The sequence below is a fragment of the Oceanobacillus sp. M60 genome (assembly GCF_053839645.1).
The window spans coordinates 230,686-288,356 of record NZ_JBSSNH010000006.1; the positions used below are offsets into that span (position 1 = coordinate 230,686).

A 57,671-nucleotide genomic window follows, 5' to 3' on the forward strand; every position below is an offset into this window, starting at 1 on the left:
ACGGGATTCTGTTAATTGCAGCCTTCTTTATGTTTTTCCCGCTGCTGGCCCCTTTAAAGGAATTCGACCGGATGCAGCCGCTATTAAAAATAGGTTATATTTTTGCAAATAGTGTATTAATCACACCGGCCTGTGTATTGATTATTTTTGCACCTGAACCTCTTTACGCTACCTATACACAAGGAGGAGCATGGATGCAGGCGATGAGTCTTTGTGTACCGACTGATGTTTTACAGGGACTTGCTCCCGGTTTAACTGGACCGGAAATGTTTACACCGCTCAGTACACTGATTGATCAGCAGCTCGGCGGTATTATTATGAAGGTTATTCAGGAAATTACTTATGGAGGGGTTCTAGCAACAATTATTTTTTCTTGGGTTAACAAAGAAAAAAACACGATTGATCCGTTGCCGGCAAAACCAGCAGAATCACATTAAAAAGAGATATTTAGAAGTGGAGCTGAAGTAAAAGGCTAGAAAGTATGTAGCGTATATAACGGGAGGGCAAAGCCTTAAACATCTATAATATATGGCTGCAATCTGTGTTCATATAATTATCGTTATACTAGACAAAAGCATGCTTTAAAAATGGTCACTGTATGGGCATGGTTTCAAACTTTCTGAGAACTTTAGAACGCATAATTAGAAATACTGGAGGATAAAGCAATGCATTTACTACCAACAATCAGTACATTTTTTATTGCTTTGAGTGCAATACTTGTAGCAATAGGCTGGGTTTTAATCGTTAAAAATAAAAGAAAAGAACATAAAGCTGTGATGATATCAGCAGCTGTCAGTGCCCTTCTTTTCTTCATTATTTATGTATCACGTACCGTATTAATAGGAAATACAAGCTTTGGAGGACCTGAAAGTATACAGACTTACTTTACGATTTTCCTGATTTTCCATATTATTTTAGCTACAGTTGGAGCTGTATTTGGAGTTGTAACGCTTGTATTAGCATTTAAGCGGAATATTAAGAAACACCGTAAAATCGGCCCGATAACAAGTATTATTTGGTTTTTCAGTGCGATTACGGGGATACTTGTTTATATTTTTCTATATGTAATGTACGATCCGGGTGAAACCACGAGTATGATCAAAGCTATTCTTGGTTTTTAATCTGCGGATGGGATAACATATAGGCAGCATTTAAAGGATACAGTGCTTTATAAAGGAGCATGTATCCTTTTTTTGAAGAACAAGAGAAAGTATATAAAAAAATGCTGAATATATCCGCTCCAACGGGTTTTATGGGGGGAGTAATCTTAGGCCCCAGAAACACACTCCGCTTTCCGTAGGCCCCGAACTCATCTCCTTTAAAGAAGACTTAGCGATTGGCAAGCTGATAGGCGCAGACAGAGCTAAAGTCGCACTTATGCCCCGAGGGTGAAAAGAAGACTTAGCGATTGGCAAGCCGACAGGTGCAGACAGGGCTAAAGTCGCACTTATGCCCTGCGGGTAGAAAAAAAGAAGGTCACTTTTTTCCTGCGGGATCTTCCCAGTGGGACTGGGACTGCGATTACTCGTCCCACCGAAAACCATTGCGATTACTCGCCCCATCAAAACCGTCACTAGAAATTGCGTTATTTCCTTGTAAAATAGCAAATAAAAAATAATTCCACTTAGATGGGAGCGGATGTTGTCGACTCCTGCGGGAAAAGAAACAGGTAGACCTGAGCAGGAAGCGGTTTTCTTACCGTGCGGCTGAACGTTGCCCGCGGAAAGCGACTTCCCGTAGCGGACATCTCTTCGGCGAGAACACCGATGTTTTAACAAGCGGTATTCTTGGTTTTTCTTATCTGATTAAATCATTCAGAATATAAAAAGAGCTGACATATTAACTGGAGATAATATGTCAGCTCTTTTGAATGGTGTCTTTTTATTTTTTGTAATATTGCAGTTCGTCGCTAAGTTTTGCGAGTAATGTGTTCGTTCTTTCTACAACGCTTTCAGGAAAGTTCTCTTCTTCGCCATACTCAACGCCGTGTGGATAATAATGTTTACCAAGTAAAGGAGTCATTAATTTAATAACGGCGTTGCGCTTATCCACATCACCTTCGATAGCATAACCTTGTACGCGGATATAGTATGTAATACCTTCTTCGTTGGATCCGATTTTGTAATCATAGGTAACGCGTTCATAATCCCATTGCCCGGCCCGGATAAAGGCAAGATTTGCTGTTACGTGATCCAATACCTGTACATCAATAATTGTGTCTTCTATCCCAGTGTTTTCAAATCTCATTTTACTTTCACCTCATCAATAATATTCTGCTTAATTTAAGGATAATACGAAACGGTAATAGATGCAATAGAAACCATGGACGATAGCAAAGAAAGGGTATAATATTATGATAATAGGGTATAAAATAGATAAGTAGATTATACATAGAAAGTTCAAAAAGTCCCCGAATGATAAAACAGCAATCGCTTTAGCTGACGCGTTGTATCAGATAGGAAAGAAGGATACAGGCACCCGCCTATCGGAAATCGCCGGCTGCTTTTTGAACATGCATTGATAATGTTTTATTTATCTGCTGGATGGGGGTTCCAATCATGAAAAGGCTTCGTAATGTAATGATAATCATGATTATTGCACTCCTTGTATTTATTGTTATATACCAGATGAATTCATCACCTGTAGAGGTTGTAAGAGAAGCAGCGTCCCATCTTGATGAGGATGAAGAAACGATAGAGCCTAAAGGAACAGCAGCAGAGCTTCCTCAGATGAATTTGGAAGGCGATTTATATCAATGGATAGGAAAGACGTCAAATGAACTTACAGAAGAGCTGGGAGAACCGGACAGAATTGATGTTAGTGCATATAATTATGAATGGTATGTATATAATGACTCAGAAAGCCAATATGGTCAGTTTGCTATTTTAGAAGATGAGATTGTATCTGTTTATGCCATTGGGGATAATTTAGAGATATCTCCAATTGACTCTGGAGCGGATTATATCGAAGTGGCAGATACATTTCCTTTTTTAAACGAAGTAACTTATACGGAAGGCGATTCTTCGTTTACTTTCCGGTTAAACACAGAAGACCTTCAGACGAGACCGCTGGTGAAAATAAGTGACTCTACTTTTATTCAATTTTATTTTGATACGTTTACAGAAAAGTTGTCGTCTATGAGGATTTCTACAGGAGATGCGCTTTTATTGCAAAGGCCATATGAAATTGAATATCAGGGAGATCTGCCTGAACAGCCTGAATTTAATGAAGAGGAATGGAGAGAAATTCAGGAAGGGATGGAGCAGCAGGTTTTTGATATTTCTAATATCATGCGTTATAAACATGACTTGCCGCAGTTAGAATGGGATGATCAAGTAAGTCTTGTTGCATATGACCACAGCAAAGATATGTACGAGAATGATTATTTTTCTCATGTTAGTTTAGATGGAGATGGTTTAAGAGAACGTCTGGAGGAAAAGCAGGTTGCCTATGTTGCCGCTGGAGAAAATATCGCAGCGCAATATCCGGACGCTCCTGCGGCAATGGAGGGCTGGTTAAACAGTGAAAGTCACCGGGAAGCATTACTTAGTGATGAATACAGTTTCCTTGGAGTTGGTGTATACCGTTTTTATTATACCCAAAACTTTTTAGGAAAACCTTTTTAACGTACTTATGTTTGTTTAACAGAGAAAGGAGCCGCACACCTGTGGCTTCTTTATTTTTTGTAGAGTAATAAAGTAAGGATAGCCGCTCCAGCGGACATCTCTTTGGCGAGAACACCGGTATTTAAAAAAACAAGCGGTATACCTAGTTTTCTTGTACAGAAAATAATAAGCGATAGCACATTTTCAACCGATTTACATAGGTTATTGTAGGGTTATAAATAACGCTTAGCAGGCTGAGCCTCACAAATAAAGGATTACTTTCAATGGGACTGGTAGTAGAAACGCGATTACTCGTTCCAACAAAACCATGCACAAACTGTAGCTTTCATAACTGTATGCCCCTAAAGTGTAAAAAGGACGGTGAAAAAAATGAGTCAATTACATCCTAGTGTTGCAGCATTTAAAGCCTTTGTGAACCGCCATCCTAAGTTGTTGGAGGAAATCAGAAAAAGCGGCAGGGGGTGGCAGGAGTTTTATGAAAAGTGGGCAATTTTAGATGAAGATGACCCGTTTTGGGATGAATATAAAACGGAAGAAAAAGCGGCAAAAACAGAATCAAAGAGTCAGGGCGAATCAACAAATCAAGAAAGCAAAAAAAGTAAGAAAACGGATCATTCCGATATTATCCGGCAGATTGTAGACTATACGCAAAACTTAGATTCGGAAAAAGTACATGGACAAATCGAACAATTAAGTAAAGCGATTGGTGTTGTTCAGGAAATGATTGGTGATATGAAAAAGCCTTCCGCTAATAAAGCGCCCCGGGCTCCTTTTTCACTAAGAAAAGATTAGAGGGGATAACATGGATAATGACGTCATTGCCTACCTTAGAAAAAATCCGGAACTTGCTGAATTTATCCGATATCATCCTATTTGGTATCGTTATTTGATGCGCGACCCCGGCCGTCTGACAGAGTTGAAAAAAGAAGCAAAAAAATTTTATGGAAAAACATTTCCTCAAAAAGTGAATACCTTCTCGAATCAATTACAAATGGTAAGAATGTTCGCAGAGATGGCTAAATCGATGAAAGATTGAAGTCAGCTCTGTTTTCTTTCGAATAATAAAATGGTATGATAAAAAGGATAACTATTAATTGAGGATGCAGTAAAATGAAAGAACATCTATTTTAATAGGAAATGGCATAAACCTTACTAAGAGATTGTTTCTCTTGTTTACATTTATTCATTTATTCGCGGAGGTGTGGAAATGATTGCTACAATGGAATATGTAGATATATTAGATGAGTCGGAGCATGTCGGAAAAATGATCCTGCAGTCCGATATCATGCAGCAATACCAATCGGCTAAGAAAGTATTGGATGAAGATAAAGAAGCACAGAAACTGATTAGAACATTTGCAGATGTTAAAGAGCACTATGAAGATGTGCAGCGGTTCGGCAGATATCATCCGGACTATTATGATATTATGAAGCAGGTCCGTTCCAAAAAAAGGGATATGGATTTGAACGACAAAGTAGCTGCTTTTAAAATTGCTGAAAGAAATTTGCAAAATTTATTGGATGAAGTCAGCCAGTTCGTGGCAGAGAGTGTCAGTGAGCAAATTAAAGCTCCTAAAGACGGCGCAGCGTTAACAGACAGCGGCTGTGGCTGCGGGAGCGGCGGAGCTTGCGGCTGTGCCTCGTAAAATGAAACTTCCTTCCGCAAGGGGTTCCAGACGGTTATTTGTGATAAGACGTAGAGCAGGGTCCAGAAAGCGGACTTCCTGCTTTATACATATAGAAATAAAAGGAGGGATGACAGCATGGTAGAAAGGCAAGGAATTGTTGTCTGGTTTCAACATATGAAGAATGTCAGGCAGCTAAAAAAACATGGTCATCTTATTCACGTATCTAAAAAGCATCGCTATGCGGTTATTTACGTTAATCGCGAGGATATTGATGCTATTGAGAAAAAATTTAATCAGTTTGCTTTTGTTTCTAAAGTGGAACGTTCTCAAAAGCCGTTTATTCCGACAAACTATGAAAACGCGAAGCCGGATAAAGCGAAGCAATACGATTATAAAATGGGAATTTAAACAAGACGTCTAAAAAGAAATATATCAAATAAAAAGAAAAAACCTGCAGTCAAAATTACTGCAGGTCCTTTTATTTTTATAAAAAATAAAAGGCTAAAGGGAGAGGAGAAACCGGATGAAGAGCTTATGGGGAAGAATAAGCCTTCTTCCGTTTCAACTAAATCATATTTAGCTGAATCATTATGATAGTATAGACAAAGTAAAAAATAATATACATAACGAATAAAAATAATTTGCTAAAGCGGCGAATCGTGGTAGACTATTGACGAGCTAAAAGAAGCTGAGGTGATTCAGAAGTGCGCGTTATAGCAGGAATACATAAAGGAAGAGTGTTAAAAAGTGCAGCTGGTGAGTCTACAAGACCGACTTCTGATAAAGTAAAGGAAGCTGTGTTTCAAGTAATGGGTCCTTACTTTTCAGGAGGACTAGCTTTAGATTTATTTGCGGGAAGCGGGTCTCTGGGAATCGAAGCATTAAGCAGAGACATGTCTAAGGTGATTTTCGTAGATAAACATCCCAAGGCAGTTCAAATCATTAAAGAAAATTTGAAATCGCTCCAATTAGAAGCGCAGGCAGAGGTCTATCGAAATGACGCAGAACGTGCTTTAAAAGCCATCGCTAAACGAGAATTACAATTTGATTTAGTGCTTTTAGATCCGCCGTATAAAAGTAAAGATTATATGAAATTACTTGATTATCTGCTCGATAGCAAAATGCTGAATAAGAATGCGATTGTCTATTGTGAGCATGATAAGACAAACATGCTGCCGGATACGTATAAATCCTTGAAAGCAATCAAACAAGCAGATTATGGCGGTTTAGTTCAAGTAACGATTTACCAATCAGATAAAAGAGAGGAAGCATAAATGATGAGGAAATTAGCGATATGCCCCGGGAGTTTCGATCCGGTAACGAATGGCCATCTGGATATTATCAGACGTGGTGCTAAAGTGTTTGAAGAGATAGTAGTTACCGTGTTTAATAATCAATCCAAATCTCCACTCTTTACAGTAGAAGAAAGAATGCAGTTATTAGAAGAATCATTGAAGGACCTGCCAAATGTAAGGGTCGATTCTTCGAGCGGATTACTCATGGATTATGCGGAAGAAGTAGGAGCTACTGCAGTTATTAGAGGATTGCGGGCAGTCAGTGATTTTGAATATGAGATGCAGATTACGTCGATGAACCGGAAGTTAAACGAAGACGTGGAAACCTTATTTATGATGACAAACACAAAATATTCTTTTTTAAGCTCAAGTATGGTAAAGGAAGCGGCTAAATACCAGGGAAATATTTCTGGTCTTGTTCCAGAAGTGGTGGAAACGGCACTGAAGCAGAAATATAATCAATAAAAAAATAATGAACGGATGCGGATTTCATTCGTTACATATTTTCAGAAGAAGAGAGAGTCAGCGGTCAAGCGGCTCTTTCTTCTTCTTTAGGGAGAATTATTTTTTTCTGACTTTATTAATAAGGATGAAAATAGCAGCCCCTAAACTGATGATTGTCAGGCTTGGCCCAATTGCCTGTAATAGATAGTATATTTGTATCCCGATGGGGGTCTCTTGTATTGTGCCGGCAGGAATCTCGTTAGAATGAAAAACAATTCGATCCAGGTATAACGGTTTGTATAGTAAAATAGTTAAAATCACAGCAAAAGTTCCGTGTAAAAGCCGGGCGAAGAAATAAGGGTAGAAACGGATATCTGTCTTGGCTAAGATGCTGGCTACCTGTGCTTGGATGGATAATCCATTAAAGCCAAGGATGAAGCTGATCAAAATTGCTTTTTGTAATAAAGAATCCGTGGTGACCTGTGAAATTAAGTTTGATCCGACGGTAATTTCAAATAAACCAGAAATAAACGGAAGTCCCAGCTCTTTTGGCAGATCAAAAACAGGAAAAATCGGTTCAATAAATGCAGATATAAAGGATGTGATGTCCATCAGGAAAAGCAATTTAATAAGAACGGAAAAGAGAATAATAAATCCTCCGACCATCACAAGAGTCTGAATCGAATTTAATACCGCATCCCCTAATATTTCTCCGAAAGGCCGGGGATTTCTTAACCGATTTCGATGCATCTCTTGAAATGCTTTTTTCAGTGAAAAGGGCTGTCTCTTTTGTTTGGTAATCTGCTTTTCCTGCTTTCTGCCATGAAAACGCATAACAACCCCGACAATCGTATTAGCTCCGTAATGACACACAGCCAATAGAAGCCCCAGTTTGATATTATAAAAAAAGCCTGCAGAAATGGCACCGAATATAAAGAGCGGGCTTGAATTATTGGTAAAAGACACTAATCTTTCAGCTTCTATCTGTGTGACTTGCTTTTCTTCACGGAGTCTTGCTGCTATTTTGGCACCGGTAGGATAACCGCTGGCCATTCCCATAATCCAGCCGAAGCTGCCGGCACCGGGGATATTAAAAAGCGGCCGCATGATCGGTTCAAATAAAATGCCTAGAAATTTCACAACGCCAAAAGCTAATAATAATTCAGCGGTTATGAAAAAAGGAAGCAAAGATGGAAATACGACCTCCCACCACATATTTAATCCACGGATGGCTGCTTCTAATGCTTGATCTGGAAAACGTATTAAACTAAAAAACAAAAAAATGGATATGCCGCCATAGCCTAGTGTTTTCAGCTTTTGCTTCAATCTGATGTCCCCCTATTAGTGCGTGTTTAAAAAATGGATGTATTATTTTAATTCGTTTTTTGAACATCCTTTATTCGTTAGAAGAAAGCATCCTCATGCTGTTTTTATCTTCCTGTTATGAAGTCTCATTCTGTACAATTATGGTAGGAAGTAGTAGAATAATGCTAGCTTGTCCGATGTATCGTTTTAATAAAAAAGTTGCTATATATGATATATACGCGAATACCATCTGAAAATATGCCATAGATATATTTTTAGTAAGGGTGTCAGGAAGGGGAATAAGCAGTGTTGCGATTATCAAAACGGAGGATTGTAGGATTATTAGCGGTTGTACTGATTGTTTATTTTTTGGGAGTGTATCAATTGCCGTATTATATACAAAAACCAGGCGGAGCCGATGCATTAGATCCCATTGTCGAAGTGGACGACGGCTATCCAAGTGAAGGGGATATGCATTTAGTGACCGTCAGCGGAATGCAGGCAACTCCCATTTTATATGCTGCAGCCTTTGTCCTTCCACATCAGGATATTCTTCCTTTAGATCAGGTTTTCCCGGAAGGAATGTCTCAGGAAGATTATATGGCAGCACAGCTTCAGGTAATGGAAAGCTCTCAGGAAGCTGCAACTGTGGTGGCCTATGAAACAGCAGAAAAAGATATAGATATCCATTTTAATGGCGTCTATGTGGTTGCTGCGGTGGATGGCTTGCCGGCAGATGGTAAATTAGAGAGTGGAGACCGTATCATCGGAATTGATGATGCAGAAGTGCAAGAATCTCAAGATTTAATTGATTATATTGATGGAAAAAAAGCCGGAGATACAGTGACAGTTTTGTTTGAAAGAAATGATGAAGAACACACTGCCGAGATGGAATTAGAACCGTTGGATGACGAAGGAACTCGTGTGGGCGTTGGAATAAATCTTGTCACAGATCGTGAAGTAACTGTAAATCCAGAAGTTCATTTTTCCAGTGGTAATATTGGCGGGCCGAGTGCAGGGCTCATGTTTTCATTGGAAATCTATGATCAGTTAACAGAGGGCGATCTAACCGGCGGCAAGCAAATCGGCGGAACTGGTGAAATTGACTATGAAGGAAATGTCCATCGAATTGGCGGGATAGATAAAAAAGTTGTCGCTTCCGATAGAGAAGACGTTGATATTTTCTTCGCTCCGAATGAAGGCGGCCGCGAAGACTCCAATTACCAAGTGGCAGCAGAAACAGCAGAAAGTATCGGGACAGATATGGAGGTTGTTCCGGTGGATACGTTTGAAGATGCTGTAGAATATTTAGAAAGTGTTAATGAATAAATGAATTAAATAAAAGAGGATTTCCGTATTATAATGAAGACGGAAGTCCTCTTTTTTGTAACGTCAGAAAGAATTGCTTCAACAAAATGAAGTTTCACTTTATAATAATCGGTGATTTAATCTCCTGTAAAAAGAAGTCTCTTTGCTTCTTGCCGGGTAAAATACTGTAATACGCCTTCGCAGCCCGTTCCTCGATTTCCAGGAAGGGGTGTTTGATTTGATTTATTTTTGTAATAAACGGGAGGTCCGCTTTCTTTTTCTGCTGATTAAGATAAGCCTGGCCGGTTTTATTCATGGCCAGTACCCGTATATAACCTGTCTGGGTACCAAGTATATTATCTTCTTTTCTTGTATTGGTTAAAATATGGACAAAAATACGTTGAAGCCTTGTCCATGTATAACGTTTTGTTTTTAAAGCAGTCATCCATCCTTGAAAAGAGGAAGCCTCCATAGCTGTGCGTACAATACGATGCTCCAGCCCCTCAACAATCCCTTCGATCTGCTGCAATTCTGCTAACGTCATTGTTTGTACTCGATATTTCAAAAAAGAGAAATATAACTCCCAATCATGCCAGTACCCTGAGGCATGTTTATAGCTCTGTAAAATATCTGATGTGGTCTCCGGCATAGCTTCAGCAGCTGCTTTGCTGGCAGTCGGGTTATTCAGCACTTCTTTACGGATACTTGTTGCACTTGCTATATTTCCAGTAATAGCAGTGTCGTGATAATTATTTTCGATTCGTTTTATAGTGATTGGTTTTATTGGATAATGGGCGTCTTTAATTGCCCGGACATAGCTTAATCCTAAAATATTATTTGGTCTGGACACATCCAGTATATCAGATATACCAAAAATATGCTGATATGCTTTTGTTGCTGCGTCTGGATAGGCATGTCCCTTATTTAAATATTTTTTAACAAAGGATTCGTATTGATTCTGATGCTCTTTCTGGAGCTGATAAGCATCGGAAAAAGAATCGATTATGCCTGCTTCACTTCCAAAGCATACAGCACTGACGCCGGAATGATAAAGCATATCGATTGCTCCTTTGGCGAAATAATCGCTGTGCTGTACAGCATAGACATACGGCAGCTCAACAACTAAATCAGCGCCACCGAGAATGGCCGCTTTAGCCCGATTATATTTATCCATAATGGCCGGCTCGCCACGTTGCAAAAAATTCCCGCTCATAACCGCAACAATACAGTCTGCATCAGTTTCTTCCCTGGCTTTTTTTAAATGATATTGATGTCCGTAATGGAAAGGATTATATTCAACTATTAAACCGCAAGCTTCCATACACTCACCTCTATTTTTTCAAGTAGCTTTATTTTAACATATTCCGGAATTTGTAGGACGAAAAGAGAAATAGAATGACAAAAAGACAAACTGCCGTTAGAATAGTTTTAACTGTTGTTTTTTATACACTGTAACAGGGAATACTACGTATGTATGGAAGATTTAGCAATTGGCAAGCCGACAAGGGCTGTCTGAGCTATAGTCGAACTTATACCTGTGGTGTAAAGAAAATATATTGACAAACGAAGCATTTTCTTTTATCATTTATCTTGTTGCCTAGAGGTGATTTTAATGAAATTGACTGTTAATCAGATTAGAAAAGGTTCCGTAAATGAGCCATATTTCTTTGATAGCCAAGCCGATGTGTCAGAACTGGAAACGATGAATAATGATATACGAAAAATACCTCCAGTACATGTGACCGGACAAGTAACTGTGCATGGTGAAGAATTCTATGTGAATTTTCATGTGACCGGAGAAATGACACTCCCGTGCGCACGTACATTGGTGGATGTTCCTTATCCATTTGAAATAGATGCAAATGAGGTTTTCTCTGCATCTGCTTATTATGGAAGAGAGGAAGAAGAACAAGAAATTCATCCTATTCAGGGAGAAGTTCTTGACTTAACACCATATATCAAGGAAAATATATTATTGGAAATTCCATTCCGCGTTTTTGCCGAAAACGCTGATTCGGATGAAGCAGCTCCTTCCAGCGGGAAGGACTGGGAATTTGTATCTGAGACAAAGGAAGAGAAGCCCATCGATCCAAGATTGAAAAAATTGGAGTCTCTCCTTAATAATAACCAGAAAGAAAAATAAGAATCTGATTCAAGTTTTACTTTCATTTTTGAAGGAGGTGTAAGTCATGGCAGTACCTAAAAGAAGAACTTCCAAAAAAGTAAAGAACCAACGTCGTACGCATAAAAAACTACATGTACCTGGTATGGTAGAATGCTCCAACTGTGGCGAATTAACGAAACCTCACCATGTTTGCAAAGCATGTGGAAATTATGATGGAAAAGAAGTTATCAGCAACTAATTTTAATTAACGAAAACAGATCACACTGCGTGGTCTGTTTTTTTCGTTTTCCTCCACGTATATATTTTTTTAAGAGCTTTCTGGATATTTTTAATATAAAACGATTCTAGCATACCTATTTTTTGCATACATTGATAGCAAACCCTAATAGGAGGTATGTTATGAACGATACAAGACAGGACGCGTGGACAGAAGAAGAGGACAGATTGTTAGCAGATACCGTACTTCAATGTATTCAGGAAGGGAGAACCCAATTAGAAGCTTTTAAGGAAGTTGCTGAAAAGTTATCCAGAACATCTGCAGCATGCGGATTCCGTTGGAATGCGAAAATAAGAAAGCAATGCCAGGACCAGGTGCAGGCTGCAAAGGACAAAAGAAAAGCAGGGTTAAAGCAGCGAATTGCCTATCCAGCTATCGAAACCTCATCGATTCAATCTATTGATGCTGCTATTCAGCTGCTAGAAAAAATGAGGAAAGATATTCCGCAGCAGGATGATTTTGTGAAGCGGGAAGAAGTAGATAAAATCTTAAAGGAAAACAAAGAGTTAAAAAAGCAGATGGAGAAATATGAAATGGTGTGGGGAAAAATAAATCAACTTATTCATACGGTCTCCAATCCATAAGAACCCCAGATAAAGGGGATGCCTTCATTTAATCTTATATGATGCAAAAAAGCACGAAGCTTATTGCTTCGTGTCTTTTTCTTCAACGCCCTCAGGCAGCCAGAGCAGTGGATTTTCTCCTAAATCGCGTTCCATCTCATAATGTGGTTTGATGAAATCCATCTTTTCCCAAAATCCATGTGAATTAATACGTGGACTTGTTTTAATAGGAAGGTTAAAGCTTTTTGCAAAATCTACAAGCGCTTTTCCATAGCCTTTTCCTTGATAATCGGGAAGCACTTCTAATTTCCAAAGTGTCAAATAATCCTGAGAAGGCTTAAAGTAAAAATCATACTTCCTGCTCACTTCATAAAGACTCATTCTGGCTACTAAATTATCCCCGATATAAATTCCATAAAAAGGAGACTTACTATTATTCTCGATAATCTTATTCTCTAAATCTTCCATCATGGTCAATTCCTGGTTTCCATATTCACGAAAACGCTTAAATTTTTCTAGTGTTTTAAAATTAATCAGTAAATTTTCTATCTTTATATTTCCCATGTTAACCCCTCCTGAATAATTATCCTGTTATCAAAGATGAATGTAGATTTCCTTCTCTGTCTAAATTATAATACATAGGAGACAAATTTAAAATTATTTCTGTTATATTTATATTAGAAAACTTTTGCATTCATTAAAAGGAAGACTTGAAAGCGGGTTTAGTTTTCTAAAAATCGCTTCTGTTCAGAAGTGCATTTATAGGCGGATAGACGCCGGGGTTATGCAGTGGATGCTGGTGCAGGTGCATTATGTCAAAATAAACTTGCATACATCAAAGCGGTCATCTTAACTTGATAGAAATAAATTGTTTAAAAGCAGGGAGGAAAAGGATGAGAGATTATATATATTATACAATAGCTCTTTTTATTGCATTCCCATTCATCATTACTTTTTTAGCTTATGGGATAACGAAGCTCCGGAAACAACATACATGGAAAGCTGTACATAATGCTGTCCAGTGGTCAGCGATCTTTTTTATCTTAGGTGTAGGTGTCTTGCTGCAGCTTTTGTTTGATCGAAGCTTTTTTGGCTGGATAATCCTGCTGTTTCTGATAAGTTTGACGGGAATATTGATTCATCAATATCAGAAACAAAGTGATATAGAGATTTCAAAAGCAATTAAAATTGTTTGGAGAAGTGCATTTTTATTATTCTCTTCTGCTTATCTTGTTTTAAGTCTTGTTTATATTATCAAAGAAGTATTATCTTAAAATGCGCAGTAAGAATATAGGTAACCAGTTAAGGGCACAGGGCCTGGAAGAAAAGCTGTCTCTACAAGCTTTTTTTGCTTTCCGGAGAATGCTGCGCCAGCCCCGCCACGATACGGGGAGTGAAAAGCTCTCGTTGAATAGAGATTCTCTTTCTCATTTGAGATAAAATAAACTTCTTCTGAAAAAAGTTTATTCGTTTCCCCGGAAGCAGATTAGTTTGATTCTTGCTGTTTTTTCTGTACAATACGGAATGTATTCAAATCGATATAAGGGGAAAATGATATGCAGATAAATTCGTTAACTTTGCCTGCTGCCAACAGGTTAGTAGCTGATTATAAAAAAGAAGCAGAAAATATAACACAGTTGTTTGATTACCATCCATATAATGATTTTCATAAACGATTACAAGATGTAGCTGAAAAAGATTTTGACCGGCATGGGCTGACGAATGTATTACATACATTAAACAAAGAATGGGGAGCGCCGGAAGAAACACTTAAACAAATTGAACGTTTAAACGATAAACAGAGCACGGTTGTTATCGGCGGACAGCAAGCGGGCCTTTTGACAGGACCTATTTATACAATCAATAAAATTATTTCTATTCTTGAACTGGCGAAACAGCAAGAAAAACTATTGGAAGCACCAGTTGTCCCGGTTTTTTGGATTGCTGGTGAAGATCATGATTTTGAGGAAATCAATCATATTTATTGTCCGAAAGACAATGGAGATTTTCATAAGCTAAAGCTGCGGACTAAAAATATAGATGCGGGGAAAAAGGCTGTTTCGGAATTAGAAATGGATAAGAAAGAACTCTCCAAATGGGTGGAAGCTGTATTTGAAGCTTTGCCTGAGACAGCACATACAAGAGACATCTACACAGTGATTCAGGAAATACAACAAAAAGCTTCTAATTACATTGATTTTTTTGCTCGTCTTATTTTTGCACTATTTCCAAATCAAGGGATTATATTAGTGGATTCTGGCAACGCAGCATTTCGTAAACTGGAATCAGAGTGTTTTGTGGAATTAATTCAGAATCAATCTCAAATCAGCGGTTCCGTAGTCAAGACGCTGGAAACGTTAGAAAAGCATCAGTATCCGCTTGCTATTGAAGCAGATACATCAGATGGGAATATATTTTACCATGATGATATACAAGGAAGAATTTTGTTGAACGTAGACGAGAGTGGAAACTGGGTCGGTAAGCAGCAGGAGATTTCCTTCACTGTGGAGGAACTCAAGGGTATTGCCAGAAATACACCGTGGAAACTAAGCAATAACGTGGTAACAAGACCAATTATGCAAGAGTATATGTTTCCTACGCTGGCTTTTATAGCCGGTCCCGGGGAGATAGCTTATTGGGCTGGATTAAAGGCGGGTTTTCATGTAATGAACCTGCAAATGCCGCCAGTTGTGCCAAGGCTTTCCCTGACTTTTTTAGACGCAGCTACGAAAAAATTAGTCACAAAATATCAGCTGACGGTGAAAGATGTTATCTTAAATGGCGTTCAAGCGACGGTGAAAGATTACATGGAGAGAAATGGTCAGCAGGAAATTGATCAAATAACAGAAGACGTGGCGGAGAAAATTAAAGAAGCGCACCAGCCAATCCGGGAGATGGCTTCTGAAATGGGTGACGATATTCAGTCGCTGAGCAAAAAGAATTTAGCTTACTTATTAGAGGATATTCAATTTATGAACAAGCGGTTCCATAAGGAATTTGAAAAGAAGCATGCTAAAGTTTTACGTGAATTTAATCAGCTGGAGCAAGTGCTTCATCCGAATGGAGGCTTGCAGGAGCGCGTTTGGAATCCGTTATTCTTATGGAACCACTATGGTACAGAGTTTATTTCACAGCTGACTGCCTTTTCATTTGATATGGAACAAGGACATTGGGTGGTTGAATAAAATCCCCCCACAACTCTCCACCACAACTATATAGTTGGAAGAAAAACTGTCTATCTATTGATATGGCAGTTTTTTTCATGTCTTAAAAAGAGATATAAAACACAATAGAAAAGAGAAATAAAATATTTTTGAAGAAATAGTGGAGCATAGTGGGGGGATGTGGTATTATGAATTTACGAAAGTAGGGGGCGTCTATATGTTCATGGGAGAATTCCTGCATAGCATTGATACAAAAGGACGAATCATTGTCCCTTCCAAGTTCAGAGAAGAATTAGGGACAAGTTTTGTATTAACGCGTGGACTCGATAAGTGTTTATTCGCATACCCTAAGCAAGAATGGGAAATTTTAGAAGGAAAGTTAAAGCAACTCCCACTGACTAAAAAGGATGCCCGGGCTTTTACACGTTTCTTTTTCTCTGGTGCTGTGGAATGCGAAGTGGATAAACAGGGAAGAATAAATATTCCTGCGAATCTTCGGACCTACGCTAACTTGGAGAAGGATTGCAATGTGATTGGTGTTTCCAATCGTGTGGAGCTTTGGGCGAGCGATCATTGGAATACGTATGTGGAAGAATCTGAAGAATCGTTTGCCGAGGTTGCTGAGAACCTAATGGATTTTGATATTTAATTTCAACACGTATTATAAGGATAAAAAAGTTGGTGGCTAAAATGTTTGAGCATTACAGTGTTTTAAAAGAAGAAACAATAAAAGGATTAAAAATAAAGCCGGATGGTACTTATGTAGACTGTACGGTTGGAGGCGGCGGTCATTCCTTAGAAATTGCCTCAAGATTGAATGAAAACGGCAGGCTTTTTGCTTTTGACCAAGATATTCAGGCATTAGAAGCTGCCCGGGAACGCTTACGTATACATCAAGAAAAAATTACATTTATACACTCTAATTTTCAAGGGCTGGTAAAAAGTCTGTCAGAGCTCGGGGTGGTACAAGCTGATGGAATTCTTTTTGATTTAGGGGTTTCTTCCCCGCAATTAGATCAGGCAGACAGAGGTTTCAGCTATCATCAGGATGCAAAATTAGATATGCGTATGAACCAATCTCAGGTTCTCACTGCATATAAAGTGGTAAATGAATGGACCTATGAACAATTGGTATCTATCTTTTTTCGATACGGTGAGGAGAAATTTTCCAAAGGGATTGCCCGTAAAATTGAAAAAGCAAGAGAGGAAAAACCGATTGAAACGACCGGAGAGCTGGTAGATATTATTAAAGACGCGATACCTGCACCCGCCAGAAGAAAAGGCGGTCATCCGGCAAAACGTATTTTCCAGGCGATAAGAATCGCTGTGAATAATGAGCTGGAAGTGTTTAACCAGGCACTTCATCAAGCTGCAGAATTGACAGGCGTAAATGGAAGAATTGCAGTCATCACATTCCACTCATTAGAGGATCGTCTTTGTAAGCAGGCTTTTAAAACATGGAGTACAGATAAACCTGTACCCAGGAACCTTCCTATTGTCCCGGAAACACACCAGGCTCCATTTAAATTAATAACCAGAAAACCAATAATAGCTCATACGGATGAGCTGGATGAAAATAGACGATCCCGTTCGGCCAAGCTGCGGATTGTCGAAAAAATAAATGAATGGAATAATGATTTCCGTTATGAAGAAGGGTGGAAAAAGTAATGAGTGAAAATCAGGCTAGAAAGTGGCAAGTAAATCCCCAATATAATCCCCAAGAAGAAACGAAAACGATAGTCAAAAAGGTAAAGAAAACACCTTGGATCAGTAAAGGCGAAAAAGTGATTTATTCGGTTACCAGTGCTGCGATTTTAGTATTTGGAATCGGAATGGTTTCCTATGCTTCTGGGACAGATAGCTTAAATCGGGAAGTACAGCAATTAGAAAACTCCATAAATCAGCAAAAAATCGTAAATGAAAACTTAAATTTTGAGAGAGAGGAACTGTCGCGTCCAGAAAGAATCACAGAGATTGCAGAGAAAAACGGTTTGAAAATCCAAAATTCGGAAGTGAAACAAGCAGAAACAGTTAACAACTAGCAAGGGGTTTCTTGAACATGAAAAAAAATAAGACGGCAAATGTCATGGCTAGCATTTATATGCTAGTTTTCGTTGCTTTATTCCTTGTGCTTGCAGGCAGGTTTATGTATATACAGGCAACGGGCGAAGTTAGCGGCGTTGCATTGGATGAATGGGCAGAAAACCAGCGGACAACCTCCTATAAGATGAATGCAGAGCGTGGACAAATCATGGATAAGAATGGCATGGTATTAGCTTATGACCGTCCGGCGTATCGGATGTACGCCATCTTAGATGAAGGATACTCAGAAAATTCACCGGAAGCCCTGCACGTTTCAGACACGGAGGAAACAGCGGAAGAATTGGCATCTATTTTAGATGAGGATGAAAGTGAAATAAAAGGGATACTGGATGAAGCGGTAGAATCGGAGAGATTTCAGGTTGAATTTGGTCAGCTGGGACGTCAGCTGTCTCAACAAGAAAAAGAAGCCATTGAAGAAGCAGAAATTCCAGGTATCTACTTTGACGAAGAGCCGATGCGGTATTATCCAAATGGTATGTTTGCTTCACATATTATTGGTTTTGCCCGCGAAGTGGAAGAAGAAACCGAGGATGGCATTGAACACAGCATCACCGGTGTAACTGGAATGGAAAATGTCATGAATGAGGTCCTTGGAGGGAAGGATGGATTTATTTCCTATCAGCGTGACCGTTTTAACAGCAAACTATTGGATCCTGATGAAATTATTCAAGAGCCGGAGGATGGGGATCAGGTTTATTTAACCATTGATCAAAAAATCCAAACCTTGCTGGAGGATTTAATGACACAGGTAGATGAACAATATAATCCTGTGAAAATGAATGCAATTATTATGGATCCAAAAACGGGTGAGATTATGGCGATGAGTACACGGCCAAGTTTTAACCCGAATAGCCCTGAAAATGTAGAGAATTGGTATAATGATCCGATTTCTTCTCCATTTGAGCCCGGATCAACATTTAAAATATTTACTTGGGCAGCAGCGATTGAAGAAGGTGTCTATAATGGAGAAGATACATTTGAATCGGGAACGTATCAGCCCAATGAAAGAATTGAGGAAATCAGAGATCATAACCAAGGAGAAGGCTGGGGGACGATTTCCTACGATGAAGGCTTTATGCGTTCTTCCAACGTAGCAGCTTCTAAATTGCTTTGGGAAGATATTGGCGCAGATGAATTCTATGAATATATCCAGGCGTTCGGTTTTGAAGAAACTACCGGAATTGACCTTCCTGATGAATCTGTCGGCCGGATACAATATAATTGGCCATCAGAGAAGTTAAGAACGGCTTTTGGTCAAGGGACAACTGTTACCCCGATACAGCAGATGAGAGCTGCTTCAGCTATCGCAAACGACGGACAAATGGTAAAGCCGTATGTAGTGGATAAAATTGTTGATTCTACGACAAACAATGTACTGGAAGAAACCGAATCAGAATACACCGGTCAGCCAATTTCACCGGAAACTGCGGAAGAAATGAAAGAATTGCTTGCTTCTGTAGTGAATGATGAGGATGGAACCGGCGCCCCATATAAATTAGATGATTATGTGGTTGGAGGCAAAACTGGAACCGCACAAATGCCGGACCCTGAAGGCGGCGGCTATTTAACTGGAAAAGAAAATCATGTGTTTTCCTTTTTAGGGATGGCTCCAATGGATGATCCTCAGTTAATGGTTTATGTATCTATTCAGCAGCCGGAATTGGAGGATACAGAATCAGGTTCTGCCCCGCTTGCATTTATCTTTAATAATGTAGTTGAAAATAGTCTTCATTATTTAGATGTAGAGCCCGAAGAAGATGAATCTAACAAGATTCAAGAGGTGGAATTCCCTGAAGTAGCAGAGCAATCTGCAGAAAGTGTTCGGTCTGAATTAGAGGAACAAGGAATCCAGCCAATTCTCATTGGCGAGGGAGAAACCATTGTTGCCAGTAATGTGGAAGCAGGAGAGAGAATACTGCCAAATGAAAAAGTTCTGTTGCTTACGGATGAACCAACAATGCCTGATATAACAGGATGGTCGTTAAGAGAAGTGATGAGCTTTGCTGATCTGCTGAATCTGCAGACAGAAAGATTCGGTAATGGTTATGTCACCTCACAGGGTATCGAAGTTGGAAAACCGATTCAGGAAGGTGACTATTTAGGTTTTGAATTAGAAGTTCCTTCCGGAGAATCATCCGATATATCATCTGATGAAAATGATGATGATAATGCAGCTGAAGAGGAAACAGAAGAAGGAAATAACAACGACGAAGCAGAGAACGAAGAAACCGAAGAGGAATAGAGAGAAGGCTTGCTGAAAAAAGGATTACTTTTTCAGCAAGCTTTTTTTATAAAATAAGAATTTTTATAAAAAATAGCTGGGGATACCCGCTCCAACGGGTTTCATGGGGTGAACAATCTCAGGACCCGGAAATACACTCCGCTTTCCGGAGGCCCCGAGCTCAGCCCCCTTTAAAGAAGACTTGCTGATTGGCAAGCCGTCAGGCGCAGACAGAGCTAAAGTTAGGACTGCGATTGCTCGTCCCACCGAAGACCATTGTGCATTACCACGGCGAACAGGACGTCCTAATGTCGGTCGTTGGTTACAGGACGTGATCGTTCTTAGCCAACCAGGGTCTCCGTGTATTTCTTCTAGGACTGGGATTGCAATTACCCATGTTGTCAGGTTAATGAATTTTATTAATTTTGATACAGATAGTACTAAAACCTATCTAGCGGAGGAAAAACACGGAGACTCCTATGGGAAAGCGCAGTGGGAAGACCCCGCAGAAAAAAAGCGAACTTCTTTTTTTTGAGGAGGCTGAGCGCAAGCCCATGGAAAGCGTAGTGTTTTTCCGCAGCGGCCACATTAACCTGACAACATTGAGACCTGCGATTACTCGGTCTATTAAAACCGTTGCTGTGATTACTCGCCCTATCCAAAAGCGTCGTAGTGGACATCTCCTCAGCAAGAGCACCAGTATTTTTATAGACCCAGTGACTTTCTTGGTATTTCTTATAAGCAGTTTTATATATGAAGTGAATTTTAGAAAAATCTATTCGCGACAGAAATACATGAGGGACAAGTAGAAAAGATAGCTTGTTCTATTCCATTTTTTACATTCATATAGTGGATACAAAGCAGGTTGAAAGGAGTTCTTTCATGAAACGCGCATCCACCATTATCATAAAAAAACGAATGATTACTGTTTTTTTATTTGCGATTTTAATTTTTCTGGTTATTATTGCAAGATTAGCCTATGTTCAACTGGTATTAAGCGATGATTTATCTGACAGTGCCAATGATTTATGGACAAGAGATATCACTTTTGCTGCAGAAAGAGGGTATATCCTTGATTCGGAGGGAGAAATCCTTGCAGAGAATGTAACTGCTCCTACGGTATTACTGATGCCGCGGCAAATTAAAGAACCAGAAAATACAGCGAAGCTTCTGGGGGAGGTCCTTGACGTTCCAGAGGACAGAATGCTGGAATTAGTTACACAGAATTCATCCAGTGTGATGGTGCGCCCTGAAGGTATTAAAATAAATAATGAGCAGGAACAGGAGATTCGAGAACTGGATTTGGACGGTGTTTATTTAGCGAAGGATTCCAAGCGTCACTATCCAAATAACAGTGCTTTATCACATGTGCTCGGATTTACAGGGATTGATAATCAAGGGTTAATGGGACTTGAATTGTACTATGATGATAAATTAAAAGGAGAAAATGGGAGGCTGTCATTTTATTCCGATGCCAAAGGTGGAAGATTAGAGCAGCTGGCAGACGAATATACATCTCCAAAAGATGGTTTGAATTTAAAAACAACGATTAATAACAAAGTAACCACCATTATGGAAAGAGAGTTAGACCAGATTGTAGCGGAATATAATCCGGATGGGGCGATGGCCATTGCGGTTGACCCTAAAACAGGCGGTGTGCTGGGGATGTCCAGCCGTCCAAATTTTGATCCGGAAAATTATCAGGACGTGGATGCATCTATATTTGGCAGGAATTTGCCTATTTGGAGCACCTATGAGCCAGGGTCAACCTTTAAAATAATTACGTTAGCTGCTGCTTTAGAAGAGGGAGTCGTTGATTTAGAAAAAGATCGTTTTTACGATGATGGCGATATTAAAGTCGGCGGAGCAACGATTCATTGTTGGAAACGCGGCGGGCATGGAGATCAGTCGTATCTTGAGGTTGTTCAGAATTCCTGTAACCCGGGATTTGTTAATTTAGGACAAATGCTTGGTACGGAAAAGCTTTTTTCTTATATTGATGCCTTTGGTTTTGGGAGGAAGACAGGGATTGATTTGCAGGGAGAAGGAAACGGAATCCTATTTAAACCAGAAAATGTCGGTCCTGTGGAGCTGGCAACCACATCCTTTGGACAGGGTGTTTCGGTAACGCCGATTCAGCAGGTGATGGCTGTTGCAGCAACGGTAAACGGCGGTTATTTATACGAACCGATGATTGCGAAAGAATGGGTGGACCCTGTGACCGGAGAAGCGGTTGAAACCTATGAGCCGCAGTTAAAGGAACAGGTTATCTCCCAGGAGACCTCCGAAACGATTCGGGAAACCTTAGAGACGGTAGTTGCACAGGGAACAGGCAGACCTGCTTATGTCGATGGATATCGTGTCGGCGGGAAAACGGGGACCGCTCAAAAGGTAGGACCGAACGGCGGATATTTAGAAAATAATTATATTGTATCCTTTATTGGCTTTGCACCGGCGGACGATCCGGAAATTGTTGTTTATCTTGCTGTCGATAATCCAAAGGATACGATTCAATTTGGCGGTGTTGTTGCTGCGCCAGTTGTCGGAACGATTATTAGTGACAGCCTGCGGGCGATGAATGTAGAACCGCGGACAGATGGTTTAGAAAAAGAATATGCCTGGCCGGATCAGCCTAAAATTGAAGTACCGGATTTTATAGGTGAAAGTACAGATAAACTGGCGGAATATCCGTTAGATCTTTCCATTGAAGTAAACGGTGAAGGGAATGAAATCATTGATCAATCCCCAAGTGCGGGAACAATGCTGGAATCTGGAAGTACGATTCGATTAATATTAGGTCATAAAAATAATCGTTAAATCGTTAAAAATTTGCTATAATAGATTCTGTTGTAAGAGGATGTTTAACAAGTCCAGCAAAAATGTGAACAGAACATTCATGACAACCCTCTTAAACGATAGTTTTTTCGAGAATACATTAAAAGGAAAAGAACAGAAATAGGGTGTAAAAAAATGAGACTAAAAGAATTATTGAATGGAATCGAATTCTATCAAACATCAGAATCTATTAAAGATATAAATATTGTCAATGTAGAAATGGACTCCAGAAAAGTAGAGCCGGGGAGCTTATTTGTCTGTATTGAAGGCTATACCGTGGACGGTCATAATTTTCTGCAGCAAGCGATAGACAAAGGTGCTGCGGCTGCAGTTATTTCCAGGGACGTAAACGTCAGCGGTGATATTCCACTTATCCGGGTCAGAGACACAGGACGCGCCTTGGCGATGCTGTCAGCCGCATACTATGATTATCCAACAACGAAATTTCCGCTGATTGGGGTTACCGGCACAAATGGTAAAACAACCACGACCTATTTATTAGATACTATTTTTGAAAAACAGGGTAAGAAATCGGGTGTCATTGGCAGTATCCAAGTGAAAATTGGCGATGAAACATTTCCAGTAAATAATACGACACCTGATGCATTAGAGTTAAATCGCATCTTTCATCAAATGCAAAAAAAAGAAACAGACCAGGTTATTATGGAGGTTTCTTCGCATGCTTTAGACATGGGAAGAGTTTTTGGCTGTGATTATGACATTGGTATTTTTACAAATCTGTCGCAGGATCATCTCGATTATCATAAAGATATGGATGATTATTTGCGGGCGAAGAGTCTTCTCTTTGCCGGTTTAGGGAATGACTATCATCAAGGGAAGAAAAAATATGCAATTATCAACGAGGATGATGCTTCAAGCGACTTATTAAAACGAAGTACAGCGCAGCAGGTATTAACTTACAGCTGCAAGCAGGATGCGGATATAATGGCAAAAAATATTATGCTTTCTCCTGCCGGTGTGGCATTTAACCTTGTGACTCCAGTAGGCACAGTCCATATTAAAACTGGTTTAATCGGCATGTTCAATGTGTATAATATGCTTGCGGCGAGCGGCGCTGCTATCGCATCGAAGGTAGATTTAGATGTGATTAAAGAAGCCCTGGAGAGTACAAAAGGGGTAGATGGCCGGTTTGAACCAATTAATGAAGGTCAGGATTTTTCTGTCATTGTTGATTTTGCGCATACACCGGATTCATTAGAAAATGTGCTTCAAACGAGCAAGGAATTTGCAGAGCGTAAAGTGTATGTAGTTGTGGGCTGTGGTGGGGACCGCGACCGTACTAAACGGCCGTTAATGGCGGATGTTGCTGTTAAGTATGCAGACCATGCGCTGTTCACATCCGATAATCCGCGTACAGAAGACCCGGTGCAAATCCTGGATGATATGACAAGTCATTTAACGGAAGAGGAAGCAACCTTTGAAGTAATTGTGGACCGGACAGAAGCCATTATGCATGCGGTGAAGCTTGCTCAAAAGGATGATATTATTTTGATTGCGGGCAAGGGACATGAAACCTATCAAATCATCGGCAAGAAAAAATTCGATTTCGACGATCGCCAAATTGCCCGGGAAGCAATTAAAGAGAAAGGGGAGTAAAAGATGTTATTTACTGCATCACAATTAATGAAATTATTCCCCCGGCATCAAGGGAACGTTTCCGCTGATTTAGAAATTCATGAAGTAGTCCATGATAGCCGGGTGAATACAAACCATGGGCTCTATGTACCAATTGCTGGCGAACGGTTTGATGGACATCAATTTATTGGCGGAGCAGTGGAGAACGGGGCAGCAGCAGCCTTTTGGCAGAAAGAAAAGCCGCTTCCGTCAAACCTCCCTGACTCTCTGCTGATATTATTTGTAGAGAACACTGTAAAAGCATTACAGGAGCTGGCTGCTGCGTATCGGAAGGACGTCAACCCGACTGTTATTGGGATTACCGGATCAAATGGGAAAACAACGACGAAGGACCTGACTAATGCTGTCATGCAGACAACGTTTAAAACCCATGCTACAAAGGGGAATTTCAATAATCATATCGGGCTCCCATTGACGATTTTATCGATGGACCGGAAAACAGAAGTGCTGATTCTTGAAATGGGGATGAACCATTTTGGAGAAATCGAGCTGTTGAGTAAGATCGGGGAGCCGAATCAGGCGATTATTACCAATATTGATGGGCAGCATATTGAAAATTTAGGCTCTAAAGAAGGAATAGCCAAAGCTAAATTAGAAATTGTGTCGGGTATCAAGCCAGAGGGTACGTTGATTATTGATGGGGACGAACCGCTGTTAACAGATGCAGCTGTGCCTGTAGCTAAAACACGGGTCGGCTTCAGTGAAGACAATGATGTAGTGGTTCGCAATATCACCGTAGAGGAAGAAACGACAACCTTTGATGCAGGAGAGAAAACTTACCAGATCCCGCTCTTAGGAAAGCATCACGCAAAAAATGCCGCTTATGTTATTCAACTGGCATCCGGGATGGGAATAGCTCCTGAAACAATCCAGAAAGCGTTCGGACAATTAGAAATGACGAAAATGCGCTTTGAAAAGCATACAGGCAAAAATGGTATTACGATTATTAATGATGCTTATAATGCTTCTCCTGCATCTATGAAAGCATCAATTCAAGTAGTCGAAGAAATGAAAGGCTATCAGCATAAAATACTTGTATTAGGTGATATTTTAGAGCTTGGTGATTATGCAGAAGAATTTCATCGCGGAATTGCAGATGTTATTCATTCTGAGATTACAGCAGTGTATACGTATGGTAATCATTCGCATTACATACATGACGAATTAAAAAAGAAAGGTACGGAGCTGATTGCTGTCCACTTGCAGGATAAGCAGGAGCTGGTGGATCAGATTGAACAATATCTGAAACCGGAAAACCTTTTTTTGCTGAAAGCATCAAGAGGAATGAAATTTGAAACATTTTTAGAACAATTACGTTAAGGCATCTTATAGGTATTGTTTACATCATCAGGAAACAGAATCAGTGCGGTGGATTTGAGGATTAGAGAAGTTTCAGCAAATGCTCATAAGAATTGCACTGATTCTGGCATGCTTTGTTAACAATCCTATAAATGGTTACAAATGAGGTGGAGAGAAAATGAATATTACAGGTTTATTAATTACAATCGCAGTAGCGTTTCTTATAACAGTTCTTCTATCTCCAATTTTTATCCCTTTTTTAAGACGATTAAAGTTTGGACAGAGTATTAGAGAAGAAGGCCCTGAGTCTCATCAGAAGAAATCAGGAACACCGACAATGGGCGGAGTTATGATTGTATTCAGTATTGTGATTACATCCCTGATTATGGGAATGAGAATGGACACAGGGATCGGCTATGAGCTGTGGCTGTTACTTTTTGTGTTATTTGGCTATGGCTTACTAGGGTTTTTAGATGATTATATTAAAGTAGTAATGAAACGAAATCTAGGCTTAACTTCAAAGCAGAAGCTATTTGGACAAATTATTATTGCACTTGTATTTTATTTTGTTTTACGCGGGCAGGAAGACTTCTCGTCAGCAATTGCCATTCCGGGAACAACGGTTGAATTTGATATTGGCTGGTTCTATGCAATTCTTATTATTGTAATGCTTGTAGGAGCCTCCAATGCTGTTAATTTAACGGATGGCTTAGATGGTTTATTAGCTGGTACTGCAGCGATTGCTTTCGGTGCTTTTGCCATTATTGCCTGGTATGGCGTGCCAAATGATATGGTAACCGTCTTTGCTTTAGCAGTTGTCGGCGCTCTGTTAGGATTTTTAGTGTTTAACGCGCACCCTGCCAAGGTGTTCATGGGAGATACAGGATCATTGGCGTTAGGGGGAGCAATTGCTGCCATTGCGATACTTCTGAAGCTGGAGATTTTATTAGTAATTATCGGCGGTGTGTTTGTTATTGAAACCTTATCTGTTATTATTCAGGTTATTTCCTTTAAAACGACAGGAAAACGTATTTTCAAAATGAGCCCGCTGCATCACCACTATGAGCTGGTAGGATGGTCAGAATGGAGAGTCGTTACCACATTCTGGTCTGTCGGCCTGCTATTTGCGATTCTTGCTATTTATATTGAGGTGGGTATCTAATGAACACATGGAAACAATTTCCCGAAAAAGTGCTTGTCTTAGGATTGGCCCGAAGCGGTACAGCTGCTGCGAATGTTTTGTTGGAGAGCGGCAAGGATGTAACGGTGAATGATGCGGCAGCATCCTATGAAGATGTACCTGTTTTGGCGCTTCAGGAAAAAGGAGCCCGTCTTGTGCTCGGCTCTCATCCGCTAAGTGTTTTAGAAGGGATAGAGATGGTTGTTAAAAACCCGGGTATCCGTTATGATCATCCGGTTGTTGCAGAAGCACAGAAACGCAGTATTCCGGTAATTACAGAGGTGGAATTGGTAGCTTATATAACCGAACAGCCGATTATCGGAATTACTGGTTCCAATGGAAAAACAACCACAACAACGTTAGTTACGGAAATGCTGGAAAAAAGTGATTGTAAGGTAAAGCTTGCCGGGAACATTGGAATTGCTGCAACGGAAGTGGCCCAAACGATGCAAGCAGATGAAAAGGTGGTAATGGAACTATCCTCCTTTCAGCTGCAGGGAATAAATACATTTCGTCCATCGACAGCAGTCCTTTTAAACATTTATGAAGCGCATTTGGATTATCACGGCGATTTAGAAAGCTATGTCAGAGCTAAATGTAATATATTTAAAAACCAGCATGCCGATGATTATCTGGTATATAATGCTGATGATCCGACACTTGAAGAAAAAGTGAAGGGTACAAAAGCAAAAAATATAGCCTTTTCGGCAACAAAAAATCTGTATCATACAGGCGCTTGGGCAGATGATACGCATGTATACTTTTTCGATGAAGCAATTATTCCTTTAGAGGATATTGTCTTGGTCGGGAAGCATAACTTAGAGAATATCCTGGCAGCTGTTGCAGCAGCAAAATTAAATGGAGCAACTAATGAAGGCATACAGCATGTCTTAAAAACTTTTTCCGGTGTCAAGCATCGTTTAGAGTTTGTCGGGCTGCTGCATGGCCGCTATGTTTACAATGATTCGAAAGCAACAAATATCCTAGCTACGCAAAAAGCATTAGATTCCTTTAAAAAGGATATTGTCCTTCTTGCAGGCGGCTTAGATCGCGGGAATGAATTTGATGAGCTGATTCCACATTTGCATCATGTTAAAGCAATGGTTGTATTTGGAGAGACGGCACCGAAACTAGAGCGAGTTGGAAAAGAAGCCGGTATCCAGGTGATTGAGCACGCAGCCGGCGTAGATGATGCAGCTAAAACCGGTTTTTCATTAGCAGATGAAGGTGATATCCTATTGCTTTCTCCCGCATGTGCGAGCTGGGATCAGTACAAAACATTTGAAGAAAGAGGAGACATATTTGTTCAAGCAGTTCATACAATGAAGTAAGGGGCTTGAACAAATACTAATCCTAAACAGCAAACCATATTCGGACAAGCCGAGAATGATACAGCATATTTAAAATGCCCCTATTTCCAAAGTTTATCTCATGGAAAGAAGGGGTATTTTTGTCTAAGTTCATTCAAAATCAAAATAAAGTAGACAGAGTATTATTTGGAATAATCATTCTCCTTTTATGTATCGGTATGCTGATGGTTTACAGCTCATCCTATATTTGGTCGGAGTATAAGTTCAATGATGCATTTTATTACTTAAAAAGACAGCTTTTATTTGCCGGCATCGGGTTTATCGGAATGGTTGTTATCTCTTACTTTCCTTATTATATATGGAAAAAGTATGCAAAGATTTTATTATTTTCTTGCTTTGTTCTGCTTCTCCTTGTGCTTATTCCGGGAATCGGCATGGTGCGCGGAGGAGCACAGAGCTGGATTGGCATCGGTGCATTCAGTATTCAGCCCTCTGAATTTATGAAGCTGGGTTTAATTATTTTTCTGGCATCTATATTATCTGATCATCAAAAATATATTACCTCGTTTAAAAAAGGGTTTTTCCCGTGCCTTCTATTGATTTTTACGGCATTTGGTCTGATTATGCTTCAGCCAGATTTAGGAACTGGAATGGTGCTGGTCTTAACATGCATGATTCTGCTTTTTGTGGCAGGTGCAAAGCTTTCTCATTTTTTTGGACTGGCCGGCATTGGAATTATTGGGTTTATCGGATTGATTGCTTCTGCACCTTACCGGATTAATCGGATTCTGGCTTTCTTAAACCCATGGGAGGATCCGCTAGGACATGGATTTCAAATTATTCAATCTCTTTATGCTATCGGTCCCGGGGGACTGATGGGACTGGGGCTGGGCAACAGCCTGCAAAAATATTTTTATCTGCCGGAGCCGCAGACAGATTTTATTTTTTCAATCATTGGTGAGGAATTAGGTTTAATTGGAGGTTGTACAACTATTTTATTGTTTTTTCTGCTATTATGGAGAGGGATTAAAATTGCTATTGAAGCTCCGGATTTATTTAGCAGGCTGTTAGCGCTGGGAATCGCAAGTATGTTAGCATTACAGGCGATGATTAATATTAGTGTAGTCATCGGATTGATTCCGGTAACGGGAATTACCCTGCCTTTTCTCAGCTACGGCGGTTCATCACTGACGTTAACACTTTGTGCGGCCGGGATTCTTCTAAGTATCAGCAGGCACGCCAAAAGTATGGAAAAAAGTACGAAGCCGATTATTTAAAATAGCAGCGAAGAACATTTATATAAAACGTAAATCCCGTCCATGGAAGAAGTAAGAAAACTTCTGCGGACGGGTTATCCGTGATAAAAAAGAAAAAACTTCAGAAACAATAGAAGTCAATGACGTGTAGCACCATAATTTATGATATAATTTTTGTAAATACTAGGGAGTAAACTGATACAGTTATATTCCCTGAAAATAATGGATAAAGGAAGAAATGGAGATGAGTGATAAAAATATCGTTTCGATTGAGGATCGAATTCCAAAATTGAAGCAAGCTAGGAAGAAAAAAGCAAACAGACGATTAATATTTTATCTATCTATATTTTTCTTTCTCATTGCTATCATTGTTTACTTGCAATCTCCATGGAGTGAAATACGCACGATTGAAGTAAACGGCAATGTATTCTTAACGGATGAGTATATAATAGATGAGTCAGGGGTAACAGAAGGAACAAATATCTGGTCCATGAATGGATCATCTGTTGCAGCCGGGATGGAAGAAAATCCCGTCATTGAACATGCATCTATTAATCGGAGTTTTCCCAGCACCGTTGTGATTGAGGTAGAAGAACAGCCTGTCCTTGGCTATGTTCAGGACGAAAGGGAATTTTACCCGGTTCTTGCAGACGGTCAAGTCATCCAGCAAAATGCACAAAACTCTATCAGCAATGCTCCATTAATAACAGGCTTTAATGAAGCGCAATTAACAGAATTGGCAACAGCCATGGATAATGTTCGCCCAAGTATTTTTAATATGATTTCTGAGATTGAACGAAAAGATTCAGATGAAGAAGAGGATACGCTGCAGGTTAGATTGTATATGAGTGATGGGTTTCTGGTAGAAGGCATTGCAGATCAAATGTTGGACAGATTGGATTACTATCCTTCTATTGTGTCACAGCTTGACGAAGAGGATAGTGGTATCATTCATATAGGTGTCGGCATTTATTTCGAATCTTTTCAAAAAGATGAAATGGAAGAAGTAGATATCGAAGACGAAATTGAAGAACTCAATGAGGAAATTAATGAAGAAAATGAAGAAACAGGAAATGAATAATTTGCAGAATGAAGTCATATATCATCCTTTTTTAACGAATGGTATAATGTCGATTTTTATAGAAATAGATTACTTGAAAAAAATAAGCATAAAATATGTTTATTTTTTATTCATTTTCTTTTAGAATTAAAGACTATACAAAGGATAACGTGGCAGTAAAAATATCGTCAGCATATTTTTACGGGGAGGTGCTCTTTTTTGAACAACAGTGAGATATTAGTTAGTCTTGACATTGGGACAAACACGATAAAAGTAATTATTGGAGAAGTACAACAAGACTCTTTAAATATTATTGGAGTAGGTACTGCAGCGTCAAACGGAATGAAGAAGGGTGCTATAATTGATATTGATCAGACTGTTCATTCTATCAGGAATGCAGTAGAACAAGCAGAACGAATGGTAGGGATGGAAATTCACCGCGTAGTAGTGGGGATAAACGGATCCCATATCCAGCTTCAGCCTTGTCATGGCGTTGTCGCTGTACAAAGTGAGAATCGGGAAATAAATGATGAAGATGTAACGAGAGTAATTGACGGAGCTCAAGTGATTTCTATTCCGCCGGAGCGGGAAATCATCGATGTGATTCCGAAGCAATTTATTGTGGATGGATTAGATGAAATTACGGATCCGAGAGGGATGATTGGTGTCCGTCTGGAGATGGAAGGAACGATTATCACCTGCTCAAAAACGATTTTGCATAATATCTTAAAATGTGTGGAACGGGCTAATTTGGAAGTATCTGATATTTGTCTTCAGCCGCTTGCTGCCGGAACAGTTGCTTTATCAAAGGATGAGATGAATATGGGCTCTGCCCTGATTGATATCGGAGGAGGCTGTACAACGGTATCTGTATTTGAAAATGATCATTTGGCTGCGACAAGTGTTATTAATTTAGGCGGAGACAATATAACGAAAGATTTATCCGTCGGCCTGCGTATTTCTACAGAAGAAGCAGAGCAGATCAAACTAAATTATGGCTATGCATTTTACAACGATGCTTCTGAAGATGAGACATTTGAAGTCACAACAATCGGAAGCAATCAAAAACAGGTATTTAATCAACTTCAATTAGCTGATATGATAGAAGCTAGATTAGAAGAAATATACACTTATATTGATAGGGAAATTCGGAAAATGGGCTTTCAGGAGCTGCCTGGCGGTTTCGTATTGACAGGAGGCACCACGGCTATGCCGGGGAGCTTGGAATTAGCGCAAGACTTGTTTTATTCTCATGTACGTGTAGCTGTCCCGGATTATATTGGTGTCAGGGAAGCACAGTTTACTTCAGGTGTCGGTATTTTACAATTTGCTTATCGTAATGCGAAAATACAAGGGAAAGAATTATATCCTGCTGTAGCAATAGATGGGGAAGCGGAGCAGCAGCCAGTGAAGCAATCCAGACCTGCAGGCGAGAAGAAAAAGAAACAAGGCAAGAAAAAAGAATCAGGATTTGCTAACCTATTCAAATATTTCTTTGATTAATTTCTTTTAACAGAAGTTGAAACGAGGAATTGTTCGTAATTAGTAGACTAGGAGGAAACCATAATATGTTAGATTTTGATACAAACATGGAAGAATTAGCAACGATAAAAGTTATTGGAGTTGGCGGCGGCGGTAACAATGCTGTTAACCGTATGATTGAGCATGGCGTAGAAGGTGTCGAATTTATCGCAGTAAACACAGATTCTCAAGCTTTAAATCTTTCGATGGCTGAATCCAAGATACAAATCGGCGGGAAATTAACCCGTGGTCTTGGAGCCGGCGCTAACCCGGAAGTAGGGAAAAAAGCAGCAGAAGAAAGTAAAGAGCAGTTAGAAGAAGTGTTAAAAGGTGCTGATATGGTTTTTGTTACTGCTGGAATGGGCGGCGGTACAGGAACTGGAGCAGCTCCGGTCATTGCACAGGTAGCTAAAGATTTAGGAGCGCTGACAGTTGGTGTTGTTACTCGTCCGTTTTCTTTTGAAGGCAGAAGAAGATCAACACAGGCGATTTCCGGTATCGATACGCTGAAAGGAAGCGTGGATACACTAATTGTTATTCCAAACGATCGACTGCTTGAAATTGTAGATAAAAATACACCGATGCTGGAAGCCTTCCGTGAAGCGGATAATGTGCTTCGTCAAGGTGTACAAGGCATATCCGATTTAATTGCGAAGCCAGGTCTTATTAACGTTGACTTCGCTGACGTGAAAACGATTATGTATGATAAAGGTTCTGCTTTAATGGGTATTGGTATCGCAACTGGCGAAACAAGAGCAACAGAAGCTGCTAAAAAAGCAATTTCTTCCCCGCTGCTGGAGACTTCTATCGATGGAGCGCATGGTATTTTAATGAATATCACAGGCGGTACAAACCTGAGCTTGTATGAAGTGCAGGAAGCAGCTGACTTAGTTACTTCTGCAGCGGATCAAGAAGTGAATGTTATCTTTGGTTCTGTAATTAATGAGAACCTTAATGATGAAATTGTTGTAACTGTCATTGCTACCGGTTTTGATGAAAATGCTCAGCCAAAAGCAGATACGCGTCAAAAACAACAGCGTCCAAATATAGGACAAACCCAGCAGGCTGCTACACAGCAAACAAATGAATCAACTCCTGTCAGGGAAAGAGAAACATCCAATCCATCACCTTCTAAGCCTCGTCCCGAGGAAGATGAGTTAGATATCCCGACTTTCTTGAGAAACCGTAATCGTAATCGATAAAACGAAAAAATACTGTGCTAAGAGAACTCTTTTAGCACAGTATTTTTTTATTTAAAGAGTAAGAAAGTATATAAAAAATGCTGAATATAGCCGCTCTAACGGCTTTCATGGGGTAAGTAATCTTAGGCTCCAGAAATACACTCCGCTTTCCGTGGGCCCCGAGCTCATCTCCTTTAAAGACCAAGCGGTGTTCTTTGTTTATCTAACAGGAAAGAAAGTAAAGTTTCCTTGCCCCTCTTTTTTATTCCAAAAATCGTTAGACATTATTTCTAAGAATAAGTGCTAAATAGCTTAATTTTGCACACAAGAATTGACAGACTTTTCTCTTTCGATTGTCTATACTTTTCATCATATATTACTTCCATTCTATGAATATCATGATCAGCAAAGTACGCAGGAGATAACAGCTTCTTCTGATTAGCAGCAATTTAGGGGGTGCAACAGAGAGTGTCTATTTACTTAGACGTTATTTGGGCATTAAATTTTATGGTAGATTTAATGCTGCTGATGCTCGTACAAATACTTGCCCGGAAACCAGTAAAAAGAAGGCGCTTATTTCTAGGGGCATTTATTGCGTCATGCATTGTTCCGCTGACGATTTTGTATCCAAATTCGTTTTTTAATCATGTGGCCGGGAAACTGTTCTACTCTTGTATTATCATTTTCAGCACATTTGGATTTAAGAGTCTGTATCGCTTTATTAAGCTGATTTGCCTCTTTTATTTTGTATCCTTTTCCATTGGAGGCGGGTTAATGGCAATACATTTTTTCCTGCAGCGTCCGGTAACTGTTTCTTTGGAAGGGATAATCACCTTCAACCAAGGCTATGGTGATCCTGTCAGCTGGATATTTGTTATTACCTGCTTCCCGATTATTTGGTATTTTACAAAGAGACGAATGGACGAGCACGTAGGAGAACAAGTGAAATATGACGAAATGTACAAGGTAATCTTAACAATGAATCATCAGTCTTTTGAATCCATTGGTTATATCGACAGCGGAAATCAGCTTGTCGATCCATTAAGCAAGCAGCCTGTCGTCATTTGTGATCAGCCGTTTTTAAAGCAATGGTTCGATGATGAAGAGTGGGAAGAGCTGAAAAATATGAAAGAGCATTTAGACTTCAGCCGGCTGCCAAAGAAATGGGAGGATAAGCTGCATTTAATTCCTTACCAGGGAGTAGATGGAACACATTCTTTCATGCTTGCTATTCGGGCTGAGGAACTGACAATTTTTTATAATAACGAAATTCTTCAGGCAGTAAATGTATTCATTGGAATTCAATTTGGAGTATTGGAAAGGGACGGGCAATATCATTGCTTGCTGCATCCCCTCATCATTAAGCAATCTATCATACAATCTGCATAAAGGAGCGTGCGTTAAGTGGCTAATTGGAAATTCAAATTTAAATTACGCTGGTATCAATTTCTTAAAAAAATTGGAATAAAACCAAAGGAAATCTATTATATAGGCGGAAGTGAGGCATTACCCCCGCCGCTGACAAAGCAAGAAGAGCAGGAATTGCTTAAAAAATTGCCCGAAGGAGATAAAGCGGCAAGGTCGATGCTGATTGAAAGAAATTTGAGATTAGTTGTTTATATTGCCAGAAAATTTGAAAACACGGGTATTAACATCGAAGACCTGATTAGTATTGGCACAATTGGGCTGATTAAGGCGGTAAATACGTTTAATCCGGAAAAAAAGATTAAACTGGCAACCTATGCCTCCCGCTGTATTGAAAATGAAATCTTAATGTATCTGCGCAGAACGAATAAATTAAAGACAGAGGTTTCCTTCGATGAACCATTAAATATTGATTGGGACGGCAATGAGCTTTTATTGTCGGATGTGTTAGGAACTGAAGAAGATATTATTACCAAAAGTATTGAATCGAATGTGGATAAATCATTGTTAAAATCAGCATTAGGCAAATTAAATGCACGTGAAAAACAGATCATGGAATTGCGCTTTGGATTGATTGGTGATGATGAAAAAACGCAGAAAGATGTAGCAGATATGCTTGGAATTTCCCAGTCTTATATTTCCCGTTTAGAGAAGAAAATTATACGTCGGTTGAAAAAAGAATTTAATAAAATGGTTTGACTTGATATATCAATTGTTTGCCGCATAGGTTGACTTTATTTACATGATTTTCCTGCATAAAAACTTTTCCCGGGGAGATACTGTCCTTGAACAGCATCTAAGATTGGGGAGGTTTTCGGGAATGGCAAGACATAAAGTTGAAATATGCGGGGTTGATACATCCAAACTTCCAGTACTTAAAAACGAAGAAATGAAAAAACTATTTATCCGGCTGCAAGAAGAAAATGACATTACAGCCCGGGAAGAATTGGTAAACGGCAATTTACGCCTTGTTCTTAGTGTTATTCAGCGTTTTAACAACCGGGGAGAATATGTCGATGATTTATTTCAGGTCGGCTGTATTGGTTTAATGAAATCAATCGATAATTTTGATTTGTCCCATAATGTACGTTTTTCTACCTATGCTGTTCCGATGATTATCGGTGAAATCAGAAGGTACTTGCGGGATAATAATCCAATTCGTGTATCCAGATCTTTACGTGATATTGCTTACCGGGCTCTGCAGGTCAGGGAACAATTAATCAGTAAAACATCCAAGGACCCATCTCCAGCAGAAATCGCCAAGGAAATGGGAGTAGAGCAGGCTGATATTGTCTTTGCGCTGGATGCCATCCAAGACCCTGTTTCGCTTTTTGAACCAATTTATAATGATGGCGGCGATCCGATTTTTGTCATGGATCAGCTGAGCGATGAAAAAGATAAAGATTCCTCCTGGGTTGATAAGCTATCGCTAAAAGAAGGAATGCACAGATTGAATGCTAGGGAAAAGATGATATTAAATAAGCGCTTTTTTCAAGGGAAAACACAAATGGAAGTGGCGGATGAGATTGGCATATCCCAAGCACAAGTGTCCAGACTTGAAAAAGGAGCTATCCATCAAATGAATAAGCAAATGTTTGAATAAGGAACTAAAAGCCTTGTCCCCGCGGCAAGGCTTTTTGCATGCAAAAATAACTGTTTCCTTTTTATTTTCCATGAAAAAAAGCATGTTCCAATGCATAGGATAAGAAGAGGAGGGAGCTGGCATGGTGAAACTATCTGAACTGCAAATAAAAGAATTGATTGTCATGGATGATGGAACAAGGTTAGGGCATATCATTGACTTAGAGATAGATGGAAGAACCGGAAGAATCATTGCAATTATTGCGGAAGCCAAAGGGAAAAAATCAGGCATGTTTGCGAAAGCAGGCGAGCTTTTTATCGCCTGGGAAAAAATTGTACGGATTGGGGAAGATGTTATTTTAGTGGAGAAAGTAAAAGGACCGGATCTTTATACCGAAGATTAAGGAGAAATTATCGATATAATGTGTTAAAATAAGACACAAATTTGAATTTAAGATAATGTTCAATAGGAGACATTATGGGGAAAAGAGGGGAAAAACATGGAGCCATTTCAACTTAAAAGTGAGACAAGACTTCATTTATCTTCATTGGAGGAAGAAATTCCAGGTCTGGTAGCAGGCTTTACAACAAAAAATGGCGGTGTAAGTGAGGGGGCTTATAAGCAATTAAATATGGGGCTCCATGTGTTGGACGACGAGAATAAGGTGCTGGAAAATCGGCGGATTCTGAGCAAGGAATTAAATATTCCCCTCAACCGTTGGGTTTGCGGTGAACAAGTACATGGAACAAGCATCCATTTTGCAGGGAAAGAAGATGCGGGAAAGGGCAGTATTTCCTTTGATTCCGGTATTTCCGGCGTCGATGGATTAATTATCAATGAGGCGGATTCTCTCCTCGGCACGGCTTTTTTCGCAGACTGTGTTCCATTATTTTTTGCAGATTCGACCACAAGAATAGCGGGTATTGCTCATGCCGGCTGGAAAGGAACAGTCGGACAGATTGCCCGGGAAATGGTACAGAAATTGAAAGAAGCCGGTGCCTCTATAGAGAATTTGAAAGTTGTGATAGGCCCGAGTATTTCCAAAGAAAACTACGTTGTTGACGATGTTGTTTTATCACATCTAACTGATGAACAGAAACAAAAATTTACGAAAGAAATATCGCCAAATCAATATTTCATCGATTTAAAAGAGCTTAATGTCGATATCCTTGTACAATCTGGCGTCTTTCGTCATAATATAGAGGTAACAAAATATTGTACATTACAAGATGAGAAGCTATTCTTTTCTCATCGGCGCGATAATGGAAAAACAGGGAGAATGCTCGCGTTTATTGGATTTGAGAAACAGAAGAAGTAATGGAGGATAAGAATGGTTGCAGTAAAAGAAAATCTAATGGAAATTCAAGCAGATATCAAGCAGGCTGCAAGGAGAGCAGGCAGAAATAAGGAAGATATTAATATTATCGCAGTGACGAAATATGTTACAATAGAACGAGCTAAAGAAGCATTATCTGCCGGGGTAATTCATCTGGGTGAAAATAGAAATGAAGGATTTTTAGCGAAATTTGAAGAGATCAGGGACAGTGCCACTTGGCATTTCATTGGTTCCCTGCAATCCAGAAAAGTAAAAGATATCATACATCATATTGATTATATTCATTCACTAGACAGAAAATCTTTGGCGAAAGAGATTAATAAACGGGCAGAAAAAACGGTGCCCTGCTTTGTTCAAGTCAATGTGAGCGGAGAAGAATCGAAACACGGATTAGATGAAGGAGAAGTGGAATCGTTTATTAAAGATTTAGCGGCATTTGAGCATATACAGGTGGCAGGTTTAATGACGATGGCTCCGCATGTCGATAATCCGGAAGAAACCCGGCCGCTGTTTAGAAAATTGCGTTTGCTGAGAGACCGTATAAAGGGGCTTGGTTTAGACTATGCACCATGTGAATACCTGTCTATGGGAATGAGCAATGATTATGAAATTGCTGTAGAAGAAGGTGCAACACATATTCGGATAGGTACCAAGCTGGTCGGCAGCGAATTATAAAGTGAGGTGTAGTAAATGAGCTTTAAAAAGAAGCTTAAAAATTATTTCACGATGGACGATGAATATGAGTATGAATATGCCGAGGAAGAACAAAAAGAAGAAATACCCCAGGTTCAGGAAAAAACAGCAGGAAGCAAAAATGTTGTGAACCTTTCCAGTATACAAAATACGAATTCAAAGGTTGTATTAGCTGAGCCGAGAAATTATAATGAAGCTCAGGACATCGCAGATAATATTGTTAACAGACGAGCTGTAATCATTAATCTGCAGCGTGTGGATCGTCAGCAGGCAAAGCGGATCGTTGATTTTCTGAGCGGAACGGTTTATGCCGTAAAAGGGGATATTCAAAAATTAGGATCAGAAACATTCCTGTGTACGCCGGATAATGTAGAAGTATCCGGCAGTATTTCTGAAATGTTATATGAGCAGGAAGATTATGATAAAGGATGGTAGCAGGAGATGTTGGCACAAATCGTTTCACTAATAAGCTTTGGTTTAAACATTTATAGCTTTGCACTAATTGTGTATATTTTTATGTCCTGGTTCCCTGGAGCCAGAGAATCTCAATTTGGAGAATTACTCGGAAAAATTTGTGAGCCTTACTTAGAAATTTTCCGTAAGTTTATTCCGCCGCTTGGTATGATTGATTTTTCTCCAATTGTTGCGATATTATTATTGCATTTTGCAAGAATGGGATTTATCCAGTTTGCAATGATGCTTTAGGCTTGAAGGAAAGGAATGACCATGGAAGTTTATCAGCATTTTCGAAAAGAAGAACAGCCATTTATTGATCAGGTTCTTTCATGGAAAGACCAGGTGGAGCGATCGTATATTCCAAAATTGACTGATTTTTTGGATCCGCGCGAACAAGAAATCGTGCAGATGCTGTTAGGCACTAATCACGACGAGCTTCAGGCAGCTGCTTTTGGCGGATCCGAGTACAGTGAACGAAAAAGAATGGTGATTGCTCCTATTTATGAAAGCATTACAGAAGATATGTTTCAAGTAGAGCTGCTGGAGGCATCTTACCCGGAGAAATTTGTAAGTCTGGAGCATCGGGATGTAATGGGTGCTTTTTTATCACAGGGTGTGAAGCGAAAAAAATTAGGAGATATTACAGCAGCAGATGGGAAAATTCATTTACTTGCAGCGGGAGAGGTCGTCCCTTTTATCAAGATGAATTTAACATCTATTAAGAAATCTCGTATATCTTTCAAAGAACAGCCGCTCACTTCGCTGGTTACAGAAAAAAAAGCCTGGAAAGAATATGATAAAACTATTTCTTCCCTGCGTTTAGATACAGTTGTTAAAGAAATATATGGTGTCTCCCGAAAAGACGCTGCTGCTTTGATTCAAAAACTGCTCGTAAAGGTAAATTACCGGGTAGTAGATGATGTGAAATTCCAATTACAAGAAGGGGACATGCTCTCTGTACGCGGAAAAGGCAGAAGTAAAATTACAGCGATACGCGGGAGAACCAAGAAAGATAAAATCAAAATGACGGCGGCAATTTTGCAATAAATGCTGGAAATTTAGCTGGAATTATTGAATAATAAAGAGAGAAATCGGAAGCTCAAGCAAGCACCGATTAGGGAGGTGGAGATGGTGGCACTATCACCATTAGATATTCATAATAAAGAGTTTGCAAGAGGATGGAAAGGCTATGACGTGGATGAAGTAAATAAATTTCTTGATCAAGTGATGAAGGATTATGAAATTGTTATACGTGAAAGAGATGAACTGGATCAAAAAGCGAAAGAGCTTCAGGAACGATTAGGACACTTTACGAACATTGAAGAAACATTAAATAAATCTATTCTGGTTGCTCAGGAAACAGCAGAAGATATTAAAGGCAGTGCGCAAAAAGAAGCAAAATTAATTGTGAAAGAAGCAGAAAAAAATGCTGACCGTATTGTCAACGAAGCATTAAGTAAAGCGCGTAAAATATCCCTTGATGTGGAAGAGTTGAAAAAGCAGGCAAAAGTATTCCGATCAAGAATGCGCATGCTTGTGCAGGCTCAATTAGAAATGCTCGGTACAGATGATTGGGAAGAATTATTTGATACTGAAGTGGATGAAGATTTAGAATTGATGGAGCATGAATCTTAAAGGCTTGACTTAGGCTTGTATATTACATATAATTCATACAAGTATCATGTTTTTTGACATTTAATTTATGCTAAAAATTTCATAATCACTATCGTTATACAATGAAAGAGAAAGTATAGAAGATGACTCTGTGTAAGCGAGTCAGGGGCGGTGGAAGCCTGATACAGAAGTCTTTTAGAAAATCACTCTGGAGTAGCTATTATGAAAATAATGTAGTAATAGCCGGCTGTCCACGTTACGGATTTCGAGTGAATTTAATGCCGTGCATTAAATTTATAAGGGTGGTACCGCGAGTCTTCTCGTCCCTTTAGGGATTAGAGGACTCTTTTTGTATATAAAAATTTAATCTACGATGTGTCATGAAAATAACAGGAGGGAATATCTTGGAATATAAACAAACATTATTAATGCCGAAAACAGCTTTTCCAATGCGTGGAAATCTTCCAAATAAAGAGCCGGAGCGCCAACAGAAATGGGAAGAAAGTGAACAATATCAAAAAAACTTAGAACGTACAAAGGACAGAGCCTTATTTATTTTACATGATGGACCGCCTTATGCGAATGGAGATATCCATATCGGTCATGCACTGAATAAAATCTTAAAGGATTTTATTGTCCGTTATAAGTCCATGACAGGCTATTATGCACCATATGTTCCAGGCTGGGATACACACGGGTTGCCGATTGAAACAGCATTAGCGAAAAAGAAAGTAAAAAGGAAAGAAATGTCTGTTGCAGAATTCCGCAAGCTTTGTGAAGAATATGCACTTGGACAAATTGACAGCCAGCGTACACAATTTAAAAAATTAGGTGTACGTGGTGATTGGGATAATCCATATATCACCTTAACGAAGGATTATGAAGCTTCTCAAATTAAGGTGTTTGGAGAAATGGCACGAAAAGGCTATATTTATAAAGGACTTAAGCCGGTATATTGGTCTCCGTCTTCTGAATCTGCCCTTGCAGAAGCAGAAATCGAATATCAAGATAAACGCTCTCCATCTATCTATGTTTCCTTCGAAGTAACGGATGGAAAAGATGTGCTTGACGGCGGCGAGAAGATTATTATCTGGACGACAACTCCTTGGACGCTTCCAGCGAACTTAGGAATCAGCTTACATCCTGATTTAAGCTATGTAGTAGCACAAGTAAATGATGAAAAATATGTCATTGCAGAAGCTTTATTAGAAGATGTGAAAGAAGTATTAGGCTGGGAAGATGTAACGGTTGTGAAGAAATTCAAAGGGCAGGAAGCGGATCGTGTAGAAGCACAGCATCCATTTTACAATCGTAAATCCCTTGTTATGCTTGGAGAACATGTTACAACTGATGCGGGGACTGGATGTGTTCATACAGCTCCTGGTCACGGGGAAGATGACTTCTATGTTTGCCGCAGATATGGAATCGATGCATTTTGCCCAGTGGATGAAAAGGGTGTCTTTACGAGTGAAGCGCCAGGATTTGAAGGTTTATTTTACGATGCAGCAAATAAAGTTATCACAGAACAATTGGATGAGAATGGCGCCTTATTAAAATTAGAATTTATCACACACTCTTATCCGCATGACTGGAGAACAAAGAAACCAACTATCTTCCGTGCAACTTCCCAGTGGTTTGCATCTATTAAAGATTTCCGTCAGGATATTCTTGATGAAATTAAAAAAGTGCATTGGTATCCGCATTGGGGAGAAACAAGACTTTATAATATGGTGAGAGACCGTGAGGATTGGTGTATTTCCAGACAGCGTGCCTGGGGAGTTCCGATTCCAGTATTTTATGGGGAAGACGGAACAGCAATCATTACAGATGAAACGATTTCGCATGTATCCGAACTCTTCCGTGAGCATGGTTCCAATGTCTGGTTTGAAAGAGAAGCGAAGGATTTATTGCCGGATGGATTTACATCAGAGCATAGTCCAAATGGCAAGTTTACTAAAGAAGTCGATATTATGGATGTTTGGTTCGATTCAGGCTCCTCACATGAAGGTGTACTGATGAACCGGGAAGAACTTGATCGTCCGGCTGATGTATATTTAGAAGGAAGTGATCAGTATCGCGGCTGGTTTAACTCTTCATTATCTACTTCCGTCGCAGTAACGGGTAAAGCGCCATTTAAAAATATTATCAGTCATGGGTTCGCCCTGGATGGAAATGGCCGCAAGATGAGTAAGTCATTAGGAAATACGGTTGATCCGTCCAAAGTACAAAAACAATTAGGTGCTGATATTTTGCGTCTGTGGGTTTCCAGCGTGGATTATCAGGCAGATGTGCGTATCTCGGATGCTATTTTAAAACAGACTTCAGAAAGCTATCGTAAAATCCGGAATACCTTCCGTTTCTTACTGGCGAACCTTGCTGATTTTGATCCTAGCAAAGATCGCGTGAAGGATGAAGAATTGCAGGAAGTAGACCGTTATATGCTTTATCGTCTGCAGCAGATCTTAAATAATGCACGTGATAATTATGAGCACTTTGAATTTGCACCAGTAATCAGCCAAGTCCATAATTTCTGTGCTGTTGATTTAAGCTCCTTCTATTTAGATTTTGCGAAGGATATCCTGTATATTGAAGCTGCAGACCACCCGCGCCGCCGCAGTCTTCAAACAGGCTACTATGAAATTTTAACAACACTTGTGAAATTGCTTGCTCCAATTATTCCGCATACAACGGAAGAAGTTTGGGAATACATTCCTGGAGTGGAGGAAGAAACGGTTCACTTAACAGATATTCCTGAGCCGCGGGAGGTTGCAGGTGCAAAAGACATTGTCGGAAAATGGGGTCACTTTATGGAAGTAAGAGATGATGTTCTGAAAGCACTCGAAGAAGCAAGAAGCGAAAAGGTTATCGGGAAATCATTGGAAGCTAAAATTACAATCGTGCCGCTTGATGAAGAAACGAAGCAGGTGCTTGAAAACATTTCGCATCTGCATCAATACTTTATTGTTTCAGAAGCAGTTATCGCAGATGAAAAAGGAACAGGCAAAGCATATGATTATGTTGAGGTTGCTGTTGAAAAACATCCTGGAGAAACGTGTGAACGCTGCTGGGTTGTTTCAGAAACAGTAGGCGAAGACAAAGATCATCCAACACTATGTGCTAGATGTGCCAGTGTTGTCAAAGAAAATTATGAGAATTAAAAAACAGGAGCCAGCTTTCTCAAAAGCTGGCTCCTGTTTTTACATATCTGCAAATTGTAAATGCTAATTATTGTATTTTTCTTTACAATTATAAAAATTACCAGTAGACTTAATTTGTAAACTGAATAAGTATTATGCACTGGGGGAGCTGTTAAGCTGAGAAAGACATTCTGTATTGACCCTTGGCACCCGAACTAGATAATCCTAGCGTGGGGAATGTGCAGTCGATAAGGAATTAGATAATTTATCCATTTATCAATAAATCTATCAAAGGCTGCATTCTATGGAATGGGCTCTTTTTTTATTGAATATATTCCCCATTTCGCTTGTATCTTTTAAGCTTAATGATCAGGAAGGGCCGCTAAGAAGCTTGGCATAACAGGGAGCAGCTCCTGCAACAAGTAATTTGTTCATTGGAGGTGACGAAATTGAAGAAACAGTGGGCGTTTATCGATACAGGATTCCGTGGTGCTGCATGGAACATGGCTTTTGATGAGTGCTTGATCAATTGGCATCAAGAAGGTAAAATTCCGCCGACATTACGTTTCTATGGCTGGGAAAAGCCCAGTTTATCGATTGGCTACTTTCAAAAAGTCGATAAGAAAATTGATCTGGAAGCAGTGGAGCGCCATCAGTGTCAGTTCGTCCGTCGTTTGACCGGCGGCAGTGCTGTGCTTCATGACGATGAATTAACGTATAGTCTGGTTATTACAGAGAGTGATCCAGATATTCCTGTATCTGTACAAGAGGCCTACCATGTACTGGCAGAAGGAATATTTGAAGGATATCGCAATTTAGGGATTCCTGCAGAATATGCAACACTGGACAGAGAAAGTGCCAGAGGAAGGACAGCAATATGCTTCGAAAAACCTGCGTTCTATGAAATGGTTGTTGACGGTAAAAAGCTTTCTGGAAACGCACAGACAAGGAAAAAAGGTGTATTGATGCAGCATGGGTCTATTCCTATGAGCATGAATACAAACATGCTTTTTGATTTATTTGTATTCTCTTCCGAAAAAATAAGAGAACGAAGCCGGGCAGCATTTTCTAAAAAAGCGGTGACGATTAATCAATTAACGAATCGAGAGCATCGGTATGATATGCTGACGGATGCATTCAAAGAAGGGTTCAAGGAAGGTTTAGGTTTAGAATTTCATCCTCTGCAATTAACCAAGGCTGAGTGGGATGAAGTAGAGCAATTAGCACAATCAAAGTATGAAACGGAAGCGTGGAATATCAACTCAAACAAGGAGCGTGCTGGCATTGGCTAAACAATCAGAATATATTCGTAAACCAGAATGGCTGAAAACAAAAATCAACACCAATGAATCATACAAAAAATTAAAGAACTTAATGCGGGATAAACGGCTGAACACAGTTTGTGAGGAAGCAAAGTGTCCGAATATTTATGAATGCTGGAGCGAGCGAAAAACGGCAACTTTCATGATTTTAGGAGATACCTGTACACGCGGCTGCCGATTCTGTGCCGTAAAAACTGGTCTTCCAAGCGGAGTTGACCTGGGAGAACCAAAGCGGGTCGCTGACTCTGTTGAAATTATGGGATTAAAGCATGTCGTTATAACAGCAGTTGCGCGTGATGACCTGGAGGACGGGGGAGCTGCTGTTTTTGCCAACACAGTCCGTGCAGTTCGTCATCAGAATCCAGGCTGTACAATAGAAGTTCTCCCTTCGGATATGAAAGGGGACTATGAAAGCTTACATACACTGATGGACAGCGAACCGGATATTTTCAATCATAATATTGAAACGGTGAGACGTTTAACGAAACGTGTTCGGGCAATTGCAAGATATGACCGGTCCTTGCAGCTGTTACAGCGTGTTAAAGAAATTGCTCCGGACACTCCTGTGAAATCAAGTATTATGGTAGGCTTGGGAGAAACAAAAGAAGAACTTATCGAGGCAATGGATGACCTGCGGGCGCATGATGTGGATATAGTTACTATCGGGCAATATTTACAGCCGACCAAAAAGCATTTAAATGTGGAACGGTACTATCATCCCGATGAGTTTGAAGAATTGAAAAATATCGCCCTTGAAAAAGGCTTCTCGCATTGTGAAGCTGGACCGTTAGTACGCTCCTCCTACCACGCGGATGAACAAGTAAGCCAGTCAGCCGCCCAAAGGCGAATTAAATATATGAAAGGCTATGAGTCACAGGAAGATACAAAGGTTGATTTTCAATTTTAAATGATATATTTTCTGATAATATTCCTCTCTGCCCGTTTATAAAACGGCCGGAGGGGATTTTTTATATGCTCATATGCTTACGAACCGATGAATGCAGCTGTCAGAAAGAAGGAAAGCCGTATTGTTTCTTGAAAATTACCAGCAGAAAGGATAAGATAAAGAAAGCTTGGTAAACGAACCCTGAAAAGGCGCAGATTTGCTTTAGATTGGAGAAATGAACATGTGGAGATATTATCTGATTACACTTGTCCTGATTGGGATAGATCAATGGACAAAATGGCTTGTTGCTGCACGAATGGAAATAGGTGAATCAATCCCGATTGTGGAGGACTTCTTTTATATTACCTCACATCGGAATTCAGGAGCAGCATGGGGTATTTTAGAAGGACAAATGACGTTATTTTACATTATTACGGTTATTGTGATTGCCGGGTTAATATACTTTTTACATACACATGGAAAACAGGACCGCCTGATTGCTGTCGGGGTCAGTGTATTGATTGGAGGGGCGGTCGGGAATTTCATCGACCGTATTTTATATCAAGAAGTAGTAGACTTTGCAAACTTCTATATTTTTAATTATAATTTTCCGATATTCAACGTCGCAGATGCATCTCTTACAATTGGTGTGGTGATTGTGATGATTGCAATTATTTTGGATGAGAGAAAGCGGGGGAAAGAGAAAAAATGACAGTAAACCAGCATACAGTGACAGAAACAGAGCATAAAAAAAGAGTGGATAAAATACTGGCGGATGTGCTGCATGAATATTCGCGTTCTCAAATTCAGGGCTGGATTGAAGAAGGCAATGTCAAGCTGAATGGAGAAGCAGTGAAAGCAAATCAAAAATGCCAAACCGGAGAAAGCCTTACATGGGAAATACCTGAAACCAAACCGCTTGTTTTAGAACCGGAAAATATTCCTTTAGATATCGTTTATGAAGATGAGGACCTGCTGGTGGTGAATAAAGCAAAAGGGATGGTTGTCCATCCTTCTGCAGGTCATCATACCGGGACATTGGTCCATGCGTTATTATATCATTGCACTGATTTATCAGGAATTAACGGTGTGGAGCGCCCCGGGATTGTCCACCGTCTCGATATGGATACGAGCGGACTTTTAGTTGCTGCGAAGAATGACTACGCCCATCAGTATCTATCAGAGCAGCTGCAGGAAAAGACATTAAAAAGAACGTATGAAGCAATTGTTCATGGAGAAATTGGCCATGAGACCGGGTTAATCGATGCACCGATCGGCAGAGATCCGAAAGACCGTCAAAAAATGGGGATCGTTGAAAACGGCAAACAGGCGGTTACTCATTTTCGCGTGCTCGAACGTTTCCCTGACTATACGCATGTGGAATGCCAATTAGAGACTGGCAGAACACATCAAATTCGTGTGCATATGCAATATATTGGTTTTCCGATTGTAGGCGACCCCAAATACGGTCAGCGGAAATCGTTAGATGTCCAAGGGCAGGCTCTGCACGCGAAGCAAATTGCTTTTATCCATCCGAGGACAGAGCAGCAGATGGAATTTGAAGCAGCACCGCCTGCTGTCTTCATGGAAGCACTCGACCAAATCCGCAAAATGTATTGACAGGCTCGTCATATTCTGACATAATAAGTAACAACAAATAAAGACCTTTAACAATAGTCCTGTGAGGCTAGGAAGGCTGCGATTAGCAAGTTTGCTTACGGTACACGTATGCCCTTTTCCATCAGCAGGAAAAGGGCATTTTTATGCAATTTGGAAGGGGCGGGCTAATTTGAAGAAAAAAACAGAGATTCTTGATGCTGCAGCGATAAATAGAGCATTGACCAGGATGTCCCATGAAATCCTGGAAAAGAACAAAGGCGGAGAGAACCTTGTTTTAATTGGAATCAAAACAAGAGGCGTTCCACTGGCGAAAAACATTCAAGAAAAAATCAAGCAAATTGAAGACATCGAAGTTCCGTTTGGCGAATTAGATATTACCATGTACCGGGATGATTTGGAAAAAAAGGATCATCACGAAGAACCGCGAATCAACTCGGTTTCTATTGATATGGACATAACGAACAAACAGGTCATTCTGATTGACGATGTTCTTTATACAGGCAGAACTGTCCGTGCGGCAATGGATGCTGTAATGGATGTCGGCAGACCGGCGGCGATTCAGCTTGGGGCTTTGGTAGACCGCGGGCACCGCGAGCTGCCTATTCGGGCTGACTATGTTGGCAAGAATATACCTACTTCTGAGCAAGAAATTGTTGTTGTTCAGCTAAGTGAAAAAGATCAAGTAGATCTTGTTTCTATTTATGAAAAGAATACATGATAACTTTTAATCAGATCCAGAGAGATTTGAAAGGTTGTTCAGAATAGCGAATGCTTATAGGGTATTCGTCTAGCTCTCTGCAGCCTTTGCAGGGAGCTTTTTTTTTAAGGAAGTTCAAAAAGTCACTAAATGATAAATGAAGAGCTCTTTAGTTGACTTGCTTTATCCGATGGGCTGCGGTTACCGATGTTGTCAGGTTAATGAATTTTATTAATTTTGATATAGATAGTAATAAAACCTATCTAGCGGAGGAAAAACACGGAGACTCCTATGGGAAAGCGCAGTGGGAAGACCCCGCAGAAAAAAGTGGTCTTCTTTTTTCGAGGAGGCTGAGCGCAAGCCCATGGAAAGCGTAGTGTTTTTCCGCAGCGGTCGCGCTAACCTGACAACATTGCTGCGATTACTCGTCCCATCAAAACCCGTTAGCAACTTTTTGAACATATATATTTGTATAATGAAAATCAATTTTAAAGAATGACACCAAAGAGGGAGAGATGAATCGTGAAACATTTTATTTCGATGCAGCAGCTGTCGAAGGAAACGATGAATCAAATTCTGAAAGAAGCCGAATTGATAAGAAAATCACCAAGAACCTTGAATAAACAGTTATTTGCAGCCAACCTGTTCTTTGAACCAAGTACAAGAACGAAAATGAGCTTTGAAGTTGCGCAAAAAAAACTTGGATTAGAGATGCTGGATTTTCATACGGAAGCTTCCAGCCTTGTCAAGGGAGAGTCCTTATATGACACAGCCAAAACTTTTGAAGCTATAGGTGCAGATGTGTTAGTCGTGCGCCATCCATCTGATAATTGGATAGCTGAAATTGAAAAAGAAGGTTACTTGAGCATACCGGTTATCAACGCCGGCTCCGGAAAAGAGGAGCATCCTACTCAGTGCATGCTGGATTTACTGACAATGTACCAGGAATTTGGCCATGTTGAAGGCAGGAAGGTTGTTATCGCTGGCGATATCAAGCATAGCAGGGTAGCAAGGTCGAATGCGCTTGCTCTGGAGAAATTAGGAGCTGAAGTTTACTTGAGTGCAGCACCAGGGTTTGAAGATACCAGCTTACATTATCCATATATCCGAATGAATGAGGCAGTAGAAATAGCGGATGTCGTGATGCTGCTGCGAATTCAGCATGAGCGTCATATTCATAAAGCAGAAACGTCAGATTATCTCACCCTCTATGGTTTGACAATGGAAAGAGCTGCAAAAATGCAGAAGCATGCAATAATTATGCATCCCGCCCCAATCAACAGAGGGGTGGAAATTGACAGCAGGCTTGTAGAAAGTAAACAGTCACGTATTTTTAAACAGATGGAAAATGGTGTCTATGTCCGAATGGCAATTTTAATTCACGTATTAAAAGAATGGGGGATTATCAATGAAAACGAAATTAACGAACGCAAAACGCTTAACATCATCTAATGAATTGGTAAACTGTGAGGTGCTTATCGAAGGCGGAAAAATCAAAAAGGTGGCCCGGGAAGTAACAGAGCAAGCGGATAACACAATTGATGCAAAGAATAACCTTGTTGCTCCAGGGTTTATCGATGTGCATGTGCATCTGCGTGAACCGGGCGGAGAGTATAAAGAAACGATTCGTACAGGAACAGAAGCAGCTGCCAAAGGAGGATATACTACTATTTGCGCAATGCCAAATACGAATCCTGTTCCGGATAGCCCGGAAACATTGGAGCAGCTGCTTCAAAAAATTAAAGAGGATGCTGTTATCCGTGTTCTTCCTTACGCTTCGATTACCAAAGGTTTAAAAGGTGAAGAACGTACAGATGTTAAGGCGCTGTTTGAGCAGGGAGCTTTTGCCTTTACAGATGATGGGGTAGGAATTCAGACTGCCAATCAAATGCTTCAGGCCATGAAAGAAGCAGCTGCATGCGGTGCGGCAATTGTTGCTCATTGTGAAGATAATTCCCTGGTCTATGGCGGAGTAACCCATGATGGAGAAGTAAGCAAGCGTCTAAACCTTCCGGGGATTCCGTCTTTAAGTGAATCGGTACAAATTGCCAGAGATGTTCTGTTAGCTGAAGCTGCCGGCTGTCACTATCATGTTTGCCATGTCAGCACGAAGGAATCGGTTCGCGTCATTCGTGATGCGAAAAAAGCTGGTATTCATGTTACAGCGGAGGCATCCCCGCATCACTTAATATTAAACGAATCTGATATTACTGAAAATGATGCAAATTTCAAAATGAATCCGCCGTTAAGAGGAAAGGATGATCAGGAAGCACTGATTGAAGGGCTTTTAGATGGTACACTGGATGCTATTGCAACAGACCATGCGCCGCATGGAGAAGAAGAAAAAGCAAATGGCTTCTTAGAAGCGCCATTCGGAATTGTGGGATTAGAAACAGCTTTTCCATTGTTATACACTCATCTGGTACAAAAAAACGTACTAAATTTACATGAATTGATTGATAGAATGACGAAAAAGCCGGCGGATGTGTTCGGACTTCCTTATGGAACGTTGGAAGAAGGAGCGCCAGCAGATTTAACCATTATTGATTTAGGAAAAACAGCAAAAATCGATCGCTATCAATTTGCTTCTAAAGGGAAAAATACACCTTTCCACGGCTGGGAGGTAACAGGATTCCCTGTCCTGACAATGGTAGATGGCAAGGTCGTATTTGAGGAGGGCAACCATGCGTAAACGTAATTTAATTTTGGAAGATGGAACAGTTTTTGAAGGATACGGTTTTGGAAGCGAAGAAGTTTCCAAGGGAGAGATTGTTTTTAATACAGGAATGACTGGATATCAGGAAGTTATCACCGATCCAAGTTATTGCGGACAATTTGTAACGATGACGTACCCTCTCATTGGAAACTATGGAATCAATCGAGACGATTATGAAACAGTGACACCATTTATTCATGGTTTGATTGTGAAAGAATATAGTGAGCAGCCTTCCAATTTTCGGAATGAAGAGACCATCGACAGCTTCTTAAAGGCGAATAATATTCCCGGGATCGCCGGAATCGATACGAGAAAATTAACACGGATTATTCGCAAGTATGGAACGATGAAAGCAGCTATCCTTTCTGCGGAAGAAGATGTAGAAAAAGCAGTAGAAGAATTGAGAAATGCGGAATTTCCTAGAGACCAGGTAAAACAGACATCGACAAGCAAGCCTTACGTTGTTCCGGGCAGAGGAAGCCGTGTGGTACTGGTTGATTTTGGTGCAAAGCATGGTATTCTGCGGGAATTAACGAAACGGGATTGCCAAATTACGGTGGTTCCTTATAACTATCGTGCAGAGGACATTCTGCGTCTCCGTCCAGACGGCATCATGCTGACAAATGGACCAGGAGATCCAAAAGATGTACCGGAAGCGATTGAAATGATCAAAGAGATTCTTGGGCAGGTGCCGATATTTGGAATTTGTCTTGGACATCAGCTTCTGTCTTTAGCCTGCGGGGCAAATACAGAAAAGATGAAATTTGGACATCGCGGTGCGAATCATCCAGTGAAAGATTTAGAGAATGATAAAACGTACCTTACTTCTCAGAATCATAGTTATGCAGTAAATCCAGATTCCCTTGAAAATACGGGACTTGAACTGACACAAATCGCCATCAATGATGAAACCGTAGAGGGAGTTAGACATACGAAGTATCCGGCATTCTCGGTACAGTACCACCCGGAAGCATCTCCAGGACCAGAGGATACCAATTATCTTTTTGATGAATTTTTAAAAATCATGAAACAGCAAGCGAAGAAGCAGGAGGTTCATATTCATGCCTAAACGTACAGATATTCAAAAAATTCTCGTGATTGGATCTGGCCCGATTGTCATTGGACAAGCGGCCGAATTCGACTATTCTGGAACTCAGGCTTGTCAAGCATTGAGAGAAGAAGGTTATGAGGTTATTTTAGCCAACTCCAATCCGGCAACGATTATGACAGATAACACAGTTGCAGATAAAGTATATATGGAACCTTTAACAGAAGAATTCTTAACAAAAATTATTCGTAAAGAGCATCCCGATGCTATTTTGCCGACATTAGGCGGACAAACAGGCTTAAACCTTGCTATGGAGCTTGTCCGTAAAGGGGTATTGGAAGATCATAAAGTACAGCTTCTGGGAACCGCACCGGAATCGATTCAGCAGGCCGAGGATAGAGAGCTGTTCCGTACCCTGATGAATGAGTTGAATGAGCCAGTGCCGGAAAGTGAAATTGTACATACCGTGGAGGAGGCTGTTAATTTCGCCAATACCATCGGCTATCCACTCATTGTGCGCCCGGCATATACGCTTGGCGGTACCGGCGGAGGAATGTGCTACAGCGAGGAAGAGCTGAAGGAAATCACACATAACGGACTGGTGCTTTCTCCAGTAAACCAGTGCCTGATTGAACGAAATATTGCAGGGTTTAAAGAAATAGAGTATGAAGTGATGCGTGACCATAAGGACCAGGCAATTGTGGTTTGTAACATGGAAAATATCGACCCGGTGGGAATCCATACAGGGGATTCGATTGTTGTGGCTCCGTCACAAACCTTAAGTGACCGGGAATATCATATGCTGCGTAATGCTTCCTTGAAAATTATTCGTGCCTTAGAAATTGAAGGCGGCTGTAATGTCCAGCTGGCGCTTGATCCATACAGCTTCCAATACTACATTATTGAAGTGAATCCGCGTGTCAGCCGTTCATCCGCACTGGCTTCCAAGGCAACTGGTTATCCGATTGCAAAAATTGCGGCGAAAATCGCGGTTGGCTACACATTGGATGAAATTATTAACCCAATTACTGGTAAAACGTATTCAATGTTTGAACCGGCATTAGACTATGTGGTTACCAAATTCCCGCGTTTTCCATTTGATAAATTTACATCAGGAGACCGTCGTTTAGGAACGCAGATGAAGGCGACTGGTGAAGTGATGGCAATTGGCCGTAATTTGGAAGAATCCTTACTTAAAGGCGTACGTTCCCTGGAAATGGGAACAGAAGAGCTTTACCTTGCAAAAGCAGAGGGCTTAGATGAAGAAACATTAGATAAACGCTTGAAGCGTGCAGATGATGAACGTATTTTTCTCTTGGCAGAAGCATTGCGCCGTGGTTATTCGGTCGATAAAATCTTTGACATGACCAAGATTGACCGTTTCTTCTTAAACAGTTTAAATAAAATTATTGAAACAGAGAAAGCCTTGATTGAAAATAAAAACGATATGGCAGTGTTAAAAGCAGCAAAAGAGCTGGGCATTGCAGATGAGCAGGTTTCCAGACTCTGGGATGTTCCGCTGGATGACGTATATGCGTTAAGAAAAGAAAATAATCTCTTCCCGGTTTATAAAATGGTAGATACCTGTGCGGCAGAATTTGAGTCGGAAACACCTTATTTCTATAGCTCGTATGAAACGGAAAATGAATCGGAAGTAACAGAACGTAAGAAAATCCTCGTGCTTGGTTCCGGACCAATCCGCATCGGACAAGGGATTGAGTTTGATTATGCGACCGTGCATTCGGTATTTGCGATTAAAGAGCTGGGCTATGAAGCAATTATTATGAATAATAATCCGGAAACCGTATCTACTGATTTTACGATTTCCGATAAACTTTACTTTGAGCCGCTTACGCTGGAAGATGTTATGCATGTGATTGAACTGGAAAAACCAGAAGGCGTGATTGTGCAGTTTGGCGGTCAAACTGCGATTAATCTGGCAGATGGACTGGAACGCCGCGGAGTGAAAATTCTAGGTACCGGCCTGGAAGCAATTGATCGTGCAGAGGATCGCGATAAATTTGAAGTATTATTAGATGAGCTTGACTTACTTCGTCCGCAAGGAAAGGCAGTACCAAGGTTAGATAAGGCAATTGAAACAGCAAATGAAATTGGCTATCCGGTACTTGTACGCCCTTCTTATGTTATTGGCGGCAGCCGTATGGAAATTGTATACAGTGAAAAAGAGCTGGAAAATTATTTAGTGAAATCAGATGGTGTGGATTCTGCACATCCGATTTTAATCGATAAATATTTAACAGGAATGGAAGCAGAAGTAGATGCCATCAGTGATGGAGAAACAACGATTGTTCCTGGAATCATGGAGCATATCGAACGCGCTGGAGTCCACTCTGGTGACTCGATGGCTGTATATCCTCCGCAGCGTTTAAGTGAAGCTGTAAAAGAAAAATGTCTGGATGCAGCAGTGAAGATTTCAAGCGCATTGAACGTAAAAGGACTAATCAATATCCAGTTTATTATCCGTGATGAAGATGTTTATGTGCTTGAAGTAAATCCAAGAGCCAGCAGAACAATTCCATTTCTAAGCAAGATTACTGGCGTAACGATGGCAAATATTGCTACGAAATGTATCTTAGGTGAGAAATTAGCCGATATGGGCTATGAAACTGGTATTTTACCTGAACAGAACCTTGTTTCTGTCAAAATTCCAGTATTCTCTTTTGAAAAATTACGCAGTGTGGATACCATTCTTGGACCAGAAATGAAATCTACCGGTGAGGCAATCGGTTATGATAAAACATTAGAAAAAGCATTGTATAAAGGACTTATTGCTTCCGGATTAAAAGTGCCGCAAGAAGGCGGCGTATTATTGACCGTTGCCGATAAGGACAAGGCAGAAATGCTGGAAGTAGCAGAACGGTTCCACCAGCTTGGGTTTGTCCTCTATGCAACACAAGGGACAGCATCCTTTATTCAGGAAGAAGGCGATATTCCTGTTGTTCAAGTAGGTAAAGTAGGGGTAGATGAGCCGAATGTATTATCCATCATTGAAGAAGGAAAAGTCCAATTTGTTATCAATACACTTAATTCTGGGCAAAAACCAAGGTCGGATGGTTTCTTAATCCGCCGTGAAGCAGTAGAGCATGGCATTGCAAGTCTGACAAGCTTAGACACGGTGAATGCGATTATCAATGTCATTGACTCCACAACATTTACAGCACAATCCATCAGCCAGCAAAAGGTGAAGCAATGATGAAGAAAAGACATGAAATGGAAGTAATCGCTGTTGATACAATCGCCAAAGAAACAATTGAAATGACATTGTATCAGCCGGAAATCAGTCAGCAAACTGTGCCGGGACAATTCCTGCATTTGCTTGTCCCCGGTTTTACATTAAGAAGGCCTATCTCAATTGCCAAGGTCAATTTAGAGGAAGGCACCGTCACCATTTTGTTTAAAGTCGTCGGCGGCGGCACAAAAGCGTTAGCAGCTTATCAGCCGGGAATGACAGTCGATGCACTTGGTCCAAATGGAAATGGTTTTCAGGTAGACGATGTACAAGAAGGAGAACGTATTCTGTTAGTAGGTGGAGGAATTGGGGTTCCTCCCATCTACCATCTCGCCAAGCGCTTAAGTGAAAAGAATGTGGAGCTTGTTGCTGTATTAGGATTTCAATCCAAGGATTATGTCTTTTACGAAGAAGCATTCCAGAAAATAGCGGAAACGTATGTAGTTACTAATGATGGCTCCTATGGACATCAAGGGTTTGTCACACATGTATTTTCTGAAGTGGGCGCATTTGATCAATATTTCAGCTGCGGACCGCTGCCGATGCTCCGCGCTGTGACCACAGAATTAAAAGATGCGGCAGGAAAAGTATCTCTGGAAGAGCGGATGGGCTGCGGCGTCGGAGCATGTATGGCCTGTGTACTGCCAACGGTGGATAACAGCTATAAGAAGATTTGCAGTGACGGCCCCGTATTTTCTGCGCAGGAGGTTATCTTATGAACCTAGAGGTGAAATTGCCTGGACTAACATTAAAAAATCCGATTATGCCGGCATCAGGCTGCTTTGGATTTGGAAAAGAGTACAGTGAATTCTACGATTTAAGCCGGTTAGGCGCTGTTATTATGAAGGCGGCAACGCAATTTGAACGCTTTGGAAATCCGACGCCGCGTGTTGCAGAAACTTCTTCAGGCATGTTAAATGCCATTGGTCTGCAAAATCCGGGAGTAGAGCGGATTATTGCCAATGAAGTTCCCAGACTTGCTGCATATGATACATCTATTATCGCAAACGTTGCTGGAAGCTCATTAGAGGAATATGTTTTTGTAGCCAGTGCATTTAATCAGACTAAGGATGTGCATGCATTAGAATTAAATATCTCCTGTCCCAATGTAAAAGAGGGCGGTATTCAATTTGGCACAGACCCGGAAATGGCTAAACGCGTTACATCCGCAGTGAAAGAGGCGAGTAATCTTACTGTGTATGTGAAGCTGTCCCCGAATGTGACCAATATTGTCGAAATGGCAAAAGCCGTAGAAGAAGCCGGTGCGGATGGACTTTCCATGATAAATACATTAACGGGCATGAAGCTGCATTTGCCGACTGGGAAACCGCTGATTGCCAATCAGACTGGCGGATTATCCGGTCCGGCTATTAAGCCGATTGCAATCCGGATGATTTACGAAGTGCGGCAGCAGGTGTCTATTCCGATTATCGGCATGGGAGGCATTTCTACTGCAGAGGATGTGCTGGAATTCCTGCAGGCTGGTGCAGATGCAGTAGCAGTTGGTACAGCAAATTTCCAAAATCCATTTGCGTGTGTAGATATCATCGATGCACTTCCAGAAACACTAATGAACTATCAATATACTTCTGTGCAGGATGTAATTGATAGAAGGGGCGTGCAGGTATGAGCGTCTTTGTCGCATTAGATTTTCCAACATGGACCGAAACGGAACGGTTTTTAAAGGATAATGATCTTGCAGGTGTCCCTGTAAAAGTCGGAATGGAGCTTTTTTATCGAGAAGGACCGGCAATCATTGAAAAATTGAAAGCAGATAACCACCCTATTTTCTTAGATTTAAAGCTTCACGATATTCCAAATACGGTTCATCAGGCAATGAAAAATATTGCTTCTTTGAACGTAGATATGGTAACAACGCATGCGATTGGCGGAAAAGAGATGATTTATCAGGCGAAGCAGGGGCTGGCAGGTTCATCTACCAAGCTGATGACAGTGACGATTCTTACTTCGATGGATGATAATGTTTTAGAGCGGGAGCTTGGTTTATCAGGCGATGTAGAAGAGAATGTTATCCGTTTTGCAGCACTCGCAAAAGAAGCAGGAGCAGATGGAGTGGTCAGCTCCGTTCATGAGGTGCCAGTAATCAAAAAGCATTGCGGTGACGACTTCTTGTCCATTACTCCGGGCATCCGTTTAGCAGATTCTTCCCAGGATGATCAGAAACGAATAGCGACGCCTGAGAAAGCGAAAGAGCTGGGCAGTGATTTCCTGGTTGTCGGCAGAAGCATTACCAAAGCAGAAAATCCAAGAAAAGCATATGAACAAGTGATGAAGGAGTGGCAGCATGGAGAATAATATAACCAAAGATTTATTAGCAATTGAAGCCGTACAATTAAATGCAGATAACTATTTCACATGGACATCTGGACTTAAATCACCTATCTATTGTGATAACCGTTTAACGATGAGCTATCCTGCCGTCCGCAAAAAAATTGTTCAAGCATTTGCAGATATGGTGAAAAATAGTGATACCAAACCGGAAGTTATTGCCGGCTGTGCAACAGCAGGTATC

The 57,671-nt window shown here is 40.4% G+C and carries 56 protein-coding genes, 1 riboswitch and 1 other annotated feature (2 of these 58 only partly in view); of the genes, 52 read left to right on the forward strand and 4 right to left on the reverse strand.

Annotated elements, in window-relative coordinates; genetic code table 11:
• Together ctaG and ACW0TQ_RS16050 are read left to right on the forward strand one after the other, a co-directional pair.
• Window positions 1-437, forward strand: partial view of a cytochrome c oxidase assembly factor CtaG gene (ctaG, locus tag ACW0TQ_RS16045; RefSeq protein ID WP_455725825.1) — the 3' end only. It extends 469 nt beyond the left edge of the window; 437 of the gene's 906 nt are visible here — the last part of the coding sequence; the start codon falls outside the window, past its left edge; its stop codon occupies window positions 435-437.
• Between the two features lie 228 nt (window positions 438-665).
• Window positions 666-1,121, forward strand: coding sequence for a DUF420 domain-containing protein (locus tag ACW0TQ_RS16050; RefSeq protein ID WP_455725826.1), 456 nt, complete (start codon window positions 666-668; stop codon window positions 1,119-1,121).
• 760 nt (window positions 1,122-1,881) lie between these two features.
• Here the strand turns inward: ACW0TQ_RS16050 and ACW0TQ_RS16055 are convergent.
• Complete coding sequence (locus ACW0TQ_RS16055) at window positions 1,882-2,247, reverse strand: YugN family protein (RefSeq protein WP_042535224.1); 366 nt, start codon at window positions 2,245-2,247, stop codon at window positions 1,882-1,884.
• A 311-nt stretch (window positions 2,248-2,558) separates the two neighbouring features.
• Here ACW0TQ_RS16055 and ACW0TQ_RS16060 point away from each other — a divergent pair, with 311 nt between their 5' ends.
• The 7 genes from ACW0TQ_RS16060 to coaD all read left to right on the forward strand — a co-directional run bounded on the left by ACW0TQ_RS16060 (window position 2,559) and on the right by coaD (window position 7,013).
• A complete protein-coding gene (locus ACW0TQ_RS16060) occupies window positions 2,559-3,626 on the forward strand; it encodes a CAP domain-containing protein (protein ID WP_256704867.1) in 1,068 nt (355 codons plus the stop codon).
• Between the two features lie 369 nt (window positions 3,627-3,995).
• Window positions 3,996-4,418 (forward strand): spore coat protein YlbD, encoded by a 423-nt coding sequence (gene ylbD, locus ACW0TQ_RS16065; protein ID WP_193063300.1) that lies wholly within the window; start codon window positions 3,996-3,998, stop codon window positions 4,416-4,418.
• A 10-nt stretch (window positions 4,419-4,428) separates the two neighbouring features.
• Complete coding sequence (locus tag ACW0TQ_RS16070; RefSeq protein WP_193063302.1) at window positions 4,429-4,662, forward strand: YlbE-like family protein; 234 nt, start codon at window positions 4,429-4,431, stop codon at window positions 4,660-4,662.
• A 171-nt stretch (window positions 4,663-4,833) separates the two neighbouring features.
• The gene (locus tag ACW0TQ_RS16075) at window positions 4,834-5,271 is read left to right on the forward strand and encodes a YlbF/YmcA family competence regulator (protein ID WP_193063304.1); all 438 of its coding nucleotides are present in this window, start codon (window positions 4,834-4,836) and stop codon (window positions 5,269-5,271) included.
• A 117-nt stretch (window positions 5,272-5,388) separates the two neighbouring features.
• Window positions 5,389-5,661: a YlbG family protein gene (locus tag ACW0TQ_RS16080; protein WP_042535218.1), complete on the forward strand. Its 273-nt coding sequence runs from the start codon at window positions 5,389-5,391 to the stop codon at window positions 5,659-5,661.
• Window positions 5,662-5,957: 296 nt separating this feature from the next.
• A complete protein-coding gene (gene rsmD, locus ACW0TQ_RS16085; RefSeq protein WP_042535217.1) occupies window positions 5,958-6,527 on the forward strand; it encodes a 16S rRNA (guanine(966)-N(2))-methyltransferase RsmD in 570 nt (189 codons plus the stop codon).
• Between the two features lie 3 nt (window positions 6,528-6,530).
• A complete protein-coding gene (coaD, locus tag ACW0TQ_RS16090) occupies window positions 6,531-7,013 on the forward strand; it encodes a pantetheine-phosphate adenylyltransferase (protein WP_042536352.1) in 483 nt (160 codons plus the stop codon).
• A 96-nt stretch (window positions 7,014-7,109) separates the two neighbouring features.
• On the opposite strand, the gene ylbJ is transcribed toward coaD, so the two are convergent.
• Window positions 7,110-8,318: a sporulation integral membrane protein YlbJ gene (ylbJ, locus tag ACW0TQ_RS16095; protein WP_193063306.1), complete on the reverse strand. Its 1,209-nt coding sequence runs from the start codon at window positions 8,316-8,318 to the stop codon at window positions 7,110-7,112.
• Between the two features lie 288 nt (window positions 8,319-8,606).
• Here ylbJ and ACW0TQ_RS16100 point away from each other — a divergent pair, with 288 nt between their 5' ends.
• Window positions 8,607-9,626: a SepM family pheromone-processing serine protease gene (locus ACW0TQ_RS16100; protein ID WP_341173487.1), complete on the forward strand. Its 1,020-nt coding sequence runs from the start codon at window positions 8,607-8,609 to the stop codon at window positions 9,624-9,626.
• Between the two features lie 94 nt (window positions 9,627-9,720).
• On the opposite strand, the gene ACW0TQ_RS16105 is transcribed toward ACW0TQ_RS16100, so the two are convergent.
• Window positions 9,721-10,926, reverse strand: coding sequence for a nucleotidyltransferase (locus ACW0TQ_RS16105; protein ID WP_341173096.1), 1,206 nt, complete (start codon window positions 10,924-10,926; stop codon window positions 9,721-9,723).
• 291 nt (window positions 10,927-11,217) lie between these two features.
• On the opposite strand from ACW0TQ_RS16105, the gene ACW0TQ_RS16110 reads away from it, so the two are divergent.
• The 3 genes from ACW0TQ_RS16110 (at window position 11,218) to ACW0TQ_RS16120 (ending at window position 12,591) form a co-directional block, all read left to right on the forward strand.
• The gene (locus ACW0TQ_RS16110; protein WP_341173095.1) at window positions 11,218-11,748 is read left to right on the forward strand and encodes a YceD family protein; all 531 of its coding nucleotides are present in this window, start codon (window positions 11,218-11,220) and stop codon (window positions 11,746-11,748) included.
• Between the two features lie 46 nt (window positions 11,749-11,794).
• Window positions 11,795-11,968, forward strand: coding sequence for a 50S ribosomal protein L32 (rpmF, locus tag ACW0TQ_RS16115; protein ID WP_042535209.1), 174 nt, complete (start codon window positions 11,795-11,797; stop codon window positions 11,966-11,968).
• Between the two features lie 161 nt (window positions 11,969-12,129).
• Window positions 12,130-12,591: an RsfA family transcriptional regulator gene (locus tag ACW0TQ_RS16120; protein WP_341173094.1), complete on the forward strand. Its 462-nt coding sequence runs from the start codon at window positions 12,130-12,132 to the stop codon at window positions 12,589-12,591.
• A 60-nt stretch (window positions 12,592-12,651) separates the two neighbouring features.
• Here the strand turns inward: ACW0TQ_RS16120 and ACW0TQ_RS16125 are convergent, their stop codons facing one another.
• Window positions 12,652-13,134 carry an N-acetyltransferase gene (locus ACW0TQ_RS16125; RefSeq protein WP_042535205.1) on the reverse strand — a complete coding sequence of 161 codons (483 nt, stop codon included), beginning with the start codon at window positions 13,132-13,134 and terminating at the stop codon, window positions 12,652-12,654.
• 329 nt (window positions 13,135-13,463) lie between these two features.
• Here ACW0TQ_RS16125 and ACW0TQ_RS16130 point away from each other — a divergent pair, with 329 nt between their 5' ends.
• From ACW0TQ_RS16130 to pyrE, 39 genes are all read left to right on the forward strand, one after another.
• A complete protein-coding gene (locus tag ACW0TQ_RS16130) occupies window positions 13,464-13,844 on the forward strand; it encodes a DUF3397 domain-containing protein (RefSeq protein WP_193063310.1) in 381 nt (126 codons plus the stop codon).
• Between the two features lie 282 nt (window positions 13,845-14,126).
• Window positions 14,127-15,755, forward strand: coding sequence for a bacillithiol biosynthesis cysteine-adding enzyme BshC (bshC, locus tag ACW0TQ_RS16135; protein ID WP_455725827.1), 1,629 nt, complete (start codon window positions 14,127-14,129; stop codon window positions 15,753-15,755).
• A 196-nt stretch (window positions 15,756-15,951) separates the two neighbouring features.
• Entirely contained in the window at window positions 15,952-16,383 is a 432-nt protein-coding gene (gene mraZ / locus ACW0TQ_RS16140) for a division/cell wall cluster transcriptional repressor MraZ (protein ID WP_455725828.1), read from the forward strand.
• Window positions 16,384-16,424: 41 nt separating this feature from the next.
• Window positions 16,425-17,402, forward strand: coding sequence for a 16S rRNA (cytosine(1402)-N(4))-methyltransferase RsmH (gene rsmH, locus ACW0TQ_RS16145; RefSeq protein WP_341173486.1), 978 nt, complete (start codon window positions 16,425-16,427; stop codon window positions 17,400-17,402).
• Entirely contained in the window at window positions 17,402-17,776 is a 375-nt protein-coding gene (gene ftsL / locus ACW0TQ_RS16150; RefSeq protein ID WP_042535197.1) for a cell division protein FtsL, read from the forward strand. Before rsmH ends, ftsL begins: the two co-directional genes overlap by 1 nt.
• A gap of 17 nt (window positions 17,777-17,793) precedes the next feature.
• The gene (locus ACW0TQ_RS16155) at window positions 17,794-20,079 is read left to right on the forward strand and encodes a penicillin-binding protein (RefSeq protein WP_455725829.1); all 2,286 of its coding nucleotides are present in this window, start codon (window positions 17,794-17,796) and stop codon (window positions 20,077-20,079) included.
• 861 nt (window positions 20,080-20,940) lie between these two features.
• Window positions 20,941-22,875 (forward strand): stage V sporulation protein D, encoded by a 1,935-nt coding sequence (locus ACW0TQ_RS16160; protein ID WP_455725830.1) that lies wholly within the window; start codon window positions 20,941-20,943, stop codon window positions 22,873-22,875.
• 153 nt (window positions 22,876-23,028) lie between these two features.
• Entirely contained in the window at window positions 23,029-24,510 is a 1,482-nt protein-coding gene (locus ACW0TQ_RS16165; protein WP_455725831.1) for a UDP-N-acetylmuramoyl-L-alanyl-D-glutamate--2,6-diaminopimelate ligase, read from the forward strand.
• Between the two features lie 3 nt (window positions 24,511-24,513).
• Window positions 24,514-25,869 carry a UDP-N-acetylmuramoyl-tripeptide--D-alanyl-D-alanine ligase gene (locus ACW0TQ_RS16170; RefSeq protein ID WP_455725832.1) on the forward strand — a complete coding sequence of 452 codons (1,356 nt, stop codon included), beginning with the start codon at window positions 24,514-24,516 and terminating at the stop codon, window positions 25,867-25,869.
• Window positions 25,870-26,026: 157 nt separating this feature from the next.
• The gene (gene mraY / locus ACW0TQ_RS16175; protein WP_042535188.1) at window positions 26,027-27,010 is read left to right on the forward strand and encodes a phospho-N-acetylmuramoyl-pentapeptide-transferase; all 984 of its coding nucleotides are present in this window, start codon (window positions 26,027-26,029) and stop codon (window positions 27,008-27,010) included.
• Window positions 27,010-28,359, forward strand: a complete 1,350-nt coding sequence (gene murD, locus ACW0TQ_RS16180) for a UDP-N-acetylmuramoyl-L-alanine--D-glutamate ligase (protein ID WP_042535187.1) — start codon at window positions 27,010-27,012, stop codon at window positions 28,357-28,359. Before mraY ends, murD begins: the two co-directional genes overlap by 1 nt.
• Before the next feature lie 131 nt (window positions 28,360-28,490).
• Complete coding sequence (gene spoVE, locus ACW0TQ_RS16185) at window positions 28,491-29,615, forward strand: stage V sporulation protein E (protein ID WP_256706326.1); 1,125 nt, start codon at window positions 28,491-28,493, stop codon at window positions 29,613-29,615.
• Window positions 29,616-29,838: 223 nt separating this feature from the next.
• On the forward strand, window positions 29,839-30,675 hold the full coding sequence (locus ACW0TQ_RS16190; protein ID WP_042535183.1) for a cell division protein FtsQ/DivIB: 837 nt from the start codon (window positions 29,839-29,841) through the stop codon (window positions 30,673-30,675).
• Window positions 30,676-30,873: 198 nt separating this feature from the next.
• A complete protein-coding gene (gene ftsA / locus ACW0TQ_RS16195) occupies window positions 30,874-32,157 on the forward strand; it encodes a cell division protein FtsA (RefSeq protein WP_042535180.1) in 1,284 nt (427 codons plus the stop codon).
• 65 nt (window positions 32,158-32,222) lie between these two features.
• Entirely contained in the window at window positions 32,223-33,377 is a 1,155-nt protein-coding gene (gene ftsZ / locus ACW0TQ_RS16200; protein ID WP_042535178.1) for a cell division protein FtsZ, read from the forward strand.
• A gap of 447 nt (window positions 33,378-33,824) precedes the next feature.
• Complete coding sequence (spoIIGA, locus tag ACW0TQ_RS16205; RefSeq protein ID WP_193063320.1) at window positions 33,825-34,745, forward strand: sigma-E processing peptidase SpoIIGA; 921 nt, start codon at window positions 33,825-33,827, stop codon at window positions 34,743-34,745.
• Window positions 34,746-34,760: 15 nt separating this feature from the next.
• Window positions 34,761-35,480 carry an RNA polymerase sporulation sigma factor SigE gene (sigE, locus tag ACW0TQ_RS16210; RefSeq protein WP_193063322.1) on the forward strand — a complete coding sequence of 240 codons (720 nt, stop codon included), beginning with the start codon at window positions 34,761-34,763 and terminating at the stop codon, window positions 35,478-35,480.
• Between the two features lie 121 nt (window positions 35,481-35,601).
• The gene (gene sigG / locus ACW0TQ_RS16215) at window positions 35,602-36,384 is read left to right on the forward strand and encodes an RNA polymerase sporulation sigma factor SigG (protein ID WP_193063324.1); all 783 of its coding nucleotides are present in this window, start codon (window positions 35,602-35,604) and stop codon (window positions 36,382-36,384) included.
• A 121-nt stretch (window positions 36,385-36,505) separates the two neighbouring features.
• Window positions 36,506-36,766, forward strand: a complete 261-nt coding sequence (locus tag ACW0TQ_RS16220) for a YlmC/YmxH family sporulation protein (RefSeq protein WP_040979961.1) — start codon at window positions 36,506-36,508, stop codon at window positions 36,764-36,766.
• 96 nt (window positions 36,767-36,862) lie between these two features.
• Entirely contained in the window at window positions 36,863-37,681 is an 819-nt protein-coding gene (pgeF, locus tag ACW0TQ_RS16225; RefSeq protein WP_193063326.1) for a peptidoglycan editing factor PgeF, read from the forward strand.
• A gap of 12 nt (window positions 37,682-37,693) precedes the next feature.
• Window positions 37,694-38,374 carry a YggS family pyridoxal phosphate-dependent enzyme gene (locus ACW0TQ_RS16230; RefSeq protein WP_193063328.1) on the forward strand — a complete coding sequence of 227 codons (681 nt, stop codon included), beginning with the start codon at window positions 37,694-37,696 and terminating at the stop codon, window positions 38,372-38,374.
• A gap of 15 nt (window positions 38,375-38,389) precedes the next feature.
• Window positions 38,390-38,827 carry a cell division protein SepF gene (locus tag ACW0TQ_RS16235; RefSeq protein WP_042535167.1) on the forward strand — a complete coding sequence of 146 codons (438 nt, stop codon included), beginning with the start codon at window positions 38,390-38,392 and terminating at the stop codon, window positions 38,825-38,827.
• Window positions 38,828-38,836: 9 nt separating this feature from the next.
• Window positions 38,837-39,097 carry a YggT family protein gene (locus ACW0TQ_RS16240; RefSeq protein ID WP_374705734.1) on the forward strand — a complete coding sequence of 87 codons (261 nt, stop codon included), beginning with the start codon at window positions 38,837-38,839 and terminating at the stop codon, window positions 39,095-39,097.
• Between the two features lie 21 nt (window positions 39,098-39,118).
• On the forward strand, window positions 39,119-39,895 hold the full coding sequence (locus tag ACW0TQ_RS16245; RefSeq protein ID WP_193063366.1) for a YlmH family RNA-binding protein: 777 nt from the start codon (window positions 39,119-39,121) through the stop codon (window positions 39,893-39,895).
• A gap of 84 nt (window positions 39,896-39,979) precedes the next feature.
• Entirely contained in the window at window positions 39,980-40,483 is a 504-nt protein-coding gene (locus ACW0TQ_RS16250) for a DivIVA domain-containing protein (protein WP_042536343.1), read from the forward strand.
• A gap of 92 nt (window positions 40,484-40,575) precedes the next feature.
• Window positions 40,576-40,793: a binding site (T-box leader), on the forward strand.
• Window positions 40,794-40,866: 73 nt separating this feature from the next.
• Entirely contained in the window at window positions 40,867-43,620 is a 2,754-nt protein-coding gene (gene ileS / locus ACW0TQ_RS16255) for an isoleucine--tRNA ligase (RefSeq protein WP_368900634.1), read from the forward strand.
• A gap of 131 nt (window positions 43,621-43,751) precedes the next feature.
• Window positions 43,752-43,854, forward strand: a riboswitch (TPP riboswitch).
• A 194-nt stretch (window positions 43,855-44,048) separates the two neighbouring features.
• Window positions 44,049-44,891, forward strand: coding sequence for a lipoate--protein ligase family protein (locus ACW0TQ_RS16260; protein WP_175297072.1), 843 nt, complete (start codon window positions 44,049-44,051; stop codon window positions 44,889-44,891).
• A complete protein-coding gene (gene lipA / locus ACW0TQ_RS16265) occupies window positions 44,884-45,828 on the forward strand; it encodes a lipoyl synthase (protein WP_042535161.1) in 945 nt (314 codons plus the stop codon). The genes ACW0TQ_RS16260 and lipA overlap by 8 nt, the downstream gene beginning before the upstream one ends.
• Window positions 45,829-46,048: 220 nt before the next feature.
• Entirely contained in the window at window positions 46,049-46,519 is a 471-nt protein-coding gene (gene lspA, locus ACW0TQ_RS16270) for a signal peptidase II (RefSeq protein WP_042535158.1), read from the forward strand.
• On the forward strand, window positions 46,516-47,427 hold the full coding sequence (locus tag ACW0TQ_RS16275) for an RluA family pseudouridine synthase (RefSeq protein ID WP_455725833.1): 912 nt from the start codon (window positions 46,516-46,518) through the stop codon (window positions 47,425-47,427). The genes lspA and ACW0TQ_RS16275 overlap by 4 nt, the downstream gene beginning before the upstream one ends.
• Window positions 47,428-47,596: 169 nt before the next feature.
• Window positions 47,597-48,145 (forward strand): bifunctional pyr operon transcriptional regulator/uracil phosphoribosyltransferase PyrR, encoded by a 549-nt coding sequence (gene pyrR, locus ACW0TQ_RS16280; RefSeq protein WP_042535154.1) that lies wholly within the window; start codon window positions 47,597-47,599, stop codon window positions 48,143-48,145.
• Window positions 48,146-48,646: 501 nt separating this feature from the next.
• Window positions 48,647-49,576, forward strand: a complete 930-nt coding sequence (locus ACW0TQ_RS16285; RefSeq protein WP_256704863.1) for an aspartate carbamoyltransferase catalytic subunit — start codon at window positions 48,647-48,649, stop codon at window positions 49,574-49,576.
• Window positions 49,533-50,816 carry a dihydroorotase gene (locus ACW0TQ_RS16290; protein WP_256704862.1) on the forward strand — a complete coding sequence of 428 codons (1,284 nt, stop codon included), beginning with the start codon at window positions 49,533-49,535 and terminating at the stop codon, window positions 50,814-50,816. Before ACW0TQ_RS16285 ends, ACW0TQ_RS16290 begins: the two co-directional genes overlap by 44 nt.
• The gene (locus ACW0TQ_RS16295; protein WP_332093775.1) at window positions 50,809-51,909 is read left to right on the forward strand and encodes a carbamoyl phosphate synthase small subunit; all 1,101 of its coding nucleotides are present in this window, start codon (window positions 50,809-50,811) and stop codon (window positions 51,907-51,909) included. Before ACW0TQ_RS16290 ends, ACW0TQ_RS16295 begins: the two co-directional genes overlap by 8 nt.
• Window positions 51,902-55,102: a carbamoyl-phosphate synthase large subunit gene (gene carB / locus ACW0TQ_RS16300; RefSeq protein WP_289584549.1), complete on the forward strand. Its 3,201-nt coding sequence runs from the start codon at window positions 51,902-51,904 to the stop codon at window positions 55,100-55,102. Before ACW0TQ_RS16295 ends, carB begins: the two co-directional genes overlap by 8 nt.
• Complete coding sequence (locus tag ACW0TQ_RS16305; protein WP_256704859.1) at window positions 55,102-55,857, forward strand: dihydroorotate dehydrogenase electron transfer subunit; 756 nt, start codon at window positions 55,102-55,104, stop codon at window positions 55,855-55,857. The genes carB and ACW0TQ_RS16305 overlap by 1 nt, the downstream gene beginning before the upstream one ends.
• Window positions 55,854-56,768 (forward strand): dihydroorotate dehydrogenase, encoded by a 915-nt coding sequence (locus ACW0TQ_RS16310; protein WP_455725834.1) that lies wholly within the window; start codon window positions 55,854-55,856, stop codon window positions 56,766-56,768. Before ACW0TQ_RS16305 ends, ACW0TQ_RS16310 begins: the two co-directional genes overlap by 4 nt.
• On the forward strand, window positions 56,765-57,454 hold the full coding sequence (pyrF, locus tag ACW0TQ_RS16315) for an orotidine-5'-phosphate decarboxylase (protein ID WP_455725835.1): 690 nt from the start codon (window positions 56,765-56,767) through the stop codon (window positions 57,452-57,454). Before ACW0TQ_RS16310 ends, pyrF begins: the two co-directional genes overlap by 4 nt.
• Window positions 57,444-57,671, forward strand: the beginning of a protein-coding gene (gene pyrE, locus ACW0TQ_RS16320) for an orotate phosphoribosyltransferase (RefSeq protein WP_455725836.1). Its footprint extends 381 nt past the window's final position; 228 of the gene's 609 nt are visible here — the first part of the coding sequence; it begins with the start codon at window positions 57,444-57,446; the stop codon falls past the right edge of the window. The genes pyrF and pyrE overlap by 11 nt, the downstream gene beginning before the upstream one ends.

Coding starts and splice junctions, on each gene's coding strand:
- sigG (WP_193063324.1), top strand. CDS start 35,602: ATGGCAAGACATAAAGTTGAAATATGCGGGGTTGATACATCCAAACTT.
- ACW0TQ_RS16230 (WP_193063328.1), top strand. CDS start 37,694: ATGGTTGCAGTAAAAGAAAATCTAATGGAAATTCAAGCAGATATCAAG.
- ACW0TQ_RS16290 (WP_256704862.1), top strand. CDS start 49,533: ATGAAAACGAAATTAACGAACGCAAAACGCTTAACATCATCTAATGAA.
- ACW0TQ_RS16055 (WP_042535224.1), bottom strand. CDS start 2,247: ATGAGATTTGAAAACACTGGGATAGAAGACACAATTATTGATGTACAG.
- ACW0TQ_RS16125 (WP_042535205.1), bottom strand. CDS start 13,134: ATGGGAAATATAAAGATAGAAAATTTACTGATTAATTTTAAAACACTA.
- lspA (WP_042535158.1), top strand. CDS start 46,049: ATGTGGAGATATTATCTGATTACACTTGTCCTGATTGGGATAGATCAA.
- murD (WP_042535187.1), top strand. CDS start 27,010: ATGAACACATGGAAACAATTTCCCGAAAAAGTGCTTGTCTTAGGATTG.
- ACW0TQ_RS16120 (WP_341173094.1), top strand. CDS start 12,130: ATGAACGATACAAGACAGGACGCGTGGACAGAAGAAGAGGACAGATTG.
- ACW0TQ_RS16160 (WP_455725830.1), top strand. CDS start 20,941: ATGAAACGCGCATCCACCATTATCATAAAAAAACGAATGATTACTGTT.
- mraZ (WP_455725828.1), top strand. CDS start 15,952: ATGTTCATGGGAGAATTCCTGCATAGCATTGATACAAAAGGACGAATC.
- pgeF (WP_193063326.1), top strand. CDS start 36,863: ATGGAGCCATTTCAACTTAAAAGTGAGACAAGACTTCATTTATCTTCA.
- mraY (WP_042535188.1), top strand. CDS start 26,027: ATGAATATTACAGGTTTATTAATTACAATCGCAGTAGCGTTTCTTATA.
- ACW0TQ_RS16050 (WP_455725826.1), top strand. CDS start 666: ATGCATTTACTACCAACAATCAGTACATTTTTTATTGCTTTGAGTGCA.
- ACW0TQ_RS16060 (WP_256704867.1), top strand. CDS start 2,559: ATGAAAAGGCTTCGTAATGTAATGATAATCATGATTATTGCACTCCTT.
- ACW0TQ_RS16190 (WP_042535183.1), top strand. CDS start 29,839: ATGAGTGATAAAAATATCGTTTCGATTGAGGATCGAATTCCAAAATTG.
- ACW0TQ_RS16130 (WP_193063310.1), top strand. CDS start 13,464: ATGAGAGATTATATATATTATACAATAGCTCTTTTTATTGCATTCCCA.
- ACW0TQ_RS16275 (WP_455725833.1), top strand. CDS start 46,516: ATGACAGTAAACCAGCATACAGTGACAGAAACAGAGCATAAAAAAAGA.
- pyrF (WP_455725835.1), top strand. CDS start 56,765: ATGAGCGTCTTTGTCGCATTAGATTTTCCAACATGGACCGAAACGGAA.
- ACW0TQ_RS16245 (WP_193063366.1), top strand. CDS start 39,119: ATGGAAGTTTATCAGCATTTTCGAAAAGAAGAACAGCCATTTATTGAT.
- carB (WP_289584549.1), top strand. CDS start 51,902: ATGCCTAAACGTACAGATATTCAAAAAATTCTCGTGATTGGATCTGGC.
- ACW0TQ_RS16165 (WP_455725831.1), top strand. CDS start 23,029: ATGAGACTAAAAGAATTATTGAATGGAATCGAATTCTATCAAACATCA.
- ACW0TQ_RS16110 (WP_341173095.1), top strand. CDS start 11,218: ATGAAATTGACTGTTAATCAGATTAGAAAAGGTTCCGTAAATGAGCCA.
- ACW0TQ_RS16295 (WP_332093775.1), top strand. CDS start 50,809: ATGCGTAAACGTAATTTAATTTTGGAAGATGGAACAGTTTTTGAAGGA.
- ftsZ (WP_042535178.1), top strand. CDS start 32,223: ATGTTAGATTTTGATACAAACATGGAAGAATTAGCAACGATAAAAGTT.
- ACW0TQ_RS16105 (WP_341173096.1), bottom strand. CDS start 10,926: ATGGAAGCTTGCGGTTTAATAGTTGAATATAATCCTTTCCATTACGGA.
- ACW0TQ_RS16310 (WP_455725834.1), top strand. CDS start 55,854: ATGAACCTAGAGGTGAAATTGCCTGGACTAACATTAAAAAATCCGATT.
- ACW0TQ_RS16075 (WP_193063304.1), top strand. CDS start 4,834: ATGATTGCTACAATGGAATATGTAGATATATTAGATGAGTCGGAGCAT.
- rpmF (WP_042535209.1), top strand. CDS start 11,795: ATGGCAGTACCTAAAAGAAGAACTTCCAAAAAAGTAAAGAACCAACGT.
- bshC (WP_455725827.1), top strand. CDS start 14,127: ATGCAGATAAATTCGTTAACTTTGCCTGCTGCCAACAGGTTAGTAGCT.
- ftsL (WP_042535197.1), top strand. CDS start 17,402: ATGAGTGAAAATCAGGCTAGAAAGTGGCAAGTAAATCCCCAATATAAT.
- rsmH (WP_341173486.1), top strand. CDS start 16,425: ATGTTTGAGCATTACAGTGTTTTAAAAGAAGAAACAATAAAAGGATTA.
- ACW0TQ_RS16220 (WP_040979961.1), top strand. CDS start 36,506: ATGGTGAAACTATCTGAACTGCAAATAAAAGAATTGATTGTCATGGAT.
- ACW0TQ_RS16070 (WP_193063302.1), top strand. CDS start 4,429: ATGGATAATGACGTCATTGCCTACCTTAGAAAAAATCCGGAACTTGCT.
- ACW0TQ_RS16155 (WP_455725829.1), top strand. CDS start 17,794: ATGAAAAAAAATAAGACGGCAAATGTCATGGCTAGCATTTATATGCTA.
- ACW0TQ_RS16235 (WP_042535167.1), top strand. CDS start 38,390: ATGAGCTTTAAAAAGAAGCTTAAAAATTATTTCACGATGGACGATGAA.
- ACW0TQ_RS16170 (WP_455725832.1), top strand. CDS start 24,514: ATGTTATTTACTGCATCACAATTAATGAAATTATTCCCCCGGCATCAA.
- coaD (WP_042536352.1), top strand. CDS start 6,531: ATGAGGAAATTAGCGATATGCCCCGGGAGTTTCGATCCGGTAACGAAT.
- ACW0TQ_RS16305 (WP_256704859.1), top strand. CDS start 55,102: ATGAAGAAAAGACATGAAATGGAAGTAATCGCTGTTGATACAATCGCC.
- ylbD (WP_193063300.1), top strand. CDS start 3,996: ATGAGTCAATTACATCCTAGTGTTGCAGCATTTAAAGCCTTTGTGAAC.
- ACW0TQ_RS16080 (WP_042535218.1), top strand. CDS start 5,389: ATGGTAGAAAGGCAAGGAATTGTTGTCTGGTTTCAACATATGAAGAAT.